Here is a 57,671-nt window from a genome sequence, read left to right as displayed (position 1 = left end):
ATATGCTCGTGGCTCATGCCATTTACCTTGGCCATGTTGAAGATCTGCTTCTGCTGCGGCGGAAGCTGTGCTACAGCCTGCTGGAGCAACTCTTCGTAGCGGTCGAAGTTAGTACTGTCTATACCCTGACGGTCTGAAAATTCCTGGTTTACGAGCGATTGCCGGGCCATTTTTTTAAGGTATGTGATGGCCAGGTTCTTAGCCATGGTGAACAGGTAAAACCTGAACTCCTGCACCCTGCAAAACTCCTCCCGTTTTAGCCAGAGACTGGAAAAGATCTCCTGTACAAGGTCTTCGGCCAGCTCGGCAGACTGGAAATACCGTGTAGCCACCCTGTAAATCGCAGGTGCGTACTGGTCATAGATCTGCCGAAAAGCGGTTTCGCTACCTAGCGCCAGTAGCGCAAGGGCTTTCTTTTCATCGTAGGGGGCTTGCATGGCGAAATAAGTTGGGCTCCTAATTTTATCCTGACATTCCCGCGGTCTGCCAGTTTTTCATGACAACCTACTATAAATTTAATAAAACAGTTAAACATTTTATTTACCCGGGGCAAAACAAACTTTGCGCGGCAACCCCTGGGATGGTGCTTTTATCGAAAAATACGTTTTGTTACCGGTAAATTCGGGTGTCGGGAATCGATTGAAAGGCTGTATCATTGTATGGATTAGCCCAAAAAACCTGCAAAAAACGGCAAATACCGCTACCGTAATTTCTACTAAAACGATGTAAGAAAAGGGAGTATTCAGTATAATTTTTTACTGCAGCGGCGCAGGGAAAAAAAACAGATAATACCTAACTTAACCCATGTAAGCCAAATACTCTTTCCCTCCGAGTTGATCGAAGTCTATTTTCTAAACTTAAAGTTTTCGTTGCCTTTTGAAGCGAAAAGGCATCCCGTTGTTATGAAAAAAATCCGAATCGTCATGACCATGACGGCTTTCGCGCTAGCTGTTGCCGGAGCCGTTGCATCGACCGCGTCCAGTTCTGCAGAGACTGGTGTTTTCGGCTACACCTATGAAGGTTTGTGCATTAGCGAAGGAGGAATTTCGGTTCCGAGCGGATGTACCAACAGCTCCGGTTCGCAGATTTGCACCGCCTATTTTCCAGGATACGATGGCGTTCTGGAAATATATAGCGTCCGGATTGGCGGTACTTGCCTCACGCCGTATAGGAAGTGGTAAAATTTTTTAGCTCATAGCCCACGGTCTGCGATCTGCAGATGAAATGAATCATAATTTCTGCTATAAGATCAGGATCGTGGGCTTTCGCCACACACATTCAAAATGAAAAAGACTTTCGTCTTAATTTCCACTGTCTTCTTCTTCAGTCTGCTTGTTATTTTTGTTCTTTATCTGGTAGCTGGTAAACTGAATCACCAGCACAACACGTTCACGCGACTCTTTCCGCCACATCCCGTGGCATTTCACAAGGCGCTCGATATCAAATACAGCTCCTATTATATTGCCGGCGCAACTCCCCATCATTTTTATCTCAGCAATTTTGCAGCGCCCCTTCAGTTGCTGGAGTTGAACCCAGTATCAGTCGATACACAGCGCGTGCGTCTTTCTCTCGAAGATGCTGACGTTCAAAAATTCAAAAGCATCAGGGTAGCAGTAGATTCTCCTTTCTTTTATATCACCGATGGCATACGGCCAGCCCTGCTGAAAGGTCACGTAGGACAATGGCGCGCAAGTCGGTATATGTATGACAGTGCTTACTTCAGCGAGGCTGTTCCTGTCAGCCCAACATCGTTAATAATTCGTTCTGCGAATCCCACAAAAGGATTTTTTTTAAGCAAGGAGACCAGTACATACCCTCACCTAAAGATGGACACAACATTACTCGTAAAACAGGTAGACGGGCTCTTCTGCACCGATGGCATGATGCATTTTAACCAGGAGCTGAACATGCTGATTTACCTTTACTACTACCGCAACCAGTTCATTTGCATGGATACCAGCCTCAACCTGCTCTACCACGGAAAGACGATCGACACAGTAAGCCACGCACAGATCAAGGTAGCCACCATCCGGTCAGATAATTCTATTACATTGGCAGCGCCTCCACTCATGGTGAACAGAAAAAGTGCAACATCAGGTAACTATCTTTTTGTGAACTCAGCCCTGCAGGCAAAAAATGAAACCGATGAAGCCTTCAACACGGCTTCAGTGATCGACGTCTACAACTTACAGGACGGGACTTACCGGTTTAGCTTTTACCTCTTCGATTTTAATGAAGAGAAGTTAAGGGAATTCAAAGTTGCCGGTGACAAACTCGTTGCGCTATATGATCACTATGCTGTGATCCACCGCCTGGAACAGAAGTATTTTCAGCCCTTAAACCGGGATCCGGGAACGAAAGATCACCAACCCTGAAGCATATCCTAGTGGCCCCTGGGAATGGCTGGGCGGTATTTTTAATTAAAATTGAACGCCAAATGCCGGTTTGTCCAGTTTTTTAGATAAAATGGGCAAATTTTTAGTACATGTCCATTTTTTTAAAAAAAATGAACATTTAGGCGTTTTATGTCCAGTTTTAAGCAATATCTTTATGCCGGTGTCCAGATTATCGAAACAAATGGACATTTGAATGGCTAAATACGACAGAACGCTACCTTACAATGAGCTTCCACCGCTGCCTCCGCCAGCAGAAATTGAGAGTGACCCGGAAATACTCAAAAAGTTAATCACAACGTCGCGGGTTCTGGCAACTTTCGGGGCTAATGTACAACGGCTTCCAAACCCTTCGATGCTGGTTAATACGATCGCCCTTCAGGAGGCAAAAACTTCAACGGCCATCGAGAATATTTTTACAACAGAAGATGAACTTTATAAAGCCATATCAGACACCGCCCGTGAGGAGAGAGCGAACCCCGCCACGAAAGAAGTTTTAAAATACAGAGAAGCACTGTGGGAAGCGTACCGTCAGTTGCAAAACGATGATTCAATTTCCATGAATCTTGTCGTTCAGATCTTTCAGCAGATCAAAGAAACAACCGCTGGCCTTCGTCCACCGCAGGCACAGGTTGTAATTCGTCAAGGCCAAAGCGAATTCAGAACAGGAGAGATCATTTACACCCCTCCCAGAGGCGAAGGAATGGTGGAAAATCTGATGAGCAATCTATTGGATTATCTTAATGATGACAACAGGTATCCGGCTGACCCTATCTTAAAAATGTGTATTGCCCACTATCAGTTTGAAGCCATACACCCGTTCCAGGATGGCAATGGACGGACGGGTCGTATCCTGAATTTGCTTTACCTGGTACAAAAAGGACTGCTTTCACAACCCGTTTTATACTTATCGAAGTATATCATTGTTAACAAAACAGACTACTATTACAATCTTGCAGGCGTAACACAGCGAGGTGCGTGGAAGCCCTGGATACTCTATATGCTCGATGCTGTGGAAGTCACCGCCAAGTTGTCTAACGAACTGATCAACGAAATAGTCGCGCAGATGAAGGCCACGCTCGAGCATGGCAAGAAGCATATAAAATGGTATACGAAGGAAGTGAATGAAGCGCTGTTCCATCAGCCCTATAGCCGTTTAAAAACAATCGGTGATGCGGTGAAAAAAACATCACGAACAACATTGACCAAATACATGGATGAGCTGGTGCAGGCCAAAATTCTTACACCAAAAAAGGAAGGGACAGAAGTATTTTATCTTAACGATGATCTGATCCGGATTTTGCAGCGCTAATCAGTGCTTCGACTCAATACCCTTCGTTCTGCGGTTGAAGGTTCGGATTGTTATCGATCTCTGATTGTGGGATTGGATAGAGAACATCCGTAGGCTGCCAGTCTGCTTTTACAGAAGACAATACAGCATCTGCTCGTAGGGTTCGTTTCAGGTCAAGCCAGCGGTGGCCCCACTCAGCCATAAACTCTACTCTTCTCTCTTGCATGATGGCAAGTATCAACTCTTCTTTGCCTATGCCGGGATTGGTATTCTGAATAAGCGGCAACCCCGCACGATGGCGGATCGTATCTACATCTGCGATGGCTTCGGCGAGCTTATTTTGCTGTGCCCGGGCTTCGGCACGGATCAGGTATTGCTCAGCGAGACGCAATACCATGGAATATTCCTTTGCCGCCTCAGATGCATTATCACCTGCCTTATACTTAGACGGGAAAAAGTATGACCGTTTATCAACAACTGCACTACCGATCCAGTATTTTTTGCGCTTGTCCCCAGCCTCGAAGGCATTAACAGCACTACCGCACAACAAATTGGATGATGTAAGATTCTGGCTATCAAAATTAAAGAGCTGCTTTTCAAAGGTATAGCTGATGCTTACCGGCGCCAGCTGCCAGAGCGCCTCACGGTTCGGTTGTTGCTTTACCTTAGCAAGAAAAACTTCATACACGCTATCTTGAAGACTGTACAATTCGGTATTATTGATCACCGAAGTGGCTGCGGCTTCTGCTTCCGACCACCTATTCCTAAACAGATAAACCCTTGCCAGCAATGCAGTGGCAGCACTTTTGTTGGGCCTTATTCTTTCATTGCCATAAATGGAATAGTCAGCCGGCAAAAGGCCTTCAGCATCTAGCAAGTCGCTGACTATTTGCTCATATACTTCTGCTTGTGGCGTACGGTGGAACATTTCATTTATTTTGTAGTCTGTTGTTGTGACCAACGGCACATCACCAAACAGATTGGTAAGGTAAAAGAAAGAAAAAGCACGGATAAACTTGGCTTCGCCTTCAAGCTTTCTTCTAACGCCAAGGCTAACATTGGATGACGTTGAAATGCCTTCCAGCAATGAATTAGCATAATAGATATATTTATAACCAGGCTCCCACAAGCTGCTTTTGAGTTCCGGGTCTGTAGGCAACAAGCTGTTGGTCTGGAAGCCGTTTACATTAGATTGATTGATTTCATCTGCTGAAAATCCCGCATGCAATGTGATGCTTCCACTGGCGAATGCCGGGGCTTCCATTATTTTTGTGTAGATGCCGATAATGGCTGATGTGGCCGAGGCATCGTCTTTGTAAGCTGCTCCGCCAACAACCTGGTTTTTAGGTTCATCTATGTTCAGAAATTCCGCGCAGGCAACACAGCATGTTAACATAAACAGTAATATCACGGTTATGCTTCCACCTTTGCCTTGGTGTTTCCCCCGCGCGTTATTGAATAGTATCAGTTTCATGCGAGTCGATTAAAAAGTTAGCTGTATTCCCGCCATCACAATGCGTAAAGGTGGCAATGATCTGGAACCCACTGGAATCTCAGGATCATAACCCGCATACTTTGTAAAAGTTAACAAATTCTGCCCCTGCACATAAACGCTACCTTGCTGCAGGCGCATGCTCTTGAGCCAGCTTGATCTGAGCTGCCACGACAGTGAAACATTCTTCAGCCTGACAAAGGAAGCATCGCTGATGGCATAGTCACTGTACTCTCGTGCATTGTTATAAGCAGTTGCAGCGACTCCAAGTGGACCACCACCTCGTTGAGTGAACTGCTGAATGCCGGTAATATCACCCGGTTGCTGCCAGCGGTCCAACACTTGAACAGGTTGATTGGTAAGCCTCGAACCAGGCGTGTTCAGGAACATCGACAAGTAATTAATGCCAGTCTGTTTCACAAACTGAAAAAAAACATCCAATTGCCAGTTCTTGTACCGGATATTATTCTGTATACCTCCGTAAAACTGCTGCGTGACCTTTTTGAGGGATTGGTAATCGTTAGGCGCCGACATGTTGCCATCTCCGTCTACGTCCTCGAATGTATAAATACCGGTCTCAGGATTAACCCCGGTATAATGGTATTTTTGTCGAATAGATAACGGCTGGCCGACGACGTATCTTTGATCATAATCGGATCCTTTAAGGTTAGGATAATTGATCAGCTTGTTTTGAGGAGCAGTGGCATTGATGTAGGTCTTCCACGTAAAGTTGCTGTTAAAAACATTGACGGTGTTCAACATAACCTCCACACCTGTATTCTGCACAACAGCGCCAAGGTTACTGTTAATAGACGCCTGTCCGGTGATCACCGGTAGGGAATGCCCTACCAACTGGTTAGACGAAAGGTTATGGTAATAGCTTGTGCTTAATAGTATTCTGTTTCCGGCAAAGCCCAGTTCGATGGCGGCTTCTGTTTTTTTGTTACTTTCCCAGGAATAATCTGGATTATACAATCGTATGGGTACGGTGCCTTTTAACCCGTTGTATGTATTGGAAGTTGAAGAGTAAGAGTCGAGGTACTGGTAATCCCCTATCTGATCACTGCCCGTGATGCCGTGGCTGGCTCTCAATTTTCCATAGCTAAGAAATGGGAAAACATGCTCTATAAAAGGCTCCGATGAAAAAATCCACGCTGTGCCTATTGCTCCAAAGTTGGCAAATTGTTTTCCAGGACCAAACCTGCTGGAGCCATCCCTCCGGCCGGTGAGATTTATAATATACTTTTCCTTCCAGTTGAAATTGATGCGGCCAAAAATGGCATTGTAACGATACTGTGCATAGGCATTTTCCGCGACCTCAATCTCAGGAGCTGACAATGGGTCCTCCAACAGATCATCGTTCCTGTAACCTTTTGCCCACAGCGTTTGCCCCTTGCTTATGGTTTGCTGAAATGTTGTGCCAACGAGCATTTTTAGTACGCCATGTGCACCTATGGTGTCCCGATATTCCAATTGAGGCTCTGCTATCCAGGTGTTCACTTTGTTGTCGCCAAACATGCTCGAGCCTGTCCGATCAGGTGCTGTCGGATTTAAAGAACTGATCGGGTTCTTTTGTAGCTCATCCACCTGCACATTGGTGTAGCCCAGGTTATTGTTCATATAAAGCCCCGGGAGTACTCTATAGCTGATTATCGAATTTACCACAACCGTACCAATGTTACTGGTATAGGTTTGCCTCAGCGCACCAAAAGGATTGGCCCATGTTCCATTTTCCCAGTTAAGCTCCCCTTGATCGTCATAAACGCGCGGAGCCACTGGTGCGAGCTGAATGGCAGCGCCAATGGGATCAGTCTTTGGAAGGTTGTTACCAGTGCCTGTGTAGCTGGCCAGCAAAGAAAACCTGAAGCCATCGTTGCGGGTGGCATGATTAAAATTAAAATGAGCCGAGCCTTTTCGGAAGCTGAAATCACCAGGAAAGACTGTTGACTCCCTGTAATAGTTAGTGCTGAAGAGATACCGCGTAAATTCATCTCCACCTGAGACTGAAGCCTTGACATCTGAGACCCTTGCCGTGCCACCAAGAAGCACCTTTTGCCAATCGGTATACCGTGTGGTGTCCCACCGCAGCAAATCAGGGGCATTGTTAGCTGTCATCGTTACGCCATCATTCCTGAACGCTTCCTTCCTCATCTCGAGCCACTGTTGTGTGTTAAGCAGATCCATAGTACGGGTAATTCTGCCAACGCCCTGGCGAAAATCAACATTCACCTGCATGCTCCCGCTCGCTTTTCTACCGGCCTTTGTGGTGACCAGCACCACGCCATTGGCACCACGTGAACCATAAATGGCTGTGGCATCGGCGTCTTTCAGGATCTCGATGCTTTCGATATCTGCGATATTGATGTTATTAAGCGGATTGGCATTAGGAATAATCGCACCACTTATGAAAGATGAAGAAACTTGCGTTGATGGAAAAGGTACCCCATCGATAATATATAAGGGATCATTGGCATACTCCCTCAAACTGTTTGTACCCCTGATCTGAATAGAAACACCGCCACCTGGAACACCTGAATACTGATGGATATACACCCCGGGCACCCTTCCCTCCAAAGCAACCAACGGATTAGATACCGGTTGATTCTCGATCTCTTTCGCTGTCACCTTTGAAATATTACCAGTTTGCTCACGCCCCTTTACTTTCCAGTAACCCGCATTGACCTCCACTTCCTGCAGCAACGGGACCTCATATTCCATGGCAAGATCGATGACTTTGCGACTGTTCACATTCGTCTCTACAGTTTTATAACCTACAAATGAAAAGACCAGTACATCGTGATCTAATACTTCAGCCGTATATCGGCCATCGAGGTCCGTGGTCACGGCATGAGCTCCTTTGATCTGCACGTTTGCCTCAGGGACGGGCTCGCCATCAGGGCCTGTTACTTTTCCGGTGACAACATGCAGCGCCGGTACTGCCATCTCCTCCTTTGCGTCTGTGGTCTCTGATCGCGATGGCGTGGGCTTCTCAAAGATGACAATGCTGTTGTTCATCTGACGGTAGGTGAGCGAAGTATGCTTCAGCACAAGGTCAAGTGTGGCGCTTACCGTGCGCGTTGCTTTCGGCAGGGTAATAGAAGTGTAGGGATCGACCTGGCCCGGAAGGAATGCAAACAACAGACCGGTTTGTCTTTCAATACTTTTAAAGCAGCTCTCCAGCGACTCGTCATTCAGCTCTACAGTAACCTCAATAGTATGTATGCCGCCCTTGGTGGTGTTTTGGGCATTGCCTTCAAGAATCATTGAAAGCATCATGCCGACGATCAAAAAGAAGCCGCAGTAGAAATTTACTCGCATCACTATTCTTTAGGTCTTATCGGGAGAAGGCTCTGATCTTCTTCCCTCGTCAACTAACAGTTTATTAAGGTCTACTTATGGGGTTATTCATTTTTGGCGTCTGTTGAAAACCAGGAACCCGGCTTTACGCGGCGGGCTCAACGCAGGTCTTTGCTATTTACAATTCGATCCATCACCGTTGATGGATACATTGCCGTCTTTCATGGTATACGATGCACCGAGCGGAACGCTTACCACATCCAGCACCTGCCTGAGCTGCTCACTCTTCAGGAACTTGGCAGAGATGGTACATTTCTTCAGGGCGTCGTTTACAACGGTAACTTTCACATGGTACTTTGCTTCGATGAGCCGCGCGGCCTCTTCCATAGTTACCCGATCGAGAATAAGGTATTTGTTCATCCAGGCGAGCGCCATCCGGGCATCTACGTCTGTCTTCACAAACTCGCCGGTGAGCGCGTTTACCGTGATGCATTGATCGGGAATGATCTGATCGAAGGTCTCCTGGTCGTCGCTAACCTCCACTTTGCCGCGTGTGACAGTGACCACTATCTGCTTGGCGTTCGGAAAAGCGTTGATATTGAATGCTGTTCCCAATACAGTAGTGGTAACGTTATCCGTATGCACGAGAAAGGGAGCGGAAGCGTCGTGCTGGATATCGAAGTACGCTTCTCCTTCGAGCGTGACCTCCCGGAAGTCTCTTCCATAAGATGCTTTGCTATAGTAGAGGGTACTGCCTTCGTTCAACACCACGTTGCTGCCATCGGGGAAGCTAACATATTCGGGGCCGGCAACGATCATCCTGTCTGCGCTCACACGCTGCCGGATCATCCATACCCACGCCACTACAGTCATCAGCACTACAGCCGCTGCGGCCATCCACCAATGCGCCCGTATGGCCGCGGGTTGACGGATCTCATACACTTCGGCAGGGGGCTCGTTGCCTGTCATTTTATGGAAGACGCGTTCCAGCACAGCTTTCTCTTCCTTAGCCACGGGGTTGCGAATCTCGGTGTGCAGCAGGTCAATGAAGTTTTTATCCAGATCGTGATCATGCTCGCCAGACCTTACCAGTTTGAAAAATTCATTCCGCTCGTCACCAGACGCTGTTTTGTCGAGGTAACGCTGAAGCAGCTTATTGAAATGGGTCGGCATCATACGCTGTAAATTTCAGAAGATCCGTTGTTTTCCCAACCTGGAACAAAAACTATAGGGTTTACGAAGACAAAGTGTGTCATGACCAGGGTCAACAGATTTCACATTTTTTAGTACAGTCTCCTGGAGGCTTGAAACACCTAGTTCAAACTAAGAAAAATTATCGCATAAAACAGGTTTCAGGTAATATAATATAAGAAAAAAAACTGAATACACCTCCGGGATCGTCTTTATCGATTTTCAAACCGTGAAATTTTATCCGTCTGGCATAACTGCAGCCGAAAAATATTGCTATGTGGCGCCAACGTACAGGCTAAATGAAAACCCCTATACCTGGGGTTGTTACGCACTTTTCAATGGATGTTGCAACATATTAACCGGCGGGACAGCTGTTTTCAGAACCGAAGTTGTTTCATTGCTGACATTCTGTTGTGCAGTGCTGGCGGATAACATTTCAACGGTCATCTTCTCGAGGTAATGTATGGCGAGATTCCTGGCGGAGATGAAGAGCCAGCTCCTGAGCTGCACGACATCGCTGTACAAGCCACGTTCACGCCATAGTGTTGAGAACAACTCTTCCACCAATTCTTCTGCCAGGGCCGACGACTGAAAATAACGCTGCACAACCCTATAGATAGCCGGCGCATAACGATCATAGATCTGCCGGAACGCCGGCTCGCTGCCATGCGAGAACGCGCAGACGATGGCTTCACTGATGTCATTGTCTACTGTAATACCAGCACCGTGACTTGTCCCGGAGCTTTCGGTGCGCCTGCTGAAGAGCAAGCTGAACCGGTTTGAAACATTTCTAAAGAGATGGGGCATTACTCGGCGCATAAGTTTATTGAAAATACTTTCGTGTTTAACATTGAGAAAAATCCTGCCACCCTACCGGCTTATGCGCCAGCACACTCCAGTTCCAGACTAAGGCTGAAATGTGCCGCGCACAGCCTATGGGACTCCTTCTTACCAGATCAAACAGGTTAACAGCACATTACTTCCCCCCTTCATAACGCCAATGTCCTGGCTGGTACCCCGGGGGTGATGTAGTATAATCATCGGGTTGTCTATCATATATAAATTCCGATTTTAAGAACAATTATACCCAATTAATATCTAAATACAAGTACATTAATCCATATTTTATGATCAAAATTCCTTTTTTTATAACTTAATGTTTACAAAAACATTTTAAATGATCAGAATATTGGAATTTATTTGCACAAAAAATGGATCGGAGGGCCAAAATATTATGACCAAACTGGGTGAATACCTGGCGAAGAATAAGATCAACAGGGCAAGCTTGTCTCGTCAGACCGGGATCTCGGAACCGAGGCTTACGAGGCTTTCGAATAGCATGACTGCTAAACTCCAGGGCAATGAGCTCTACCGGATAGCACTGGCTATCAAAACACCTCCGCCGCGACTTCTGAAATATATATATGTCGGCCTGACGCTGAAGGAAGACCCTGTGAATGGAGACAAGAAATCGATGAGCAAAAAAAAGAAACGTCCCCCAGCTGCCTCCACTGATCATAGAGCGGAAGGATGATCTTCATGTCATGGCTTCACGCTGCAAAACAAACCTGCTAAACCACTTAATCATTCAATTCAAATGGCCAAACCTAAACTGACCAAACTCGGAATTTTGTTTGCGAACAAATCTGTCAACCAGGCAAGCATATCAAGAAGAACGGGCATCTCTAAGCAAAAGCTGACTGCCCTCGCCACACAATCCACTGACCGAATCCTGGCGATCGAAATCGTTTCAATCGCATTGGCTATTGACGAAGAACCCGGTGACTTGCTGGACCTGTTATGCAATCATGTGCAGATCAAGGAAGACACGAAAGTAGACGGAAGGAGAAAAAGAGGGAAAGGGCCGGGGAAATAAACCCGGTCAGGTATTTCCCTCTTCTCTTCTTGCTTCGAGGTAGAGCTCGATGTTCACCGTCTCAGAAATGAATTTATCTCCCAATGTTTTATCATTTCCGTAGTTCATCTGCCATTGCCTTCTATCGATATCAAAGTTCGATTTTGCTTTGAGCGAATGTCCATCCAGGTCTACATGAGCAGGGAAGCTTACATTTTTGGTCACTCCCTTCAGCGTCAGATTCCCGCTGATATAGAAGTTGGCTCCTTCCACCAATGACCTTTCAGCGTCTTTCGGTTTATACGGAACAACGTTGGTGATCTCGAAGGCGGCTGTACCAAATTTTTCAGCATCGAAGAAATCACCACTCAACAGGTGGGGCTTCAGCTTGGTGGTGATATCCGCACCCTTCTGCTCCATCTGCATCGACTTGATGTTGATCACAAAAGTGCCGCCTGAAAGTGAGTCTTTGTCAACGGCCACAGCGCCGTAGTTGAGCTTAAATGTTCCGGGGTGGTTTTTGCCCACGCCATGACCTGTAAATTTTACATACGATCGGGCTGTATCAACAACGAAAGCCTGGCCGGTAGGCACCACTGCTTCTTCCTTTTCTGCGATCTTCGCTTCGTCTCCTTTGGGCGCTCTCTCGCAGCTCACCAGCATTAAAGCAGCAATACTCATTAGCAGGATCACTGATCTGCGCACTGTTTCCATGTTCCGTTTCATTTTTATCTTTTCAGTTTTAGTACGGGAACACCATGGAAAAATAATGTACCGAGAAAGAGCCCACGGTCCACCGTCGACATTCCACGGCCGATGTGTGTATCCGGATAGCTGCTGCCTTGAAGGAACAAAGTAACGAGGTACGATTAGTCGATGTCACACCGCACTACCGTGGACAGTGGTCTGTCGACCTTGGACTATTTGTCAATTGTCAATTTTTCTTCAGAAGTCAGTATCAGCATTTTTCAGGTCAAGCTCTTTGATCCAGATGTTGCGGTAGAGCACATCGTGACCTTCGGCTTGCAACTTCAAACCACCGGGAGTATCTGTAATTCCTTTGCCACCGTCGTTCCCTCCGTCGATGCCTGAGTTCGGACCGCCCCACACCTGGTTGATGGGATGATTGGTGTGTACTTTCTTGCCATTGAAGTAAATCGTAACCATTGCTTTTTCGGTGAGCGTTCCGTTATTGAACCGCGCGGCACGAAAAACAATATCGTAAGCGTTCCATTTGCCAACTCCATTATAGGCATGATAAGGTGACTCTGATTCATTGATGATAGCACCCATACCGTGTTTAGTGGAGTCGCCATCGAGCACCTGGATCTCATAACGGTTCTGAAGGTACACGCCGCTATTTCCGCCGGGCTTCGAGATCAGAAATTCAACATGCAGGCGAAAGTCGCGGAATGCTTTTTTGGTAACGATATCAGCAGAACCATATTTGCCGCCGGCAGCAGTAGGGTCGTTGCTGTTAACGGCGCTCCCTTTGCCAACGGGGTCTTTCACCACAATCCATTTGATGGGAAGTGTTGCTGCCAGCCGTGGTCCTTCCCAGTAAGTCCATTTTTCATCCAGCATCTTCCGCGTGCCGTCGAGATACATCACGGCACCTTTCTCGGGTTTGGTCCCAACACCCACCTGGGCAACAACAGTTGAGATTGTACCTGCCAACACGATGATCAAAAGGCTCATGAAGGTGCTAACGGTAATGGAGCTTGTATTTTTCATAGTTACGCTTAATTTTTACGGTGACTAAAAATAAGAAAGTTTGTGGTTGCACCCCATCAAGGGCACACATATTCCATAAAAGGCGGCCCGACGCCAGCGGATCTGTTCAAAATATCTTCTAACTTTAAAAGTCCATATCACCTCCATATTTTATGAAAAAGATCAAAGTTGTTTTTTATGCTGTTATCGTAACCCTGTTTATGTCTGTAACAACCACTCATGCACAAACCAGAACCGACAGCCCCAAAGTGTTGCGGCATGTTGTACTGTTCAAATTCAAGGATACTTCAAGCGCCCAGGATGTGAAGAAAGTAGAAGATGCTTTCCGCGCACTGCCTGGCAAGCTTCCGCTTATCAAAGATTTTGAATGGGGCACCAATACAAGTCCCGAAAACCTGAACCAGGGATTGACACATTGTTTTTTTGTAACCTTTACCTCCGACAAGGACAGGGATGCTTACCTGATCCACCCGGAGCACAAAGCCTTTGTCGAAGTATTGAAACCACATCTCGATAAAGTCACGGTGATCGACTACTGGACAAAATAACAAGCATACATTGCATTCACATCAGGTGAATTGACCGGTTGCTCCACTTCCGGTCAATTCCCCGAGGTGATAATTGAAGATCACTCGAAACCTCTTTCATCCATTTCCTTCTCCACGGTATCGAGCCACTGAAAAAGCAGCAGGTAGTTTTCTGCCGTCTCTTTAAAACTACCGGAAAGATTCTCGCAGTCGTGCGAGAGATACAGCAGGAGCACTTCGATCAGGTCTTTCTTAAGCCTGCGCGGGTGCACAAAGTCAAGCAATATGTCAAGCTGGTAGATGATGGGTTCGTTCACCCTGCAGTTGGGTGGAAGCTTGATCACAACTTCTTCTCCTGGAGAAGTTTCTGCATCATCAACTTCATCAACATCAACTGCTTCGTTGACGTCGTCGCCGTTGATTTCTTCTTCATTGAGTGGGCTCTCTGTTTTTTTTGCCATAATGTTGAGAGAATGCGATCATCCGGAAAAAAGCACATACGCTGTGCAGTAACGTTGAATAGAGCGATTCACACTTTGAGCTGCGACACGCGTTCGCTCTTTACAGAATGATCAAGGTTAAATGGTAGCCTATACCCGTAAACACCTCCCGGTTTACATGTTGCTCCAAAATGACTGGAACAAACTTTCAGCTACCGGTCGCTGAATTGTAAACCCGCAATGCCAAAGAAAAGGCCGGTGGGAAACACCGGAACATTGCGCGAAAAAATTATTCGTTAACTACCAATGTGCCGGCAAGTAAAAAACTTTACAATGAATGCCCAATTTTTTTCAAAAAACTTCTGAAAAAAAGTGTTCGTAGAGAGAGAGATAAGTCGCGAATAGTGTGGCGTTATATATAACGCCACACTACCAACAGCTTATTCTATTCGATTGGTGGGAATTGACAATGCTCAAAATAAAACCGGCCCGCGTAGCAACACGGGCCGGTAAAAAACGTCAACCGATCTGCAGACCGGAACGCTGTACGGTTCATTAGTATCCTTTCTCCTTCAGCTTCTCCTGAAACTGCTGACCGATCTTCATGCCCCACTGCTGGCCTACCTGCATCGACTCCTGCATGATCAGCGGCGTGTTAGCAGCATACTTTTTTCCCACCGGCGTCAGGTAAAACTCTGTCATCTTCTGCAGGTCATCTTTGGTCATGTATTTCTGGTAAACAGGAGACAACATATCCACAAGACTGCTCAGTGACGTGCTCGAGAATTCCTTTTCAAAATCAGTCCAGACTGCTTCCGGTACGTTAGGCTTCTGCTGTTTAAACATTCCTATAACCTGTTTCAACGCAGCCTTATAAGTCTCTTCCGTTCCTGATACTTCAAACATCTTTTTCAAAGCAGCCTTGTATTGTGGATCGTCCTGGCCATAGGATAATCCCGTTGCTAACAGCACCAGTAAAAAAACAGTCGTGATCTTTTTCATAATTGGGGAATTTAAGCCCACAATATACGACAATCTGCGATTTCAAATTTTGATATGCGATTGAAGGGAATCTGATCCGAAAGCCAGCGGGATTAAAAATCTGCAATTCGCAAATTAACCTTTACGTAACACAAGCTCGTATTTCCCTGCCAGCGATCTTGCCCTGCCGCCCTCGTATGTGGTCTGGTCCCAGGTCATGGTCAGTTTCAGCTGTGAATCTGATATCGACACAATGGTAATCTCCTTGCTGTCCTGGCCGCGTACGATCACGGTTGCCGTTTCATCCTTGAAGCTCCAGGTATCCTGACGCAACCACACCGGGCTTGTACCCGTGGTAGTGAAAGTGTTCTCCGAAAAAGTTATTGAAAAACCGGCAAACAGCTCCTGCGTTACATCGATGCCATCGGCTGTAATGGCAGCAGCGCCTGATGGCGACCACGTACCTCCGTTGGCAGTGAGCAGTTTGGTGACCCTTTGTGTTTCGGTTTGACGCGGCTTCGGATCGTCTTTACAGCCCCACAGGGAAACAGAGAGGCAGATGACGGCCATCATCACCAGGATGCTGACAACCAGTGTTCTTATCGGATTTGTGTTCATACGAAACGTGTTTAAAGCGGGGAAGTGAAACACCACTTCCCCTTGTTCAATATTATTCAATGCTAACCTTGAAAGTCTTTACAGCAACGCCCTTCTCTTTCACCAGAAGCAGATAGATACCCGGATGCGCTCGTCGCACATCTACCACTGCTTCCGCATCCTGCGATGCTGTTGTGACCACCGCGCTGCCATTCAGATCGACCAGTGAGATCTGGCGGTCTGTGGCGCCTTCAAACTTCAGATGGATGAAGTCTACCGCCGGGTTCGGATATACCTGTGCGTATTGCCGAGTCTCGGCGATGCCGGTGATCACACGCTTGCGCACATTGATCTTACCATTTTGCACCACGGCTTCAACGCTCACCTGCGATTGCAGCGCAGTGCCCAGCGGGATGGTGATGAACGAGCTTTCATCCATGGGATATCCGGGATACTGGATGTTGAGGCGATACTCCGCCGGAGGCAGGTTGGGCAATGTAAACTCGCCGTTCTCATCGGTGAACACGTAGGCTACCAGCACAAGGATCTCTTCCTTACCACGGCCGGTGCGTTCTACCCTCCGTACGCTAACACCAGCACCTTCTATTCGTTTTACCCGTTGTGCTTCGCTCAGCCTTGCGTTGCCATCATCCTCTTCGAGGTATCCACTGATGGAGCCGCGACCCGACGCCGGCGCGGGCTTGAGGGCGGAGACGATGGTAAGACCGTTTAAATTGTTTTCAACCGGTACCACGTCCGCCTCTTCCCAGAAGATGGTGTTCCTGTAATAGGTCGGCAATGCGCGTGAATAAGCCAGCGTATCGGCAAATCCCAGGAGCTGGTAATCATCCAGCACCACTTTCTGGAAGGTGTAGCTTCCGTCTGCCTGTACCTGCACCGTGCCAATGGTATCATAGGCCGCCGGCGTGACCCTGAACAATGTAAGCGATCCCTTCGTGGCGGCTTCATTCTGCGCTACCATCAGCTTGCCACTGACATTTGCGTAGGCCAGTGCACGCTGCGGTGCTGACTTCAGCGTAAGGCCGGGAAGCAACGGGTTGGTGACTTCAGCAACATACTCACCCATATTCGTCCTGCTGATGGACGCGATGGCATACACAGGCGCAGTTGCACCGGCGACGGCCTGGCCATTTCTCTTCCACTGATACTGACTCTTGCTACCACCCGCGTTCACCGTTAACTGTACAGGCGCTCCTGCTGCGATCAGCGACTCACTAGCCGTTCCAAGAGCAGCCTGGGTACTGTAATTCAATCCGGGCACCGATGCATTGGGCTCGAGCGATGCAAAGCTCAACTTGTTGTTAGAAACATTGAGCGCGCTGATCTGATCATTGAGGGTGAAATCAGGGATCGCTGTAATACTATTGCCGGAAAGATCAATGGTTTGCAGTGCATCGATATCCACCAGCGCGTCAGGTATGGCGCCTGTGAGCTTGTTAGCAGGCAGACTGAGGGCCGTGATGCTCTGGCCGTTGACGGTTACACCAGACCAGGTGTCTATCTTGCCAGTGAGCCAGTTGTTCTTCAAGGACCACGAAGGACCACCTGTAGATTGATACAATGCTACGAGCGCAAGGGAATCGGTGACGAGGTCAACCTTGAATCCATTGGCCACGGTAAACATGCCGGTGAGTCTTTTTGAGTAGCTGCGAACGGTAACGCGGCCTGAGGTATTGGAAGTGAACCTTGCACCCATGCTCGCATATTTCAGTCCTGCTACCTCACGCACAACAATAGGGTTGGCGCCGATGGGAAGGGTGTTGGGATAGCTGACCTCTACGTAAGCTGCCGTATCGGTCTTCGCCTTCTCGTGCACTTTCCATGCGTACGGGAAATTAATGAGCGAATCAAGTCCCGGTCCTGCCGAATAACCGGCAGGGGCATCGATGAGGGATACGGTAGCGCGTTGTGCCTGCATGCGGTAAAGCTTCAACGGAAGATACATTCCATTTCGCCCCACAGGAAACACGAGATCGCCATTGCCAGCCCTGGCTACGAGGCCTTCCACATATGACGATGGGTTAGACGACACCCGCGCGCCGGGCCCGGCAAATACTGTGTCTGTAGCGCTGAGCAGCCTGGTCAGTCCGTTCTTTAGCACGAGGCTGTCGCGCACAGAAATGGTTCGGCTAACGAGCGCGGTACCGGCGCCGTCTTTCACGAGAAACCCCATGCGAGAGCCACCGGCATTAAAATTCTTATCGGTAGCGAACCGGAGAATAAAACCGCCGGTACTGACGGGATCAAGCGAACCATTGTTCACAAAACTCTCTGTGGTGCTGATCACGCCATTGTTCACGATCACTGTTCCCGCATCGCTGGTCCAGCTTCCGTTCGTTGTGACCAGGGCACCGTTGGTGATCGGGATGCCACTGTTGGTGATGAACTGCGCGTAGCCGTTCAATCCTGCGAGCAGAAGTATGAGTATTAATAAAGATCTTATCATGCCTGTGGTTTTAGAGGCCCTTGAATGTGCCTGCGAAGTTGATGAGGATCTTCCCTTCACCGTTGAGGATGGATATCCCCTCTACGGTAATGGTAGACCCGGTGTCGTTGAATACCATGAACATTTCGCCGTCAGTTGGGCCGAAACCAAAACTAAATGCAGTGCCTCCCGAAGTGATACGATATGCAGCTGCGCGCGTAGTGATGGACGTAGATGTAACCACATTCGTGGATACCTTAACACTTCCGCTGGAGATCGTGAGCGCATTGCCATTGCCGTTGTTTGCCACGCTGAGTCCTATCCCTGTACCGGATGTGGTCACAGCCCTCAATGCAGACTCAGTGCTTGAAGCATTTGTGATCTGGAACTGACCTGCGCGTCCTGTTCCGATCTGGTTAGCAAAGATCGCCGGGCCGCTGCCATTGTGCTCGCCATAAAGCGCTGACACGGCGCTGGCTGGATTGTTCACCCTGAACACACCTGCGGGATCACCCGTGCCAGTGTTCAAGCCATAGATCGGTGTTGATAAAGGTTGATTGCTGTTGGTCTGCACCCACAACGCCGGTGAGCCACTGTTCACGTTATTGATCTCAAACCTTGCTGCATTGCCGGTACCATTGGTCTTCGCTTCGAGGGCGGGAGAAGGATTGGAACCATTGTCAATAGTAAAGAGCCCCGCCTGACCCGATGAGCCCAAGTGATCTCCGAAGATGGCAATGCCCGTGCTCTCGGGCAGGGACTTCTGTGCCCAGATGGATTCACCGGAGCCTACAGATTCTGCGAACAATGCGCTTCTCGGGTTAGCCGCATTCTCATTCTGGAAGATACCTGCATATCCTGAAGGGCCAATGTGTCGCGAAAAAACCGCGGCCACGTTGGGCGATCCGCCACCATCCTTGACCACATAGATTCCCCCGCCGTTCCCGTTCTGCCTTGCAGAAAATGCCGGCCCGTTTCCGTTGGTCTCAGCAAACGCCGCGGAAAAATTGCTGGCGGGGTTATTGATCCTGAATACACCTGCAGCATCGCCGGTGCCGGTGTTCAATCCATAGATGGCTGCTGACAAAGGTTGGTTGCTGTTGGTCTGCGCCCATAGCGCTGTATTTCCGCTGTTGGGGTTCGCATTTTCGAAATGTGCCACGCTAACTTTCCCTGCTCCGGAGCCTGCATATACAAGCCTTAAGAGGTCCGATCCGTCAGATGCTGAGGTCACCGTGTCCGCATAAGGCAGGGTGAGTTCCGGTCCACTCCATGCGGAACCATCCCACGTGAAAACTGTGCTGAGGTCAGTATCATAAACCAGGAGACCATTATCAGCGGGGCCGAGCACACTGACAAAACCGGTCGCCGTACGTTGTGCGGTAGTAAGCCTGGGTAAAATAAATCCCTGATTTCCTGTAGGAGACTCAACATGCAGCACAGCGTTGGGATTGGGTGTAGCCACGCCAACGCCCATGGTTTTGTTCTGCGCCAAGGCACACACACAGCCGGCCACCATTAAAAAGCCAAAGAATAGAACACGTTTTTTCATGAAGTAAGAATTTGAGGTTAGATAATTTATAGCTACAAAGAGATTAGGGTTGCGCTTTGATGGAGTAATGATAGCGCGCCGTGGCCCGAACCGTCAATCCTTAGTTATGGGTATTTTGAAATGTGGCGGATATTGTTATGTAGTTAGTCCACGGTCGACAGTCCACAGACCACAGCCGTGTAGTGTTCGGCATCCGATATTGGCCTCAGATTGTGATCACTTCATCGTCCTGAGGGTTATTGACGAGACCTAATGGCCGCGATCAATTTTGAGGAAGTGGACTGACCACCTGCACAGCTAACAAATTCATTATGACGGCATTCATTGTTCGAATGATTGTTTAACTTTGTCTTAAATGCTCGGAGGTAAGCCCAACGTAAGACAGACATGCATCATTGTTTCTCTTTGGCTGTTGCCACTTGTCTCCTTTGCACAAAATCTTCACCTGATCGACAGCCTCAGGCACCGGCTGCGGGGCAAAACGGGAACGGAGCGCTTCAACCTGCTCAATGACCTGGCCTGGGAACACCGGTTCGCGAACCCTGACAGCACCATCTTTTACAGCAACCGCGCCTACGCCCTGGGCGAAGACCTCAACCTCAGCAAAGGGCTGGCAAAATCGCTCAACTTCATGGGCCTGGCCTATAATTACAAAGGGGAGCGGATCAAAGCTTTTGAATACTACAGCCGTGCACTGGATCTCTCCATTCTGCAACAGGATTCCCTGCAGATTGCACACTCCAATAACAACATCGGCAGGTTGTTCTACGAGCAGGGGCTGCTCTCAAGATCGTATGACTATTTTGTAAAGGCGCGCCTGCTTTTCACAGCGCTGAACGATTCATCAGGACTGGCCTATGTCTATCAGAGCATCGGCAACCTGTATCAAAGCCAGCGCGACTACGCCAAAGCCGAAGACAGTTTCCTGAAGGCTTATCAGATCAGGCTATCACTGGGCAATCCGCGCGATATCATGTCGGCCATGGTGTACCTGGGCCGAAATTACCTGGAATCGAACCAGCCTGAAAAATCCGTCAGCTTCTTTAAACTTGCCGATTCCACTGGGCATGTGATCAACGACGAGATCAACCTGGCCGAGATCAAAACCTTCCTGGCAAAATCATACATGATCACGGGCATGCTCAATGAAGCGGAGGCCATGTGCAAAGAGGGACTGAAGGTGATCCAGGCCAAGAACAACACCCGCATGCTGCCAAATGCCTATGGCACCATGGGCCAGGTACTGCTCAAGCGAAACGATCTCAATGGTGCCAAGAAATATTTCTCCATGTCGCTCGACATCGCCACCCGCACCAAGGACCTCAACGCGAAAATGGATGCCAGCTATTTTCTATGGCAGATCTCGGACAAGCAACACAACAGGAGCGAAAGCCTGGTGCACCAGAACCTTTACCTGCTTTTGAAAGATTCTGTCAAGGACCTGGATCTTACCCGGCAGGTGGAGCGCATGCAGTTTGAGATCGAGATCGCCCGCAAGGAACAGGAAAACGAGTTGCTGAAGGCCCGGCAGGCGCGGAACGATGCCATTATCCAGCAACAAAAACTGCAGAACATAACACTTGCCGTGATTGTGGTGGGCGTAAGCCTGCTGGGTGTGCTGCAATGGCTGAACGGAAAGAAGCGCAGGGCCATCAATGAAAAACTTCTGCAGCAGAATGTGGAGATCCAGCAGCAGCGTGAGGAGATCATCCGCCAGAATGAAAAGTTGTCTAAACGCAATCATCAGCTCTCGGAGCTCAACCACGAAAAAGATACACTGATGAGCATCGTGGCGCACGATCTTAAATCGCCACTCAACCGCATCGATGGCATCATTTACCTGCTCGAGACAGACGGGCAGCTCAGCAAAGAACACCTTGAATATGTGGCCATGGTCAAAGCCGCCACCCGCTCCGGCCTCGGCCTGATCACCGACCTGCTGGATGTGCACATGCTGGAGGAGAACGTAGAGCCTAATTATTCATCGTTCGATATCAGCAAATTCCTGCTCGAAAGAACAGAAGCATTTGCGCCCGAAGCTGAAGCCAAGAAGATCCATCTCAACATCACACGTGTAGAGAATGAAGAGGTGCACATCGATAAGGATTACCTTGACAGGATCTTTGACAACCTGCTTTCTAACGCCATCAAATTCTCTCCGAAGAGCTCAACCATAGATATCTCCGCAGACCGCACAGACCATGAGTTCTGGATCCGCATCAAAGACAAAGGGCCTGGCTTCACCTCACAAGACAAGGAACAGCTCTTTCAGAAATTCAAAAAGCTCAGCGCCAGACCCACCGCAGGCGAAAGCTCCAATGGATTGGGCCTCGCCATCGTAAAAACACTGGTAGACCGCCTCAAAGGCAAGATCGAGCTTCACTCCGATCACAAAAACGGCAGTGAGTTCGTTGTGAGGTTTCCGCAGGAGAAGCAACAAGTTTAAAGTTTAAAGTTAGAAGTTTAAAGTTGAGGTCACCCTTCGTTCGAAGCACAACTTTAAACCTGAAACTTTAAACCTTCCCCTCTCTTTGTTGTCAAAGGGGCAACAAAACTAACTGAACAATTATGAAAACGATCATGGTATTAGGGGTACTGTTGGTGCTGATCGGGTCGGGTGTGGCCTATGCGCAGGAAACGCCTCTGGTGGATGCACGCCAGCAAAATCAAAATGCCCGCATCCGCGAAGGCGTGGCGTCAGGCGAGGTAACGCGTGCTGAAGCCAAAAAACTCAGGGCTGAACAACGTAACATCCGCAGAACAGAGCACAGGGCCGAGGCAGACGGTACGGTAACAGACCGCGAACGTGCCAGGCTGCAACGCAAACAAAACCGCGCCAGCCGTGACATCTCACGCCAGAAGCACGACAGGCAGGATCGGCCGCGCGCCAACTAGCGCATTGGTTACCAGTTGCCAGTTACCGGTTGCCGGTTTAAACGCGTGTCATGGAATGAACGGAGAGTGTTTCTCCAGTCCACACTGAAGAAACCGGATGGTGAAATTTACACCGCACGAAACTGGCAACCGGTAACTGGCAACCGGCAACTATTTAAACCTTCCCGAGTGCCTGCTCTAAATCCGCGATCAGGTCCTCATGATCTTCCACGCCTATGCTCAGGCGGATCAGCGAGTCTACGAGACCACTCTTGATGCGTTCTTCTTTGGGGATGCTGGCGTGGGTCATTGATGCGGGGTGGCTGATGAGCGATTCAACACCGCCCAGCGATTCTGCCAGCGAGAACAGCTCAACACTTACCATCAGTTTATTTGCTTTTTCAACGCTATCGTCTTTAAGGGTGAACGAAAGCATTCCACCGAAATCGCGCATTTGTTTTTTGGCGATCTCGTGGTTGGGATGATCGGAGAATCCCGGCCAGTAAACCTTGCCCACCTTCGGATGTTTCTTCAGGTACTCAGCCACCTTGCGACCGTTGATGCAGTGGCGCTCCATGCGGAGATGAAGGGTCTTGATACCGCGCAGCACAAGGAACGAGTCCTGTGGACCGGGAACCGCACCGCACGAGTTCTGAATGAAGGCCAGCTCCTGGTAAAGCTTTTCATCATTCAGCACAAGCGCTCCCATGATCACATCAGAGTGTCCGCCCAGGTATTTGGTAACAGAGTGCATCACAATGTCTGCCCCCAGGTCAAGGGGATTCTGAAGGTAAGGCGATGCAAAAGTGTTATCTACCGCTACCAGGATGTTGTTCTTTTTGGCGATGTCGGTGAAGGCCTTGATATCGACAATGTTCATGAGCGGATTGGTGGGTGTCTCCAGCCAGAACAGTTTGGTTTTGTTGTTGATGAGCGGCTTGACGTTGTCGGCATGGGTGAGGTCCGTGAAATGGAATTTGATGCCGTACTTTTCAAACACGCGTTTGAACATCCGGTACGATCCGCCATAGAGATCGTTGCTGGTGATTACTTCGTCGCCAGGGTTCAGCAACTTGATCACTGCATCGGTGGCGCCCATGCCAGACGAAAAGCAGATGGCGAACTTTCCATTCTCCAGTGCTGCCAGGCTTTGCTGCAGCGTGTTGCGTGTAGGGTTTGCCCCCCGCGCGTAAGCATACCCTTTATGTTTGGCCGGAGCCTCCTGAACATAGGTTGAAGTTTGAAAAATAGGCGTCATGATGGCTCCTGTTGAAGGATCTGGTGCTACGCCTGCATGCACTGCTTTGGTTCCGAATTTCATGTGTTCGATCGTTTAGAAGGCTCAAAAATAGTGGAATTTTATCAGCACAGCCTGTTTATCTCCGAATCCGGTAAACCCGGCGAAGCGGCTTTTGCAATCACCTGCTGTTTTGATATTTTTTCCCGTTTGTTCTTAAATAAATAACCCAAAAAAATGAAGATCTCCGTCCCCCTCATTCTGTTGTTCAGTATTATTTTCTTTAGTCGCCATGTCGCGGCCCAGGTGGGCATCGGCACCATCACCCCCAACCCCAAAGCTGTGCTCGACCTGAGATCTCCCGGAAACAACCAGGGTTTTCTCGTTCCCAAGCTCACCACTGCGCAGCGCAATGCAATTGCAGGATTAAGCGCCCAGGACAACGGACTTATGGTATACGACACCGACGATCAGAAATTCTACTTCTGGCAAACAAACCAATGGCTGCCCCTGCGCGTTGGCAGTGATGTGGCGCTGACTGCCGGAACGGGCATCTCCATCACCGGCAACACCATCTCCGCTGTAGATACCAGCCCTACGAACGAGATCCAGGACCTGCAGCTCGTGGGCGGCTCGTTGAAGATCACCGGCAACACCACTGCTACCAGCATCAATCTTGCGCCGTTCTCGGGCACCAATACCGATGAGCAGACCCTGGCGTTCAACGCTACCTCCGGACAATTAAGCATCAGCAATGGTAATAGTGTGACAATCACCGCAGCGCCTACAGGTCCGGCAGGCGGAGTCCTTTCCGGAACCTATCCGAATCCTGCCATCGCCAATAACGCGATCGCGCCAGGCAAGATCACACCCTCCACGGCCAATGGTCAGGTGCTCACCACCGTGGGAGGTATCACTCAATGGTCAAATCTGCCAACGACCAGTACGCCTTCGCTGGATGCCGTGCTGGGAGCAGGCAACGACGCGGGCGGACGATCGGCCCTAGGACTCTCCGCTGTGAGCATTAATTGGGGAAAAACTGATCCCGCGTCCGGCGCCTTGAATGTAAGGGGTGCCCAGTATGTAGGCTTCACAACCATTGCCACGGATATTTACGATGTCAAGGACAACGATTACCTTATTATCACAGCAGTAACGGCCAAGCCCATGGAGATCCGTCTTCCAAAAGCTTCAGGTTATACTGGAAGAATATTGATCATCAGATCGACTGCCCGTAATTCTGGCGAAGCGGTAAGGGTGACCTCCTCCGAATTGATCGACGGCTCCTCCGCTTCAGAGGCTTTATATTACCAAACCAATATTGCCTACTCAATCACCGTGATCTCAGATGGTACAACGTGGCTCACTATCAATCGCGCGGTAACACCGATCAAAGGTTAGTCTATGAGAACTGTAATAACCATGCTCAGCCTGGTCGCGACCTTCTTCGTGCAGGCACAGAGCCTTCATAACAGCTCGGTCATCAGCATCACTGCGGGCAGCGTATTGTTTGTGCGCGACAGTCTTGTGAACAACGGCACGATCGTTAACAACGGTGATATGCAGATCGGCGGCGCCTGGATCAACAAGAACCAGTATGATGCGGGCCAGGGACAGATCACGTTCAACAGCAGCCTGCCGCAAGTGATCAATCACAATGACCAATCGTTCAGCAAGCTCACCATCAGCGGTGGCGGCGAAAAGATCTTTCAGGCCAATATCACCATCGAAAATGAGCTCAACCTTTCAGAAGGTATCCTGGTATCGGCAAACAACGCCAGCATCATTTTCAACAGTGGCGCTGCTGTAACCGGCGGCTCGGACCAGGCACACATTGTCGGCACCGTATATCACCAGGGTACTGGCAGCAAAACTTTTCCGCTGGGAAACGGAACCCTGTACCTGCCTGTAACACTTACAAACATTGAAGGCTCGTCGGCCGAAGTAGGTATCAGTGGCTATGAGCTCAACGGCACCACGCTGCGGTACACAGAACCGCTCAATGCTGTCTCCAGGAGTCGTTACTGGAAAATCGATCTTGTTTCAGGTTCACTTGCCACCGCCAAAATCATACTTCCCTTGCGGGATGAAGATATTGTGACCAACCTTGAAAAAGCCGTTGTGACACAATCCGATGGTGTTGCCTCCCCTTTCAGGAGCCTGGGAAAAACATCATCTCCATCCAATGATTTCATCACCAGCAGCGGTGCCGTTATGCTGCCCTTCGTGGCCATCGGTACTGTAGAAGATGACGGCTCCATCTTTGTTTATAACGCCGTTTCTCCCAACAGCACCGATCATCTCAATAGTTTTCTCCGCATAGAGAACATCGAACGATTTCCTTCCAACAAAGTAAGGATCTTCAATCGCTGGGGCGATAAGGTATTCGAGATGACAGGCTACGATAACCAGCAGCACATCTTTACAGGAAAGAAAAATATCGGCGGTGAAGAAGATCTTCCCGAGGGCACTTACTATTATGAGGTGGACAGGAACAACGGCGCTGCGTTGGTGAATGGATATTTGTCGCTGAAGAGGTGAGAAGAGTCCATGGTCCATGGTCGATAGTCCATGGCAGAGCAGGTGAAGATTCAATATGGTGCGTTGTATTCCGATAGCTATCGGGACTCACCGCACCATGAATAGTCGGCAATACAAGAATCAGCAATTCACGTCCATGGACTATGGACCATCGACTATGGACTATTTTTCTTCCTCCAATATTCCCTGATCGAGTCCTGCCACTGATCACCGCTCTTGAGATACAACGCTGTGTTGATCAGCATGCGGTCTTCGGCTGAAAACTGGTTTTGTGATTCTACTGACCTGATGATAAGATCATATAACTGATGCCTGAAACCGTGGCCTTCTTTTTTTGCAAAGGCGCGAAGGTCGTTCAACAGCTGCTCGGCTGACACGTGATGTCCATTCTGCTGTATTGGCGCTTCTTCTTGTGGTTCCGGAGCTTCTTCCTGAACGGTTTTCTGAACCGGTGCCTGCACTCTGTCGCTCAGCTTTGAAGGAGGTGCCAGTGTGGCTGCCTGTTGTTTTAAAAATTCGTCGAGATCTTTCAGCGTATTCTTCTTCTTGCTCATGACAGGTGCTTTAAGATTTCGTTGGCGATGGGCTGGTATTCTTTCTCAGGTTCTACGGTGCTGAAGTTGACGAACAGGTTTTTTTGCGGAACGATGATCGGCAGAATGATGGCATCGAGGTTCTTCAGGTTGTCCCTCACGGTATACAGGTTGGTGCCGCTGTGAATGCGGTTGGGAAGGATCAAGATCTTCAGCCTGGGGTTAAGCTCACGTGCCGGGGCAAGGTCCGTTACAGTTTGGTAAGTTACGAGCAGGTCGTTCTGGGTAAGACTGGTAGGCACTACTACAACATCGCTCACCAGGCAAAGCTTTTTAATACCCTCGTCGGTAGTTTTGCCGGCGCTGTCTACTATCACCACATCGGTCTTTCTGCTTTCGCGGATGGCGGCCAGCTCGCCTGCCACCTCATTGTCTTGCGAGCCCAGTATGTCAAAGCCCTTCCCGTTTTCTTGCGATTTGCCGTTCTGAGCCTTGAATGCCTCCATTTTACGGAGGGTATTGAGGGTATAGTTGGTGTCTGTTTCCACCAAAATGACCCTTTTGCCCAGCTGATGCAGCGTGGTTGCAAGGTTGATAGCGTTGGTGGTTTTGCCTGTACCACCTTTCCTGCTAATGAAAGAAATGACCTTAGCCATCCTTAAAAATAGAAAAAGCGGCCTGGTTTCAAAAACTATTGCAGGTTGAAATGGAACTGATGTAAGGAATTGAATGCATTTCCCGCTGATTTCGCTGATGAACGCAGATGGTCTCCTATAGTCTTATCCAGCAGAATGGATGTTATGCTGGCTCTGTTTCCACTTTGATTTGACAGACAAGGTGGAGTGCTGTTAGCATTCTGCGAAAATCTGCGGGATCTGCGGGAAAAACCAAACCCAATCAGATCGATCGGTTCACATCAAATTTCTCGAGGTAATCGGCCACCCTTCTTACGAGGCTTCCACCCAGCGCACCGTCTACCACACGGTGATCGTACGAGTGAGAGAGAAACATCTTGTGGCGGATGGCGATGGCATCGCCGTAAGGCGTTTCGATCACGGCAGGTTTCTTCTGCACGGCACCCAGCGCCAGGATGGCCACCTGGGGTTGCATGATGATGGGGGTGCCCATCACGTTGCCGAAAGAGCCTACGTTAGAAACAGTGAAGGTACCACCTGCGAGGTCGTCGGGCTTGAGCTTGTTCTCGCGGGCACGTTTGGCCAGGTCGTTCACGATCTTGGCCAGTCCACCAATGTTATACTGGTCGGCATTCCTGATCACAGGAACGATCAGGTTTCCGGTGGGCAGTGCCACGGCCATGCCGATGTTGATGTCTTTCTTCTTGATGATGCGGTCGCCATCCACCTGTACGTTGATCATCGGAAAATCTTTGATGGCCAATGCCACCGCTTCGATGAAGATGGGCGTAAAGGTGAGTGCATCGCCTTCGCGCTTCTGGAATTCGTTCTTCACCTTGTTTCTCCAGAATACGATGTTGGTGACGTCGGCTTCCACAAATGACGTAACGTGCGGGGAGATGCGTTTTGAGTCCACCATACGTTCGGCGATCATCTTGCGCATGCGGTCCATCTCGATGATCTCGTCGCCACCGCTGATAGAGACCGGCACACGCTGCGGTGCGGCCGTGCTGCCGACACTCACATGATGTTGTACCTGCTGCACCGTAGCCCCTAGCTTGCGATGCTGCACATAATTAAGAATATCTTTTTTTGTAACCCGGCCTTCGGAGCCGCTGCCCGCAATGGTCTCGAGCTCGGCAACAGGTATGTTTTCTTCTTTCGCAATGTTTTTCACCAGCGGCGAGTAGAAGCGGCCGGACGACTTATAATCAGTAACGTGAACGCCATTAGCGCCATTCGAGCCCTGTGCGGCAACAGCCACGGTCTCTTTTATTTCCTGCTTCACAGGCTCTGCTTTGCGCGATTCAGCAGCTGGAGCGGCTGGCGCTTTTACATCATCGGCATCGGTAGTGATCACGGCGATGGGCTTGCCCACCTTTACTACTTCACCTTCTTTGGCGAGGATCTCCTTCAGGATACCGGCATGGGTAGAGGGCACCTCGGTATCTACCTTGTCGGTTGCCACTTCCAGAACGGATTCGTCCTGCTCGATCTTGTCACCTGGTTTTTTAAGCCAGTGCAGGATGGTAGCTTCCATGATACTTTCGCCCATTTTAGGCATCACCAGTTCTACTAGAGCCATGTTTCAATCGTTTTCTGAGCCCAAAGTTAATCAGGATTTTCAGATTCTTAAGTTTATGACTGGCGGGAATTTCAATTTCTGAAAAAAGGAATTGTAAGGGATAATATTCGCCTCGGTGCCAGGCTCACCAAATATCATATTTCAAACGTGAGCGAGGGCAGCGTTATCTTTTTTACGAACGTTATTTCGGAAGAACCGTGCTCAATTTTTCTCCGGCAGCCTTTCACTGACCGGTCATTTTTATTCGTTTCTCGAAACACACGCTGTTCTCTATACCCACATACTGGCCATAGTTTGGTGTCACGTTGTATCCATTCTTTTTGTAAAGCTCTATGGCTTCGGGTTGTCGCTTACCTGTCTCCAATACACAACGGGCATAAGACAACTCAGCGGCCCAGCGCTCGAGCTCCGACAGGATGATGGTGGCAATACCTTTATTTCTGTGCTCCGGTAAAATGTACATGCGTTTCACTTCCATGGCATCGGGCGCAAATTGTTTGATGGCCCCGCAACCCACCGGAGTTTCATTTTCATAGGCCAGCACCACATGTCTGATCTTGTCTATCTTGTTGAACTGCGCATAGAACGAATGGTCTGCGCCATCTCGTTTGGCCAGGTCAGCATCGAGCAGTTTTACCAGGGCTACGAAGTCAGGGTTGTCGGAGTCGGTCCTTGTCAGGTTTATCATAAAAAATGTATCACCTTTCTAAGTTCCGATTTTTTTTACTGGCCTGCAAAAAGAAGCCAGGAGCCAGAAGGCTTTACCAACCCTTTGAGGGTTTTGAACCCCTCAAAGGGTTGCGTTCAACTTTTGGGAACTCGTGCCAATGAGAAAAAGTGTGAGATGGTCTTTTTCATGGGATCTTACATTGCACTCTGTCTCAATTTACCGACTGCCACCAGTTGCTCAATATTATCTTCGGCCTGCATGTGTTTGAGCAAATCATAAGTTGCCTTAACATCTTCTCTCAGGCTAGGGGTGCACTTGCCCACCTCTATCTTACTTAGTATGCCAAGAATACCCAACTGGTATCTGAGTATATCATCTTGTGTTGAAACAGGTATTATGATCTTGCGAGGGCGGTTGTTTTTATCATGTTCTATCATAGAAGGGTATAGGTTATTATGTGAAAATGTACTACGGGAAGGCCAGTGCACCGGCACAACGCCACCCTTACCGATAATTAAGTATGGGCTGCACCGGGCACGGCCTATGGGCTCCTTTACAGGAAGTTTTCAGGTAGGTGGGCGCCTACAGAGAATGAAGATGTGTTCGGATGGACTCATGTTGCGTTACGGTTTGGTGTACATCAAAATGAGTGTCAGCGGAAGGCAACCAAAAGCGTTGCAAAAAAATATGGCGCGGCCCTCAGCTCGCCGTAACTGGGTACCTAGGAGAACCCTGACCACGACAAGTGAGAGCTCACGCCAATAGCGTGAGCCATTCTCACCTCGTCTCGTGGTCGTTGAAATTTCCTAGGTTTCAGTTACGAGACACTCGGTGCGAATACTCTATAATTTCGTTAGAGAATCGCTAAAATATGTATTTATCTAACCCTATAGTATTGGGCATTAAAATTAACTCATGAGCAATTTAGGAAATTCCAACACATGCGGTAATATATTACCGCACTTTTTTTTACTATTTCCTTCACATTGCCCTAAAGAGGGCGAATGAAACCACGAGATAAAAAGCGGCTTCAAAAATTCAGAGATAATCTTGTTCGACTCAGGCAAGAACGAGGCTTGAGTCAAAGGGCGCTGTCTTTTCTTTGTGATGTGGATTATTCACGGATTAGTAAGATTGAAACAGACGAAAACATCAATCTAAATCTTACTACACTTTTTGAACTAGCTAAAGGGTTGGGAGTGCATCCGAAAGAGTTGATTGACTATGATTTTGATTTTGTGAAGAAAGACTAACTTTTCCTTTTCTGTTGCTCCTGAAAATACTCTAATACTACCGCATCGGGCACCCTACATGTTAATACTCTATTCTCATCTGTAATTGCCTCATAGCTCACCTTAAATATTCTGGATTCGTGCCTTTTTAGAACATCGAAATTATTTCTAAGCCAGTAATAAACCTGAAGCATGTTCTCATAATCTTCCGTTTGCGGTCTAGGCGCACAGTTACCCAAAATGTGCAGTCTTTTGCTCCCGAATTGGGCATCTGATTGACGAATGGAATTCATCAAAGGTAATGTCGTCATAAAAGTGCCTTCACAAAAGGCATGAATTGCCTTATACAGTATTGGGTCTGCATAGATGACGTGCCTTTCCAAAAATTTGTGCCCCTTCTCGGTCAATTCCTCCCTATGTTGTCCGATCCATGTCCACCAGTCTCTTGGCGGCGTCACGTTAGGCTGTGAGTCCAACCATAGATTATGAAACACCTTTCCTATTCCTTCGTCTGAAAAGAAGCGTTCTATTGTGGGAGGGGCCTTGTCTGGTACAGAAATTCTATATGCTTCAACCCAGAACGAATAGAATCTGATAAAGAACCTTTGAGCGTCATGATAAATGGCCAGTCTAACGGGGATCAATTTTCTCTTCTCGCGCTGTTCTACCAAATAGTCGATTATTAAAACCGTCACAAATACCCCAAGAATTTCCGTAAAAAAATTCAGGCCAAAATCGCTTAAACCACCGTTACCATACCTCCAAACAAAAAACGAAATGAGTTCCATGGTCAGCACAACGCCGATTAACAATTTATTCTCTCTTAAAGCACTTCTGAATCCCTTCATCGTTTTCAACTACTAAGTATTTCAGTGTTAGGTCTATTCACCCGTAAATTCGGCAATGTTTAATTGAGCATTTGCGAATTGTTGTGTCCAGAATCCATGCAGCTTTCCGTTCTGATAATTTTTTTTCATTTCCCGGATCTCAATAATTTTTTCTCTTGCTGTATTACTCAATGATTTAATGGCTGCTAATCGAGATTTTTCATCTACTTGCATTAAAAGTCTTTTAGGAATTCGGTGTGCTTTTAACCTACCTTCCTTTTTTTGGCTAAAGGAAAAATCAATATCCCTTTCGGTGATTTTGAATAATTCTTTCAACTGCGGCGTATCCAACACCAAAAAACCTTTTTGATAAGCCTTTTCGCCAACCGGTATTTGATGATCCTCAACAAGCAATAGTACTCCATTCTCACTTAAGAGGTTTGATATCATACCATCAGCTCGGAATAATTTTAGCCAATCTTTCGGATCAATCTCGTGAAGAACATTGCACATTACAACAACATCAAAGCTCTCCTTGTCATAGACTGACAAGAGTTGTCCCATATCATTGAAGTATCGTCTTTCACTGTTTCCATACGCCTTGCTTAAAGCATTTTCACAATACTCCTTATCTGTTGGGTATTTATCATAAGCAACGTAGTCTATTTTTTCTACCAATTTCTCATGATTGGCTTCATCCAGATCTACAATATTTGAAATTAAGCGTCCCTTACCAGCTCCAAACTCGAGAACTCTAAGCTTGCCGGCCGACACCAGATTTAACAAGTCCGTTCTAACCTGCGATGATTGAGGATCTTTTCCATCGGTCATAACTACGCCCGGATCCAGCAGGCATTCGAACGCATAACGGCTAGTGGCGAACTGAGCAGGCAAACTGATAAAATCTTGTAGCCTAGCAATCTCATTTTCGTCACCCAACAGGCTTTGCAATACTTTTTCGGGGATTTTTCCAGCGTGCTCTATTTTGCCATCTTCCACGTACCAAATAAGTGATGGGTCAAAATGAGCGAGCAAAGGAACCGAATGAGTCGCAATCCAAATTTGCCCTTCAAAAACACATTGCTGTATTCTTTCAATTGTTTCAATGATGACTGAAGGATGAAGGTGATTTTCCGGTTCGTCAAGGATTAGAATTAAATCTTTCAATGCGGTTTCCTGGCTATATATTGCCAAACAAAACTGAAGCAGAATTCTCTGACCATCCGATAAATTAGACTGTCCCATTGGAAGGCCAAATAATGTAGGCTCATCATCAATATTTCGGCCAATAGAAGTACCAAGAAAAACGCCAACAATTTTTGTCAATTTCTCATAGTCCTCTATGGCCTTTAATTTTTCCTTCTCTGGAACTTGAGAATTCTGATGAGTTGAACTAAACCAACGATCTTGAATTACTTGGATTTTGGCAAAAGAGCCTTGGGGGAGGCTTTCCACACCTACTGAATTTATGCTAGCTGCATAACTAGTAATTTCCTTCCTTGGAAGTGCGCTACAGTCGTGCAATTTTAATATTTTCGGAACAAATCGAACTGCAACATAAGAATCTCCGATTTCGCTAGTTTCAATTTGCTTCCAGCCTAAAACTGTCTCACATTGAGCAATTACCTTTAATGTCATTTCCCTTGATCTAATCTCGTCTGATATTGCCTTATTAATTGCCTCAATACGAACATTGTCCTTTTCTTTTGATAGAATCTCAGTGAAGTTCGTTATCGCTCGATCACGATCGGCCAATTGGTTCATACCTTGTTCCAAATGGGTTTTGGCATTATCAATTACCTGTTTTACGGGTTTCGTATTAAATGCTCCAAAAATTTTGTTCAAAATCCTTGTCTTACCTGAACCATTCTTTCCTGCTATTAAAACTACCTTACCTAATTTATCCATTTTTATTTGATCAATCCCATCTGCGGATTTTGGTATCTCTACTTTGGTGATTCTCATTCCTATTAATTTTGTAGTTATTCTTATAACCTCAACTATACCGCACGGAGCCCATTTATTCCATTGCCCTAATGAGCCCTATCTCGCTAAAATAACTATCTTCTTTTAAAAAAAGATTAGTTTTCTACGTATGGGAAACCGGCCCGATATACATAGTGGGCAGTTTGTAACTTTATTGCGGATATTGATGATTATACTGGACACTAATGTAGTGTTGTAAATTTCAATACCGACTTCTACCACAATTATCACCACTACTGATCTAAATACACTTCCTCACAAAAATTCGCCTCTCAAAAACACAACACTCCCATCTCCCATCGTTATCTTAATCAAATGATCCTTGCTCTCTCAGAGAGTAATAACGCGTTGCAAGGCTCATGCACTTTAAATAATTGTTCAACTAAAACCCTTTCTTTTATGGCATCTAACGAGTCAGGCCACGCTATTAACGTGGCCAAGTTTGAAGAGCTCATCGGCCTCTGCACCAGCTACGGCCCCACGTACAATCCTGTAAAAGGATCACTGAAGTTAACCGCGCTCACGGCACAACTCGCCGAAGCAAACACAGCGTTGCAGGCACTGAAAGCAGCAAAGACGGCGCACGACAATGCCACCAACGCGCGTGAAATTGCTTTCAAAGACCTGAAGCCATTGGCAACCCGAATTGTCAACGCGCTTGCTGCGACAGATGCAGCACGGCAGACCCTGGACGACGCAAAAACAGTAAACAACAAGATCCAGGGCCGGCGGGCAGTGTCACTTAAAAAGCCCGCTGCAGGCGAAGACGCATCGGCAGCCGAGGCACCTAAAACGGCCTCTGTTTCGCAGCAGGGCTTTGACAACACCATCAATCATTTTGCGCAGCTTATCCAGACGCTCACAGCGGAGCCGGCGTATAAGCCCAATGAAGACGCATTGAAGGTGGCAACGCTCACCGCTATGCTTGAAGATATGCGGGCAAAGAACAGCGCCGTGATCCTGGCCGCCACCGCTCTCAGCAATGCTAGAATTGCCCGTGACAAAGTGCTATACGCCCAGGGCACCGGCCTGTATGATGTAGCCCAGGGCACGAAGAACTATGTTAAATCATTGTTTGGCGCCACAAGTCCGCAGTTCAAGCAATTCGGCTCCTTAAGGTTTACGGTAAAGCGTGATTAAGACCTGAGAGCAATTTGTTAAACATTAAAAAAGGCAGGAGGCTATTACCTTCCCTGTCTTTTTTATTTATAGAAACCCCCGAAGAAATAAAGGTGGTGGCCGCAAGGCTTAAAAACTCAGCCGATAAACATGAAACTTCCTCCGAAAAGTTTGCTTGGTCCTCCGACGAACATAAAACTCGTTCCAAAAAAGTAGATTCAAGCAAGAAGCAACATGGAACATACTCCGAATAATCAATTTCTTGCTCCGAAAAAGAAATAACCAGCACCGAAAAAATAAAGTCAGTCTCCGAAATTCATAAAACTCGCTCCGAAGCACTAAATACGCTCGCTCCGCATTGTGCCAACCCTTCCAGGGTCCGAAACCCTGAAAGGGTCGATCCAAAGGCGAGCCCTGAAAGGGCGCCATAACTAGCGTGGGGTGTAAGCCCCACGCTAAAGGCGCAATACACACCATGGTGTCCTCCCCCCACGCCATCCACACCCGAGTTGCCAAACACGCACCTCTCAATCGAAGCACCCAGCGTTAGGGATAGCAGCGGAAAGCCCGCACCCGATGGCTCGCGCGCCGGCGGAGGACTTGCAGCGGATAGCCCGGGCCGAGGCACGAGGCAACGCCCAACGATTTACAATTTATGGTTTAGAGCTGGGCTGCCTGTTAAATAAAACAGTCCACCGCAAGACGTTACACGCCCTACCGTGGACCGTGGTCCGTGGACTCCCCTACCTCCTGTTACCGAGGAAGTAATACAAGATCGGGCCGAGCACGGGAAGAAATACTACGGCGATGATCCACAGGATCTTCTTTTCGGTGTCTTTGTTGCTGCGAACGATGTCGATGATCACGATAACGTCGATCACCAGGATGAGTAATGATATGAGCCTGCTCATGGTGTTTACAGGTTAGTTTGATTCAAGGATCTTGAACAGCTCGTCGAGGTCAGGTGTGATGATGATCTCCGTTCTCCTGTTCCGTGATTTGTTCTGCGGCGAGTCGTTGGCCATCAGCGGCGAAAACTCTCCCCTGCCCGAAGCCGTGATCTGCTGCGAAGCAACACCTGCTTTTGTAAGAATGCGGGTGATGGACGTAGCACGCATCACGCTCAGGTCCCAGTTGTCGCTCATGTACTGTGATTTCTTCGAGATCGGCACATTGTCTGTATGACCTTCCACCATGATGTTGATGTCGCGCTGATCTTTGATGGCCTTTGCCAGCTGCTGCAGGGCGGTAACACCTTTGGCGTCCACCTCCACGCTACCGCTACCGAACAACAACTGCTCGGCCAGCGAAACATATACTTTTCCGTTCTTCACTTTTACGGTGATATCGTTCTCTTTAAAGTTGAGCAGGGCGTTGGTGATCTTCGAGCGCAGATCCTGCACGGCCTTGTCTTTGTTAGCCAGCACGGCTTCGAGCTCATGCACTTTCTTTTCGCGCTCCGCCAGGCTGTTGCTCAGTGAATCGTTCAGCTTGCGGGTGTTCTCCAGGTTTTGCTGGATGGCCATAAGCTGCTCCTGTTGCTGGGCGATGTCGCGGTTCAGCTTGCCGCTGCTGGTCATCAGGTTTTTGTAATAGGTGTTGAGCTGCTCGTGCTCCTTTTCGAGCGATGCCAGCTTCTGGCTGGTGTTGCGTACGTCTATGCCGAGGTTGGTGGTATCTTCCTTCAATTTCTTGAGCTTCTGGTCAAGGTCTTGCAGGTCTGTATTGGCTTTCTGCAACTGCGCATCGCGGTCGGCCAGGTCGGCTTCCGTGCGGACCTTTTGCGCCAGCAGGTCATCGTACTTCTTTTTGGTGACGATGCACGATGAAAAAATGGTTACCAAACATGCACCCAACAATAATTTCTTCATAGGTTAAAAAATGTTATTTGTCCGAAAAATAAAGAATTATTAGAACAGTCCATAGTCGATAGTCCATAGTCAATAGCCGCGTGGTGCCCGGCCTCAATGCAAGCTCCGATTCCAGAGGCAAATGATGTACGGCCATGGACCATGGACCATAGACCGTGGACTTTTTTACCTGCGTATACTAAAACGGAAACCCCAAACGTTATCTCCGCACCTAACCCCTCAACCTCTCATGAAATCACTTTGTGTGATCACCCTCTTCATGGTACCCCTGTACCTGCAGGCGCAAAAGCGCACCATCAGCGGATCTGTTAAATCACGGAACAGTGGCGAACACTTGATCGGCGCCAGCATCTACAGCATCGGCACAACGCAGGGAACCACCGCTAACAACTACGGTTTTTACAGCCTCACCCTACCCCGCGACACGGTACACCTGCGGGTCTCTTACGTTGGCTATGAGCCCCTCACGCTTAAGTTTCTACTAACGCGTGACACCACCATTAACCTTGAGCTCAACGATGGCACGCAACTGAAGGAAGTAGAGATCACCGCCACCGCCGAAGACCCGATACAGGAAAGCACCCGGATGGGAACGATAGATGTGCCCATCGAGCAGATCAAAGCGATGCCGGCGCTGCTCGGTGAAACCGATGTGCTCAAGGTGCTGCAGCTGTTGCCCGGTGTGCAGTCGGGCGCCGAAGGCAGCAGCGGTCTTTATGTGCGCGGTGGTGGCCCTGACCAAAACCTGTTGCTGCTGGATGGCGTGCCCGTATACAATGCCTCTCACCTCTTCGGTTTTATTTCTGTATTCAACGCCGACGCCATCAATCACGTGGAGCTGGTGAAAGGTGGATTTCCGGCGCGATATGGCGGCAGGCTCAGCTCCGTGATAGACATCAGCATGAAAGAAGGCAACACCAAAACGCTGAAGGGCGAAGGCTCGTTTGGCCTGGTGGCGTCGCGCTTAACGGTGGAAGGCCCCATTAAAAAAGACAGGACCTCTTTCATTGTCTCTGCCCGAAGAACCTATATCGACCTGCTCTCGAGGCCCATGGTGAAAGCGCTGTCGAAAGGTGACGTTACAACAGGTTATTTCTTCTACGATCTGAACACCAAGATCAACCACCGTATCAACGACCGGAACCGGATTTATCTCAGCACTTACCTGGGCGATGACAAGGCGTATTCGCGCTTCAAAGATTCTTATGACAACCAAGCACAAAACGGCAAAGAACATGTGAGCTATGAAGATGAGTTCAGCCTGCGCTGGGGCAACATCACCACGGCGTTGCGCTGGAACAAGATCTTTACCAACAAACTTTTCAGCAACGTTACGGCCACCTACAGCCGTTATCGCTTTGCTGTGTCGGCCAAGTCTGAAAACAAAACCACCGATGCCTCAGGCACCACCACTGAGTTCTTTAAAGATGAATATACCTCCGGCATCCGCGACTACGCGCTGAAATGGGATATGGACTACATACCCAACCCCAGCCACTACATCAAGTTCGGCGTGCAGGGCATCGAGCACCTTTTTACGCCAGGCGTGTACAGCTACCATGACACGGAAAAGAAAGACACCACCTTTGGCGCGCGTAAGATCTTTGCGGAAGAATTTTACGGATACGTTGAAGACGATTTTCTCATCACCGACAAGCTCAAGGTGAACGCAGGTTTGCATGCCTCAGGCTTCTACGTACAGAACAAATTTTACCATTCCTTGCAGCCGCGGTTCAGCGCACGTTACCTGCTCACACCGGACGTATCGCTCAAGGCTTCTTACGCACAAATGACACAATACATTCACCTGCTCACCAACGCAGGGCTGGGTCTGCCTACAGACCTGTGGGTACCTGCCACACCACGGGTGAGGCCCGAACGATCATACATTTCGTCAGCGGGACTTGCCTACAACCTGAACAAGACATACGAGGTGAGCCTGGAAGGTTATTATAAAAAAATGAAAGGTTTGATAGAGTACAAAGACGGCGCGAGCTACCTCAACATTGAAAGCGACTGGCAGACCAAAGTAGAGACAGGCTCAGGCGAAAGTTATGGCGCGGAGCTCTTTCTGCAGAAGAAGACGGGAAAGGTAAGCGGATGGGTGGGCTATACGCTCTCGTGGACAAACCGCACGTTTGCCAACCTCAACAACGGAAAAACTTTCCCCTACAAATATGACCGGCGCCACGACGTGGAAGTTGCCCTCACCTATTCGTGGAAAGAAAATAAAGATCTTGCTTTGACCTGGGTGTATGGAACGGGCACAGCGGTGTCGCTGCCGAAATCTTCTTACGCACAGAACGTGTCTGACGTACCTGCCGAGCGCACCTTCTACGATGCAGGTGGCTCCATAGATTACTATGAAAGCCGCAACAACTACAGGATGCGCGCGTACCACCGGCTTGACCTGAGCTATACCACGAAGAAAAAAACAAATTGGGGAGAACGTGCCTGGAGCATTGCCATTTACAACGTGTACAGTCGCAAAAATCCTTTCTTCATGGACATCGGGTACGACAAACATGGACAGAAGAAATTCATCCAGTACAGCCTGTTCCCGCTGATCCCCTCTGTTGCTTACCGATTCAAATTCTAAGTATGAAAAAATATAGTTTCATAGGCATGGCAGTGCTTTTCGCCGGATGCGAGCTGGTGGTTGATGTGGATGTTCCCGTTGAACCTCCCGTGCTTACCCTGAATGCATTCATGATCCAGGATAGTATATGGAGCGCGAAGCTTTCCCTGAGCCGCCACATTCTGGACGAAGCAGACCATCAGCCTGTGACGGATGGCCTGGTGGTGATGTATCAAGGTGATCATGCTGTTGATACCCTGGTGGGTGATGGCAACGGCTTGTATACCGGAGACAATACACCTGTGCCGGGCGAGGCTTATGAGATCAGGGCCACCTCGGCAACGTACGGCGTTGTTCGCGGCACTTCTTACATACCGCTACCGGTGGAGATCGGCAGTGTAGAAGTAGACCTGCCGGATGGCCCTGGCCCGGGAGGGAGCTTTGTAGACAAATTTTTTATCAAACTGCGGATGAAAGACAGGGCCGGAGAAGAGAATTTTTACCAGATCGCGGCATTTGTGGAGAAAAGGTGGCGTGATGGGCGAACGGGGGAAACACAAATCACCAGACGCATGCTTCTGATGAGCAGCAAGGATCCATCGATCGATAATGAGAACGTTGGCAGCTCCGAAGGCATTTTCTTCAAAGACCTGTTGTTCGATGGAAGAGAGATCACCTTATCGCTGGAATCAGAGTATTGGCAGATCCAGTCGGGGCCGGCGAGGGTGTTTTTTTTCCTTCGCACCATCAGCGAAGATTTTTATCGTTATAAAACCACGGCGCTCCTGCAAAATGAAACCTCCGGCAACCCGTTTGCGCAACCCGCCGGGGTGTACAACAACATTGAAAACGGTTTCGGGATCTTTGGAGGCTTCAGCCAGTCCTTTTTTGTATATGAGAAGAAGTAGTTGAAGAGTCCACAGTCGACGGTCCACAGACCACAGCCAGGTTAGTGTTATATTAGTTCGGAGCTGGAAACAGGAATTAGACATTAGGAATTGGGAAATGCAGTGGGTCAGGAATCCCTTGACGTGACATGAGAGATGGTCCCCCAATACCACTGGCACTGCCGTGGACTGTCGACTGTGGACCGCGGACTCCCCCGATCAGAGGCACCCTTTTTTGATCCGTCGCAAAGCCTTAATCCAGGCCGCAACACATTGTCCCCAATTTGTCCCCTCGCTGAATTAGGCGATTCGGGGTGGTAGCATCAACTTTAACGTTGTACGCATTACAATTAAAAAAGACTAATTTTACTACCTAATACCCCATTATGAAAAACCTTCTGACCTCCATTTTGCTGGTAACAGCCCTGTTATTGGTATCCTGTAAAGACGATCCGAAACCCGTTAGCAAAGAAAAACAGGTAACAGCACTGTTAACCGAAGGCGGACAATGGGCTCCCTCAGGCACGGCAGCCATTACTATTGACGGCCTGGACGTAACAAGCGATCTTTTTAAAGATTTTACGATCACCTTTACCGCCGACAAGCTATTTACTACCGGCACCACGCCCGTATGGCTCAGGGAAGATACCTGGAGATTTAAGGATAACACAGCCACCGTGATGCTCAGGGGCCAGGACGACAAGGAGATCACCATCGAAACCGTGAGCAAGACAGAGCTCAAATTGTCGTTGCAATGGGACAAAACCACTTATGAAGGCGGAAGGCAGCGCTCGATTCCCGGGAAAGTGGTCTTTACACTTAAAAAATAGGTAATCGGTAATTGGTATTCAGTAATCGGTTTGGGTTTATACCATGCATTACCGGTCACCGATCACCGATTACTGATTACCGGAACTACCTGATGTCAGGTATTTTTAGCCCCTGTTCTTTCCACTTAATTTGAAAATAATTCGTCGTTAATCCACCCGGCATCCGTGGCGTTGGATTCGGGATCTTAAACCTTACTGCTTTAATCTTATCGTTATGTTCAAATTCTTTACACTCTCTCTGCTCTGCTGCGTTTGCTTTTGCATTGAATCGCAGGCGCAGGTCACCATTACCCCTGTCACCGATCAGGCTTGCGTAGGCGGTTCTCCTGCCACCCTGGCTGACATTGTGATCCAGGAAACAACCAACACCGATTTTAATATTGATGGATCAGGCCGTACCATTGTTTTAACACCCCTTTCGGGAAACTTTCAATACGGTGTGGGTACCGTGAGCTTCAACTCCCCGAATGTTGATGCGCAGATCAGCGTTACCAGCTCGGAGATCACTGTTACGATCAGTGAAACTGACGTTGACAACGAATCAACCCTGGAGAAGCTCACTATTTCAGGCATTGGGTTCTTTGCCTCTGCCGCAGGCCTTGCAGAGATCCAATATACCAGCGGCGATCTTCCTGTGAACGGGCTCATCCTCAATACCACAGTAGTTGCCAGGGTCAACGGCAATGACAATCCTATGCCCACAATTTCAGGCATCTTCGAAGCATGCCCTGGAACTACAAGGACTTATTCTACAGAAACAGGCAAAACAGATTATACATGGCTTAAATCGGGGTCAGGTACAATAATAAGCGGTGGAACTCCCTCTGATCCCTCCATTACCATTCAATGGGATGCAGGCGTGGAAGCAAGCATCCGCGTAAGCTATACCCATGCCAATGGTTGCGTCTCTGGCGAAAAATACGAGAGTGTCGGCATCGGCCAGTTCCCGTCAGGGAATCCCGCCAGCGTAGATGCCTGCAGCGGCTCGGCGATGAAACATATGCTTGCTTATGATATCAACGGGCTTGTACCGTCTACGTTTGAGTGGTCAGCCACCGATAATCCAAATGTGACAGGCGAAAGCACTTCCACGCAGACAACCGCCAGCATAGAAGAAGCATTGACCAATACGACGAATGCTGTACAAAATGTTGTTTACAACGTAACACCTACAAGTGTAACCGGTGGATGCGTAGGTTCATCTTTTACAGTAACCTTCAATGTAATACCGAAGCCTGTGGTAGTGGTGAACAACAACAAACCGGTGATCCCTGACGGAGGCACAACAAATATTACATTCTCCAGCACCTTACCGGGCACCACGTTCTTCTACAATTATTCTTACGATGGTTCCATAGATGGTGTAACGTCAGGTTCGGAAAGCCCTATCACCCAGACCATCGACAACCTTGTTAGCATAGCGCAGCTTGTCACCTACACCATCATACCGGAGAACAACGGTTGTTATGGACAATCTGTTGATGCCGTGGTCAGGATCAACGGCGTGCCTAGTGTAATCACAGCAGATTCGCTGGCACTCGTAGCCTTGTATCAGGCAACAACACCACCACCGATTGAAGGTGGAGAAAACCTGTTGGTGGTAGAAGAGCCAACATCGGGCTGGCTGAGGAAAAGTAACTGGCTTACCGGAGCCGTGAACAGCTGGGAAGGCGTTACCATCAAAGGTGTCCGTGTATCGGAGCTTGACCTCAATGTAAACAACCTGACGGGAACATTGCCACCGGAGATCGGCAACCTGACTGGCCTTACAAAGCTCATTTTGAATGGCAATAAGCTGGACGGCGAAATACCTGCAGCGTTGGGCAACCTGACCATGCTAACCTTTGTGAACCTGAGCTTCAACGAGCTGAGCGGATCGATACCTTCGTTGCAGAACCTCACCTTGTTGACCAACCTCTCGTTCAGGAGCAATAACCTGACGGGCTCCATCCCCACCACCCTTGGCAATCTCTCTGCGCTTCAGCAGCTGGATCTTTCTGCCAACGACCTTACGGGATCTATTCCCACACAGATCGGCGATCTTTCACAACTTCAGTTCATGGACCTGAGCGGCAACCAGCTCTCCGGCCCCATACCTTCTGAGATCGGGAACCTGACGGCACTCGCACACATGAACCTGCACAACAACCTGCTCACCGGATCGATCCCAACTTCTCTGACATCACTCAGCGCGCTGGAGGTTTTGACCGTGAATGCCAACAAGCTCAGCGGCAATGTACCTGACTTCTCGGTGATACCTGCGCTGCACACACTTTACCTCTTCAGTAATGAATTCACCGGTCTGCCGGACCTGAGCTCAAAAACTTTTACAGAGCTCAACGTGACCGAAAACTACTTCACCTTTGAAGACCTCGCCCCCAATGCTTCGATCGAGGGCATCCTGTTAAGTCCCCAAAAACCCATTCGCACCGGTGGCCAAAGGGTGGTGAACCTGGGAGAGACCTTCACGGCATCTTTTACCGTGGGAGGAACAGGCAATGCATACCAGTGGTTGAAAAATGAAGAAGATATCCCCAGCGCAAACACGAACACTTATAGCAAGCCGGATGTTTCGTATGCAGATGCTGGCATTTACAAGCTGAAGATCACCAACCCCCTTGTAAGTGATGTCACATTATACAGTGAGCCATTGACCGTGGTTGTTATTGCGCCGACCAATACAACTGACTCCCTGGCCGTAGTATCTATTTACAATACCACTGCAGGCGCTTCATGGACGAACAAAACGAACTGGCTTACCTCCAGGCTGGAAAACTGGCATGGTGTAACGATGAAAGACGGACGTGTAAGGAAGATTGTGCTGGCAGGAAACAATTTAACAGGTACCGTTCCCGCAGCGATCGGCGATCTCGCCAAGCTGGATACGCTGGACCTCTCGAACAACCAGCTCAGCGGCGAGCTTCCCACCGCCATCACCAATCTGACACTGCTGCAAAGAATTAACGTCAGCAACAATCAGCTCACAGGATCGCTGCCTCCGGCCATCGGAGCGCTTCCGGCCCTCAAACAATTGTTCGTGCAAAAAAATAAGTTCAGCGGCAGTACACCTACCTCGCTGGCAACCTGCACCACACTGCGTCAGCTCAACCTGAGCGATAACCAGCTCACGAGTCTGCCTAACCTCAGCAGCCTTGCGCTGACCACGCTCGACGTTTCGAAGAACAGGCTCACCTTCGGTACCCTTGAACCTAACAAGACCATTTCGGTTATGATCTATGCGCCGCAAGACAGCGTAGGGCTCAAGCGCACAGAGACCATCCAGACCGCCACAGCTTATACGCTCACGGCAACGGTAGACGGCACATCAAACCAATACCAGTGGAAAAAAGATGGTGTGGCCATCAGCGGTGCAACCACATCGACCTACACCATAACGTCTCCGGTATTTGCCGATGAAGGTGTTTATTCTTTTGAAGCAACCAATACCTTTCTGCCCACCCTTACACTTCAGGGACGCCCCGTAAACCTGAAGGTATCTTCGCTGCGACGAGATTCGCTGTCGTTGGTACAACTCTATCAGGCAACTGGCGGCACCGCATGGACCAACAAAACGGCCTGGCTTGAAGGCAGGCTTGCAAACTGGAACGGTGTTACCGTTTCTTCCAACCGTGTTACGGCCATCAACCTCGTGAACAACAACCTCACCGGCAAGGTACCCGTTGCCATCAGCGATATGCTGAGCCTCACGAGCATCAACGTATCGAACAATAAGATCACCCAGCTGCCGAACATCACCCCGCTCACGCAGCTCACCGCCGTCAATGTATCAGGCAACAGGTTGGATTTCGCTTCACTCGAACCAAACGCGTCGATCCTGAACGTGATAACTTATAACAACCAGGCTAACCTGGGAACGTCTGGCAGCGAGCTTCGTCCCGCCGGCACATCATACGCCGTGAACGTGACAGCCGGAGGTACCAACAATGTTTATCAGTGGAAACTGAACAATGCTGCCGTGAAAGGAGCTACGGCCAGCCAGTATAACATAGCATCACTCAACCGCACCAATATGGGTGAGTATGTCTGCGAGGTCACCAATTCAGTAGTACCCGGCCTGACTTTGAAATCAGCACCGAAGGTCATCCTGGCAACCTCCGATCTTTCCGGAAAGTTGCTGATCAATGCTACCACTCCTGCCACCCAGGGCATTGTCACCTTGCTTCGCATAACGGCTTCAGACGGCTATGACACCATTCAGGTGAACAACGTCAATGCTGATGGCTCGTACAAGTTTGAGCAGACCGTGCTGGCCGATTACCAGATCCTCGGTTTTCCCAGCCCTACTGCCTATGCGAATGTGCTGCCTACTTATTACAAACGAACCACGTTGTGGGAGGAAGCCGACACCATCTTCGTGAATAACCCTGTGAACGGACTCGATATCATAGCGGAGTTCAAACCCACCGATGCGCCTTCAGGAAAAGGTGTGATCAGGGGATTTGTGGAAAAAGATGACGGACAACCTGCAGGAAGGGTGATGAGGGCAGAACGTATCAAAGGCGCAGGTGTAAGTGTGAGAAGGGTTGAGCGTTCAGGACGCACCAAGGAAGAAAGACTGATACTTGTGGCCTATGTGTTCACTAACGAGAACGGTGAATTCGAGATCCCCAATCTGCCGGAAGGCGAGTACAGGCTCAACATTCAGTATCCCGGATACCCGATGGATGAGAAATCGTTCATCACCATTCCGATCGGGCCGGCGCTGCAATCGCAGGTGCAGGTTGAAGCCCGTGTAGAAGAGGGTAAGATCACCGTACGACAGGCCATCGTTACCGGTGTTGCCGGCATAGAACAATACGAGGCATCGGTGTATCCCAACCCTACAAGCAATGTGATCAACCTCCGGTTTGGAACAGCATCACCGTCGCGTACCGTCACCTTGCTTGACATTTCTGGTAAAGAGATACGGGCACAGGAAGCTCCTGACAGTGAAACTTCGTTGGATATCCGCGCCATGCGCACCGGTAATTATTTGTTGAATATTCGCGAGAAAGGTATTATTGTAAAAACCCTTCATGTAGTCATCAAATGATCACGTAAATGGCTTCCATATGATTAATTTTTTCGGGAGATCAAATCGCTATTTCTGGGTATTCGTGGCATCTGTGAACGTATGTTTCGCACAGACAACACCAAAAGTTTACCAGGAGCTGGAACGGAACTATGAAGCGCAGAATTTCGCTGCCTGCATCAAGCTGGCGAACGATGTTGAGCTGATGGCAAAAAATCAGCACGACACGCTGGTGGCCAATAGTTTCTCTTACCTCGGCAGTGCACACAATCAGCTGGGCGACCTGAATAAAGCCATTGCGTGGTTCGAACGTGAGAAAGTATTACGGGCAGACCTGGGACTCACCAGCACCGATGCCTTCAGCAGCTCGTTGTATAACCTCGCCTATGTTTACCTGCAGGCGGGCAACTATCGGCAGGCAGGCCTCATGGCCGATCAGCTCATCGAGAACGACCGCAAGATCTATGGTGCCGCCAGCGAAGAATTCATATCGTCTGTGATCAGCACCACTGATATTTACATCCAGCTCGACAAGTTCAACGAGACAGAAAAATTGCTGACGTCCACCATCAGGCAACAGGAAAAGAATTCAATCAACCACGGCCTGCTGCTGAGCAAGCTTGGCGACCTGTATACGCTTACCAGCCAATATTCAAAAGCTGCGAAAGCGTTGAATACCGCGCTCACCATCCTGGCAAAAGCTGCCGGAGAGAGCTCAGCGGAGTACATCAGCGCGTCGATCAACATGGGCATCCTCTGCATGGAGCAGGGAAAATTTCCACAGGCTGAAGAAGCGTTTGACCATGCGCTTGCAGAGCTCACGCCCGACAATGTTGCTTACCCCGCAACGCTCAACAACCAGGCCCTGGTCTATCAAAGCCTCGGCCAGCTCGAACGCGCTGAAAAGACCTTCCGTGAGATCCGCGCTACCGACAGCGTTGTTATCGGCACCACGCACCCTGACTTTGCCATTACACTCTCTAACATGGGCCTGGTGTACAGCGATGAAGGTAAATTCAAGGCAGCAGAGAAGTCGCTGACACGCGCGCTCGAGATCCAGAAAATGAATGACGAGACCAATACAGCGTCTTACGCCCGCAAGCTCAACAACCTTGCCCGCGTATACAGGATGGCAGGTGCGCCTGACAAAGCTATTCCGATGCTGGAACAGGCGTTGGCCATCTTCAAAAAAACGCTGGGTGATAAAAGTCCAGAATACGCATCCACCTTGTATAACCTGGGCATCGCCTGCTGGAAAACCGGCAAGGGTGCTGCCGGACTGAAGTATCTGAAGAGCTCAGCCTCTATCCGTGCTGAAAAGCTTGGCAAAAAACATCCGCTGTACGCACAGAGCCTTCAGAAGATAGCCGAGTATCAATGGGAGCAGAAACAATTGAAAGAAGCGCAGCAAACGTTCGGTGCCGTGTTTGAAAATTACTACAATCAGATCGGCATGTCGTTCCCGGTGCTCACCGAAGAAGAGAAAGCGAAGTTCTATTACACCAACATCAAACCATCGTTCGAGATCTTCAACTCGTTTGCCATGGAGCTCCGCAAACAAGACCCGCTCATCACAGGCGAAGTGTACAACCATCACATCAACACCAAGGCGTCTATCATGTACGCCTCTGAAAAAGTGAAGGAGGCCATCCAAAACAGCAAAGACACCACGCTGTTGCGCGATTTTGAGCTGTGGCAATCACAAAAAGAACAGATCGCCAAACTGTACAGCCAGAACCAGTCTCCCGCGAAGATCGATTCATTGCTGCAGTCGGCAGATCTCCTGGAGAAAGCGCTGGCCCGCAGATCGGCAGTTTTTTCAAGCCAGTTCATCCGCAAAAAAGTTGACTGGCGCGACATTCAAAAAACACTGAAAGAAAACGAAGCTGCCGTTGAGATCATTCGTTATCAGGCTTACTCACCCGCGGCCGGCGGCAAATTCCAGGACGACGTTGTGTACGCTTTCCTCATCCTGACAAAAGACACCAAAACTCAGCCCGACCTTGTGTTGCCAGGAAGCGGTAAAGAGATGGAAAACAAATTCCTCAACTATTATCGCAACAACATCACGTTCACACTCGAAGACAACAGGTCGTTCAAAAACTATTTCGGCTCGCTGAACGAGTACCTGAAGAAAAATAAGATCAAAAAAATATACCTCTCACCCGATGGCGTTTATAACCAGATCAGCCTGAACACCATCAGAGATCCTGAAACGCAGCAATTCCTGCTAGATGCCTATGACATCAGGCTGGTAACCAACACCCGCGAGGTGGTGGAAAAGAGAACAACAAAATCGAACAGCCAGTCGTCCGTGCTGATCGGCTTCCCGAAATTCAATTTACAAACCGAGGAGTCATCGGCCACCGGTACCGCCACACGCTCCCTCACCCGTGGCGATAACTTATCGCGTGGCCTGCGCGGCGGTCTGCTGCGTTACATGCGTGGAGAAGATGGTATAACAGTGCTGCCGGGAACCCAGGTCGAGATCAACCAGATCTCGAAGCTAAGTCCTAACCCCGAGGTTTTCATGGAAGACATGGCGTCTGAAGGTTTGATCAAGCAGGTGATCAGTCCCATGGTGCTGCACATTGCCACGCACGGATACTTTTTGGAAGAGGAAGAAAACAGTCAGCTCGCCCAGGAAGGTAACACCGGTTATGTACCCAGCCCGCTGCTGAAGTCGGGCATCATCCTGGCCGGCGCAGAGAACTTTCTAAAAACAGGAACGCCCGTGAACGATGATGGTGACGATGGCATTCTCACCGCATACGAAGCCATGAACCTCAAGCTTGAAGACACAGAGCTTGTGGTGTTGTCGGCCTGCGAAACAGGATTGGGTGTGGTGAAAAACGGCGAAGGTGTTTACGGCCTGCAGCGTGCGTTTAAAATGGCCGGTGCCAAAAACCTGATCATGAGCTTGTGGAGTGTTGATGACGCTGCAACGCAGGAGCTGATGTCAAACTTCTATTCAGAGAGATCGCGGCAGGAAGACCCGCACACGGCCTTCCGCATCGCCCAGCAAAAACTTAAGGAAAAATACCCCCATCCATTCTACTGGGGTGCTTTTGTGATGGTCGGGATCTAAGAGTCGATGGTCGATAGTCCATAGTCCATGGCATGCGTGCAAATGTCGTGGACTGTGGTACGATCTAAGACTGGAAACGCTAGATGATCAAATACTATCCTACCATGGACTATCGACCATGGACTATGGACTCCCCTTTGCCTACTGCCTACTTTTCCACTACCTTTCCCCAACTAAAACAGCTAGTTATGGAAGGTATGCTCAAACCAGGTGCACTCAAAGACAAGACCATCATCATCACCGGAGGCGGTACGGGACTGGGCCGCTCCATGGGAAAATACTTTCTTGAGCTTGGCGCCAACCTCGTGATCACGAGCCGGAAAAAAGATGTACTAGACAAAACTGCCAGCGACCTTTCTGCTGAAACCGGCGGCAAAGTACTGGCAGTGGCCTGCGACGTGCGCAAATATGAAGAGATAGACAATGTGATCAAGAGTGCCGAGGCAACCTTTGGCCAGATCCATGGTGTGCTGAACAACGCCGCGGGGAATTTCATCAGCCCTACCGAAAGGTTATCACACCGCGCCTTCGATATTGTAGTAGACATTGTGCTGAAAGGAACCTACTACACAACACTTGCTGCCGGTAAGAACTGGATTGCAAAAAAACAACCCGGCACTTTTCTCAACATCGTTACAACCTATGCGTGGACCGGCTCCGGTTACGTTGTTCCCTCTGCGTGTGGCAAGGCCGGTGTGCTGGCGCTTACGCGATCGCTAGCCGTGGAGTGGGCCAAGTATAAGATCAGGAGCAATGCCATTGCACCGGGACCATTCCCCACAGAAGGCGCCTGGAGCAGGTTGCTTCCCGGCGACCTTGTGAAAAAATTCGATCCCGCAGAACGTGTTCCATTAAAACGGGTGGGAGAGCACCAGGAGCTGGCCAACCTCGCGGCCTACCTGATGTCAGATTACTCGGCCTATGTGAACGGCGAAGTGATCACCATCGATGGAGGCGAGTGGCTGCGCAACGGCGGAGAATTCAGCCACCTTGAAATGATCCCCGACACCATGTGGGACATGATCGAAAAAACCAGGGGGAAATGAGCGGCTTAGAAAATTTCCTGACACAAAAAATTGCCAGGAGAACGGAAGAAGGGTTGCTGAGAAAGCTTACCACCAGCCAGAATTTGATCGATTTTTCCTCTAATGACTACCTGGGGCTGGCGCGCTCGGAAGATCTTTTCAACGCCATCAGCAGGAAGATGGATTCGCTGCCATTGAAGCGCAACGGCGCTACCGGATCGAGGCTGCTGTCTGGCAATTCACTATATGCGGAAACGCTGGAAAAAAAGCTCGCCGAATTTTTCAGGAGCGAGACTGCTTTGCTTTTCAACTCAGGTTACGCCGCCAACCAGGCCGTGCTTTCATCCATTCCTCAAAAAGATGATACGATCCTCTACGACGAGCTGGCACATGCCTGCATCAAAGACGGTGCACGACTCAGCCTGGCAACACGGCACCCTTTCCGCCACAATGATCTTCACGACCTTGAAAAAAAGATCAAACGTATAAAGTCAGGGAAGATCTTCATTGCAGTGGAGTCCATCTACTCCATGGACGGAGACGAGTGCCCGTTACAGGAGCTGACCACACTCGCTGAAAAATATGATGCAGCCGTGATCCTTGACGAGGCCCACAGCACGGGTGTTGCAGGTAGTGACGGCAGCGGGTCGGCCATCGCGCAGGGCCTTGAGAAAAAAATAGACATTCGCATCCACACCTTTGGCAAAGCACTGGGTATACATGGCGCCTGCGTGGCCGGATCAACCGCCCTCGTTCAGTACCTGATGAATTTTGCGCGGCCCTTCATTTATACTACGGCGCTGCCGCCCCACAGCCTCGTTTCCATTGACTGTGCCCTCGATCATTTAAAGAACAATCCCGGCCTGCAGCAAATGCTCCGCGGCAAGATCGCCATGTTTCTCAAGCACGTGGATTTCAGCAACAGGGTCGTTAGCAAAAGCGCTATACAGACGGCCATCTTCCCGGGCAACGATGCGGCCAGACAGGCAGCTTCCTCCTTGCAGCAACACGGGTTCGATGTGCGTCCCATCCTTTCTCCCACGGTACCCCGGAACTCCGAGAGGCTGCGGATCTGCCTGCACAGCTTCAACCGCGACGAAGACATCGTCAATTTGGCCGAAGCATTGAAACGTTGCTGAAAAGCAAAAAATCTTTGCGCCCTTTGCGCCTTCTTTGCGTTCTTTGCGTGAACTGTATTGCATGAGATACTTTATCACGGGCATCGATACCGATAGTGGCAAAACGTTTGTTTCGGCTATCTTTTGCGAAGCACTGAAGGCAGATTATTGGAAACCCGTGCAGGCCGGTTTGCCCCGCGATGCTGACACGGTGAAAAAGCTGATCACCAACCAGCAGACCCGGATCCATCCTGAAAGATTCCTGCTGAACACGCCTGCCTCACCCCACGCGTCAGCGAAAGCGGATGGCGTACACATCGCGCTCGATGATTTTAAATTGCCCGATACCAATAACACTTTGATCATTGAAGGTGCCGGTGGATGCCTCGTTCCGCTGAATGACAACCAATTTGTGATAGACCTGATCAGGGTACTCAACACGGAAGCGGTCCTCGTGGCCGATCTTTACCTCGGCAGCATCAATCACACACTGCTTACCGTTGAAGCCCTGCGCAAGAGAAATATCCCGCTGAAAGGAATTGTGTTTAATGGCGACGCGAATCCTGAAAGCGAGCGCATCATCCTGAAGCACGCTGAGGTTCCTTGCCTGCTGCACATCAGCAAAGAAAAAGTTATAGACAACGCCGCCGTGATTAAATATGCCGACCTCCTTAAAAGAAACTGGAATGGATGAACGACTGATCAAAGACAAGAACAACATCTGGCATCCCTTTACCCCTTTGCGGGGAGCAGATGATCCGCTGCTGATCACATCCGCTTCGGGAATTTATCTTCACACCCATGACGGGCGAAAGATCATCGACGCCGTTTCTTCATGGTGGGTAAACATTCACGGTCATTCTCATCCGCACATCGCGGAAGCGCTGGCAACACAGGCAAGAAAGCTCGAACATGTGATCTTCGCAGGTTTCACGCACGAGCCCGCCATCCGCCTGTCAGAGAATCTGAAAAAGATCCTGCCGAACAATCAACAGAAGATCTTTTTCTCCGACAACGGAAGCACTGCCGTGGAGGTGGCGCTGAAAATGGCCATGCAATACTGGCACAACAAAGGCATCGAAAAGAAAAATATCATCGCGCTTCAGGGGGCTTACCATGGCGACACTTTCGGGTCGATGTCGGTGGGCGACAGGGGAATCTTCACTGATCCATTCGCGCGTTATCTTTTCAATGTTATACCGGTGGATTTCCCGGATGAAGCGTACGAAGAAAAAGCATTCGAACAGTTCAAGTCAGCGATAGACGGCGGAAGTGTTTGTGCTTTCATTTTTGAACCGCTCGTACAAGGTGCAGGCGGCATGCGCATGTACCGGCCCGAGATCCTCGACAGGATGATCGCTTATGCCAGGGCCTATGATGTGATCTGCATTGCCGACGAGGTTTTCACCGGCTTCGGGCGAACGGGAAGGATGTTTGCCAGCGACTACCTTGAGCACAAGCCCGATATCATGGCGCTATCAAAAGGTTTAACGGGCGGAACACTGCCGATGGGCATCACTACCTGCTCGCAACAGATTGTCTCCGCCTTCGAGACCGACGATTTTCTGAAAACATTTTTTCACGGCCACTCCTACACCGCCAATCCCCTGGCCTGTGCCGCCGCTAACGCCAGCTACGAGCTGCTCACAAACGCACAATGCCAGCAGAACATTGCCCGCATTACACAACAGCAGCATGCTTTCAAGCTGCGATTACAAGGTCATAAAAACGTGAGAACGGTCAGAAGCCTCGGCACTTTAATGGCATTGGAAGTACAGACCGATGCGCAGACATCGTACACCAGCACTGCCAGGAAAAAGATCTATCATTATTTTCTCGAGAAGAACATCCTGCTCCGGCCGCTGGGAAATGTGATCTATGTTCTGCCACCTTATGTGATAACGGCGGAGGAGCTGGACCATGTTCACAATTCGATCGAAGAATTTCTCACTACGTTGTAAATAAAAAAAGAGGCTGTTTCTGAAAAACCGCCTCTCTATGTAACTAAATGTAGCTGATTAATCTTCTTTGGTTTTGAACGATCTTGTTTTGCCGAGCATGTAGTGGAGGCCCAGCTGAACACCCACCAGCAGGTTTGCACGCTGCCCGAAAATACTTCCACCGTCACCGCTCTTCAGCTTGTCGATCACATCTCCGTTGCGCATATCCGTCAGACTATAATTTGCGCGTACCTGTGTGGTAAGAAAGAGATGTTTAGAAAGATCGATGTCCAGTCCGAATGCTGCTGCAATGGCAAACTCCTGGTTCTTGAAGTCGTTGGCTTTTTTGGTGAGGATATCCCTTGAGGGCACATCGTTCGGCAGTGTGTAGGTACCGTCACCGTTGTTCACGGCTGAAGGAAACTCCTGCTGGATCGATGCGAAGTCGACATCCTGGGGAATTGTAAATGTTCCGGCCTGTGCCTTTACAGACTCAACGGCATCGGTTAACAGCGAGATCTGCGGACCAAGATTAAAATTGGCGCGCGCCCCGCCACTGCCACCGCTCATAAATTTCATCAGCAACGGAAGCTGCAGGTAGCTCATGTCAATTCTCCTCTCGCCCTTGATCTTTTCTGCGGCGTCGATCATCTTATAGATCTGTCCCTGCTTGGCCATGATAGACTCCAGCGAAAGACCGAATTTCCTTCCCAGGTCGATACCGAAGTTAAAACCTACGGGCGACCATTTGTACGTATACGATGAATTGTAACGAGGATCTTCAGAGAGGCCTTTATCCAAAACGAAGGTTGCGTTCAAGGCTGTGGTAGCCCCCAGGTGCACTGAAACCTGCGCGATGGCCGGGGTCATCGCTAGAATAGCCAAACATAACAGCAGAAAGCGATTGGATAGTTGTTTCATGACGGAGTTAGTTTAGTTTAGTGGTTGTAAATACCTCATTTACAGAAAAGTAACCGTTCACTAAACTTACAGGGGCTGGATCACCAGCGACTTGCCATGTATGAAAAATACCCGGAATTGCTCCGAATTTATGGGCCTGACCTCAATTGCGGTGCTCTCGAGCGGGGGCTCGGTGAGCAGGTTGCCGCGGCTGTCGTAGATGTAGGAAAGGCCCTGCGTACGGTCTATCAGCCCGATAAAGGCATTTCCAGCGCCAAAGTCAAAATACTTGATATCTGACGGGCTTAATCCGACAATATTGTTGGAAAGGATCCTTTTCCCCGATTCATCCGCAATAGTGAGCTGCTTGCCATCTTGTTGCAGGATCAGGTAAGATTTATTGGATTTTTCACCGATGAGGCTGAAGTTAGATGTGACCGAGGTCTTTAACAGCGTTTCCCGTCCCTGGAGCTTACCCTCAACAGTAAACCTGATCTTAAAGCCATCACGCGAAACGAGCACGAAATAAGTATCCGATATCGTGCTGCCCACCTCGAGCGCATAATCGCCGGATGGAATTGCCTCGAGGTTCAGCGGGAATTTTTTCAGGTTCTCGCCTCTTCTGTTCATAAGAAAAACCTGCCCGTCTTTGCGCACCGCCAGTATGTAATCTTTTCCTTTGATGCGATGATGTCGCGGTGGCATGGCGAGGCTTCCTCCCACATCTTTGGGATTCCATCCTTCCAGCAGCGCGCCCGACTTATCATACATCATCAGTTTTCCTTTTTTATCCGCGATCAGGATCCTGTACCTTTTACTGTTATCGTAATCGATCACGCTTACGTGCTCGATGTCGGCCGTGGGAAGATGTAACGGATACGGATCTACATAATTTCCGAGGCGGTCGATGATATGAATGGCGCTGGAAGTAGAGAAGAAATACTGGAGCTTGCCGTTGTTGAAAAAATCGATCTGTGTTACATCGCTGATGATGCGATCACCGATGGGCACCTTCCAGAACAATTTTCCTTCGGAAGAGAGCAGGCTCAGATCGTTAAGCGAATCCTGGATGAGGATCTCGTTGCTCCGGTTCACATGACTCCTTACAGCATGCAGGCTGGAGATACCTTGCTGAAAATTGGTGATGAACTTGTCGCCACCCTTTTCCGGTTTAGCCGTTGCAACAAAAGGTTTATACGTGAACAACGCGTTGGTGTAAAAGCTATTGTTAAGGTGGCTGAACTGGATAGACGACATCTGAAGCGATTGTAACAGCGGCTGATTGTCCCTCACAAAATTGCTCCACCGTGGCTGAAGATCCGCGCTGAGTACGTTCCATGCTTTCGCAGGATTGAAATACAGGCTTACGTTCGATTCCAGGAGCGTTGACTCGAGAAACCTGTTTTGCGATACCGACTTTCCCCAGGTATCTTCTGCTTCGATATCATCGAGAAATCGTTTGAGCTCCTCGAGGTTGTCTGCAATGATGATCACCTGGCCCACCGATGTATAAAAGTTCTGATCGAACCCGCTCACGAAGGGCCACAATAACTTTTCTGAAAATCTGAAAACGGGTACCTCCCGGATCTCATACTGCGAATATCTTTCAAAGAACACTGTATCAACGCTCAACTTTTCAGAGACGGTATTCAGTGTTTGCAACCACTGCTCCGGTTGTTTGCTTTCAACGAGCAGTATTCTGGAAAGCTTCCTGCCCTTCAGCGATTCAAGAAAGCAAACACTGAATTCGTCGGAGATAAGCTTGTATAAATTTTCAAGTTTCAGGTTATGGGTACTGGAGAGCTTCAGCAGTGTATCGCTCAATGCCCGGTTTTTCTGCTTGACAAATTTTTGGAGATCGCCATAAAACGCCGCGCCATCGCTGATACCATAACTGCTTACTGCGATGGTGCGGTTGGAGACCACGTGCTTCAACCCAAATGAAACGGGAGACTGGTGACGAAAGGCTGACAGCATGTACGTTGACCGGTCGAGGCTGTCGTAGCTGAACCCATTCAGCACAACGCTGTTCCCGTTAGATTTCAGGTCAAGCAAGGCAGATTCTCCAAGCGCGAAGTTCAGGGGCTTCGCCGTGAACAGCGAGAGCCAGTCGGAAAAGATCTTCAGCCGCACGTATACATTACCACCATCATCCTGAATGCTGGAGAATCCCTGTTGTGACGGACGATTCTTCTTGCGCTCGGATGCAGGCGTGGTTTCATAGGTCCTGATCACGTCTTCGATCAGGAAGGGTGTGAAGCTTCCGATCCACACTTCGCCAATGGTGGCGTATGAGAATACCTGTCCGGAGAACCGGAGCTCCTGGATCTGAACCGAATTGAACTCGCGTGTGCTGCGCCTATAGTTGCCTTTCGGAAAAGCGAAGGCATCTTCGGTTGTGGCGCTGCTGTAAGGCAGGTAGTAAATAAAATCGAAGTCGTCTTTTTTGGTGATGTGCACCGAGATGAGAAAGCCCTGCTTGTCTTTCAGCACGGCCCCGATCCTGTTCCTGATAGAGTCTACCGGTTTTTTATAAGAGGCTGCAGTTTCGATGATGTTGAACAGTGATGACTTGTTCACTTCTTCCAGGCACGCATTGCAGTTGTTCTTTTCGTAAACGATCATGGCATCTGCGGGCACCAGGTCCCAGGGTCTTACGGGATCCTTCACGAGGAATACGTCATAAGCGTAATATCCCAGTATCACGAATAGTACAATTCCTGCTGTTATTAGTAATGGAGTTCTTTTCAAATCAGACCCGGTATTTCGAGGGATGAAGATACGGAAAAAAAGAAGCCAGAAGTCAGGAGCCAGAAGTCAGAAGGAGGAGTAAGCAGCAAGGAGTAAGAAGCGAGGAGTAGGAGCGTGTGACAAATGCGATCTAAGGAGCTGTGTCCTTATTGCCTAAGTTTCATTGAAGAATTGAGGGAATGCTATAAAATAAAAAAGCCTCGTATTACTACGAGGCTTTTATGATGAAGAAAGGCAACGACTTACTCTCCCAGGTGTTATCCTAGTACCATCAGCGCTGGTGGGCTTAACTGCTCTGTTCGGAATGGGAAGAGGTGATCCCCACCGCTATAGTCACCTTAAGATTTGCCCGCCGAAGCTTCAGCGAAGGCGGGTCTTAATGCTATAGTCGATAGTTGTTATACTGTCAACTTCAATGTGTTCGACATGGATGATGAAAGAGCAGTACAATAGTTTTTGATAAGTATAGTAGCGGAACGAGCACATAGTGTTTCGTTGTAGTCCCCCCCGACTTTGCGCAAGCGCCTTGTCGTGTCCCTCTTTTCAGGGGGACAGAATCTTCGATGAAGATTCAGGGGGTTCGAAGCGTTCGGGTAATTAGTACTGCTCAGCTTTG

General features: G+C 49.0%; 44 protein-coding genes and 1 rRNA gene (1 of these 45 running past the window's edge). 20 read left to right on the top strand and 25 right to left on the bottom strand.

Annotation, left to right across the window (positions count from 1 at the left end; all coding sequences use genetic code 11):
- Positions 1 to 437, bottom strand: the 5' portion of a protein-coding gene (locus KK083_RS13615; RefSeq protein WP_254163797.1) for an RNA polymerase sigma-70 factor. The gene continues 130 nt to the left of window position 1, outside the view; 437 of the gene's 567 nt are visible here — the first part of the coding sequence; it begins with the start codon at positions 435 to 437; its stop codon lies beyond the left edge, outside the window.
- An 846-nt stretch (positions 438 to 1,283) separates the two neighbouring features.
- Between KK083_RS13615 and KK083_RS13610 the strand changes: the two genes are divergently transcribed.
- Complete coding sequence (locus tag KK083_RS13610; RefSeq protein WP_254163796.1) at positions 1,284 to 2,375, top strand: hypothetical protein; 1,092 nt, start codon at positions 1,284 to 1,286, stop codon at positions 2,373 to 2,375.
- A 214-nt stretch (positions 2,376 to 2,589) separates the two neighbouring features.
- Positions 2,590 to 3,705 (top strand): Fic family protein, encoded by a 1,116-nt coding sequence (locus tag KK083_RS13605; RefSeq protein WP_254163795.1) that lies wholly within the window; start codon positions 2,590 to 2,592, stop codon positions 3,703 to 3,705.
- A gap of 13 nt (positions 3,706 to 3,718) precedes the next feature.
- Here KK083_RS13605 and KK083_RS13600 read toward each other — a convergent pair whose 3' ends face one another.
- The 4 genes from KK083_RS13600 to KK083_RS13585 all read right to left on the bottom strand — a co-directional run bounded on the left by KK083_RS13600 (position 3,719) and on the right by KK083_RS13585 (position 10,471).
- Complete coding sequence (locus KK083_RS13600; protein WP_254163794.1) at positions 3,719 to 5,158, bottom strand: RagB/SusD family nutrient uptake outer membrane protein; 1,440 nt, start codon at positions 5,156 to 5,158, stop codon at positions 3,719 to 3,721.
- Positions 5,159 to 5,167: 9 nt separating this feature from the next.
- Positions 5,168 to 8,452 (bottom strand): SusC/RagA family TonB-linked outer membrane protein, encoded by a 3,285-nt coding sequence (locus KK083_RS13595; RefSeq protein WP_254163793.1) that lies wholly within the window; start codon positions 8,450 to 8,452, stop codon positions 5,168 to 5,170.
- A gap of 195 nt (positions 8,453 to 8,647) precedes the next feature.
- The gene (locus tag KK083_RS13590) at positions 8,648 to 9,649 is read right to left on the bottom strand and encodes a FecR family protein (RefSeq protein WP_254163792.1); all 1,002 of its coding nucleotides are present in this window, start codon (positions 9,647 to 9,649) and stop codon (positions 8,648 to 8,650) included.
- Between the two features lie 339 nt (positions 9,650 to 9,988).
- Positions 9,989 to 10,471, bottom strand: coding sequence for an RNA polymerase sigma factor (locus KK083_RS13585; protein ID WP_254163791.1), 483 nt, complete (start codon positions 10,469 to 10,471; stop codon positions 9,989 to 9,991).
- Positions 10,472 to 10,841: 370 nt separating this feature from the next.
- Between KK083_RS13585 and KK083_RS13580 the strand changes: the two genes are divergently transcribed.
- Together KK083_RS13580 and KK083_RS13575 are read left to right on the top strand one after the other, a co-directional pair.
- The gene (locus KK083_RS13580; protein WP_254163790.1) at positions 10,842 to 11,198 is read left to right on the top strand and encodes a helix-turn-helix domain-containing protein; all 357 of its coding nucleotides are present in this window, start codon (positions 10,842 to 10,844) and stop codon (positions 11,196 to 11,198) included.
- Between the two features lie 63 nt (positions 11,199 to 11,261).
- Positions 11,262 to 11,540: a helix-turn-helix domain-containing protein gene (locus tag KK083_RS13575; RefSeq protein WP_254163789.1), complete on the top strand. Its 279-nt coding sequence runs from the start codon at positions 11,262 to 11,264 to the stop codon at positions 11,538 to 11,540.
- Positions 11,541 to 11,546: 6 nt separating this feature from the next.
- Here KK083_RS13575 and KK083_RS13570 read toward each other — a convergent pair whose 3' ends face one another.
- Both KK083_RS13570 and KK083_RS13565 read right to left on the bottom strand, forming a co-directional pair.
- Positions 11,547 to 12,245: a YceI family protein gene (locus KK083_RS13570; RefSeq protein ID WP_254163788.1), complete on the bottom strand. Its 699-nt coding sequence runs from the start codon at positions 12,243 to 12,245 to the stop codon at positions 11,547 to 11,549.
- 219 nt (positions 12,246 to 12,464) lie between these two features.
- Positions 12,465 to 13,217, bottom strand: coding sequence for a 3-keto-disaccharide hydrolase (locus tag KK083_RS13565; protein ID WP_254163941.1), 753 nt, complete (start codon positions 13,215 to 13,217; stop codon positions 12,465 to 12,467).
- Positions 13,218 to 13,453: 236 nt separating this feature from the next.
- Between KK083_RS13565 and KK083_RS13560 the strand changes: the two genes are divergently transcribed.
- Positions 13,454 to 13,801 carry a Dabb family protein gene (locus KK083_RS13560; protein WP_438834723.1) on the top strand — a complete coding sequence of 116 codons (348 nt, stop codon included), beginning with the start codon at positions 13,454 to 13,456 and terminating at the stop codon, positions 13,799 to 13,801.
- 80 nt (positions 13,802 to 13,881) lie between these two features.
- On the opposite strand, the gene KK083_RS13555 is transcribed toward KK083_RS13560, so the two are convergent.
- The 5 genes from KK083_RS13555 to KK083_RS13535 all read right to left on the bottom strand — a co-directional run bounded on the left by KK083_RS13555 (position 13,882) and on the right by KK083_RS13535 (position 19,796).
- Positions 13,882 to 14,241, bottom strand: a complete 360-nt coding sequence (locus KK083_RS13555) for a hypothetical protein (RefSeq protein ID WP_254163786.1) — start codon at positions 14,239 to 14,241, stop codon at positions 13,882 to 13,884.
- A gap of 534 nt (positions 14,242 to 14,775) precedes the next feature.
- A complete protein-coding gene (locus tag KK083_RS13550; protein ID WP_254163785.1) occupies positions 14,776 to 15,222 on the bottom strand; it encodes a DUF2059 domain-containing protein in 447 nt (148 codons plus the stop codon).
- A 114-nt stretch (positions 15,223 to 15,336) separates the two neighbouring features.
- A complete protein-coding gene (locus KK083_RS13545; RefSeq protein ID WP_254163784.1) occupies positions 15,337 to 15,819 on the bottom strand; it encodes a lipocalin-like domain-containing protein in 483 nt (160 codons plus the stop codon).
- 52 nt (positions 15,820 to 15,871) lie between these two features.
- Positions 15,872 to 18,265 carry a T9SS type A sorting domain-containing protein gene (locus tag KK083_RS13540; RefSeq protein ID WP_254163783.1) on the bottom strand — a complete coding sequence of 798 codons (2,394 nt, stop codon included), beginning with the start codon at positions 18,263 to 18,265 and terminating at the stop codon, positions 15,872 to 15,874.
- A 10-nt stretch (positions 18,266 to 18,275) separates the two neighbouring features.
- A complete protein-coding gene (locus tag KK083_RS13535) occupies positions 18,276 to 19,796 on the bottom strand; it encodes a phage tail-like protein (RefSeq protein ID WP_254163782.1) in 1,521 nt (506 codons plus the stop codon).
- 355 nt (positions 19,797 to 20,151) lie between these two features.
- Between KK083_RS13535 and KK083_RS13530 the strand changes: the two genes are divergently transcribed.
- Positions 20,152 to 22,242 carry an ATP-binding protein gene (locus tag KK083_RS13530; RefSeq protein WP_254163781.1) on the top strand — a complete coding sequence of 697 codons (2,091 nt, stop codon included), beginning with the start codon at positions 20,152 to 20,154 and terminating at the stop codon, positions 22,240 to 22,242.
- Positions 22,243 to 22,364: 122 nt separating this feature from the next.
- Positions 22,365 to 22,691, top strand: coding sequence for a hypothetical protein (locus tag KK083_RS13525; RefSeq protein ID WP_254163780.1), 327 nt, complete (start codon positions 22,365 to 22,367; stop codon positions 22,689 to 22,691).
- A 154-nt stretch (positions 22,692 to 22,845) separates the two neighbouring features.
- Here KK083_RS13525 and KK083_RS13520 read toward each other — a convergent pair whose 3' ends face one another.
- Entirely contained in the window at positions 22,846 to 23,991 is a 1,146-nt protein-coding gene (locus tag KK083_RS13520; protein ID WP_254163779.1) for a cystathionine gamma-synthase, read from the bottom strand.
- A gap of 153 nt (positions 23,992 to 24,144) precedes the next feature.
- Here KK083_RS13520 and KK083_RS13515 point away from each other — a divergent pair, with 153 nt between their 5' ends.
- Together KK083_RS13515 and KK083_RS13510 are read left to right on the top strand one after the other, a co-directional pair.
- Positions 24,145 to 25,308 carry a phage tail-like protein gene (locus tag KK083_RS13515; protein ID WP_254163778.1) on the top strand — a complete coding sequence of 388 codons (1,164 nt, stop codon included), beginning with the start codon at positions 24,145 to 24,147 and terminating at the stop codon, positions 25,306 to 25,308.
- Between the two features lie 3 nt (positions 25,309 to 25,311).
- Positions 25,312 to 26,448 (top strand): T9SS type B sorting domain-containing protein, encoded by a 1,137-nt coding sequence (locus KK083_RS13510; RefSeq protein ID WP_254163777.1) that lies wholly within the window; start codon positions 25,312 to 25,314, stop codon positions 26,446 to 26,448.
- A 155-nt stretch (positions 26,449 to 26,603) separates the two neighbouring features.
- Here KK083_RS13510 and KK083_RS13505 read toward each other — a convergent pair whose 3' ends face one another.
- The 5 genes from KK083_RS13505 to KK083_RS13485 all read right to left on the bottom strand — a co-directional run bounded on the left by KK083_RS13505 (position 26,604) and on the right by KK083_RS13485 (position 30,308).
- Positions 26,604 to 27,002, bottom strand: a complete 399-nt coding sequence (locus KK083_RS13505) for a hypothetical protein (RefSeq protein WP_254163776.1) — start codon at positions 27,000 to 27,002, stop codon at positions 26,604 to 26,606.
- Positions 26,999 to 27,637, bottom strand: coding sequence for an AAA family ATPase (locus KK083_RS13500; protein WP_254163775.1), 639 nt, complete (start codon positions 27,635 to 27,637; stop codon positions 26,999 to 27,001). Before KK083_RS13500 ends, KK083_RS13505 begins: the two co-directional genes overlap by 4 nt.
- 241 nt (positions 27,638 to 27,878) lie before the next feature.
- Positions 27,879 to 29,201, bottom strand: a complete 1,323-nt coding sequence (locus tag KK083_RS13495) for a dihydrolipoamide acetyltransferase family protein (RefSeq protein ID WP_254163774.1) — start codon at positions 29,199 to 29,201, stop codon at positions 27,879 to 27,881.
- Positions 29,202 to 29,424: 223 nt separating this feature from the next.
- Positions 29,425 to 29,889 carry a GNAT family N-acetyltransferase gene (locus tag KK083_RS13490; protein ID WP_254163773.1) on the bottom strand — a complete coding sequence of 155 codons (465 nt, stop codon included), beginning with the start codon at positions 29,887 to 29,889 and terminating at the stop codon, positions 29,425 to 29,427.
- Between the two features lie 176 nt (positions 29,890 to 30,065).
- A complete protein-coding gene (locus KK083_RS13485) occupies positions 30,066 to 30,308 on the bottom strand; it encodes a hypothetical protein (protein ID WP_254163772.1) in 243 nt (80 codons plus the stop codon).
- A gap of 567 nt (positions 30,309 to 30,875) precedes the next feature.
- On the opposite strand from KK083_RS13485, the gene KK083_RS13480 reads away from it, so the two are divergent.
- Positions 30,876 to 31,124 (top strand): helix-turn-helix domain-containing protein, encoded by a 249-nt coding sequence (locus KK083_RS13480; RefSeq protein WP_254163771.1) that lies wholly within the window; start codon positions 30,876 to 30,878, stop codon positions 31,122 to 31,124.
- On the opposite strand, the gene KK083_RS13475 is transcribed toward KK083_RS13480, so the two are convergent.
- Positions 31,121 to 31,951, bottom strand: coding sequence for a hypothetical protein (locus KK083_RS13475; protein ID WP_254163770.1), 831 nt, complete (start codon positions 31,949 to 31,951; stop codon positions 31,121 to 31,123). The two genes, KK083_RS13480 and KK083_RS13475, sit on opposite strands and share 4 nt — an antisense overlap.
- Positions 31,952 to 31,984: 33 nt before the next feature.
- Entirely contained in the window at positions 31,985 to 33,895 is a 1,911-nt protein-coding gene (locus KK083_RS13470; RefSeq protein WP_254163769.1) for an AAA family ATPase, read from the bottom strand.
- 420 nt (positions 33,896 to 34,315) lie between these two features.
- On the opposite strand from KK083_RS13470, the gene KK083_RS13465 reads away from it, so the two are divergent.
- Complete coding sequence (locus tag KK083_RS13465; RefSeq protein ID WP_254163768.1) at positions 34,316 to 35,056, top strand: hypothetical protein; 741 nt, start codon at positions 34,316 to 34,318, stop codon at positions 35,054 to 35,056.
- A gap of 722 nt (positions 35,057 to 35,778) precedes the next feature.
- Here the strand turns inward: KK083_RS13465 and KK083_RS13460 are convergent.
- Both KK083_RS13460 and KK083_RS13455 read right to left on the bottom strand, forming a co-directional pair.
- The gene (locus KK083_RS13460) at positions 35,779 to 35,946 is read right to left on the bottom strand and encodes a PLD nuclease N-terminal domain-containing protein (RefSeq protein ID WP_254163767.1); all 168 of its coding nucleotides are present in this window, start codon (positions 35,944 to 35,946) and stop codon (positions 35,779 to 35,781) included.
- 12 nt (positions 35,947 to 35,958) lie between these two features.
- A complete protein-coding gene (locus KK083_RS13455; RefSeq protein WP_254163766.1) occupies positions 35,959 to 36,906 on the bottom strand; it encodes an OmpA family protein in 948 nt (315 codons plus the stop codon).
- Between the two features lie 229 nt (positions 36,907 to 37,135).
- Here KK083_RS13455 and KK083_RS13450 point away from each other — a divergent pair, with 229 nt between their 5' ends.
- The 9 genes from KK083_RS13450 (at position 37,136) to bioA (ending at position 53,425) form a co-directional block, all read left to right on the top strand.
- Positions 37,136 to 39,505, top strand: coding sequence for a TonB-dependent receptor (locus tag KK083_RS13450; protein WP_254163765.1), 2,370 nt, complete (start codon positions 37,136 to 37,138; stop codon positions 39,503 to 39,505).
- 2 nt (positions 39,506 to 39,507) lie between these two features.
- Entirely contained in the window at positions 39,508 to 40,392 is an 885-nt protein-coding gene (locus KK083_RS13445; protein ID WP_254163764.1) for a DUF4249 domain-containing protein, read from the top strand.
- Between the two features lie 365 nt (positions 40,393 to 40,757).
- Entirely contained in the window at positions 40,758 to 41,201 is a 444-nt protein-coding gene (locus KK083_RS13440) for a hypothetical protein (RefSeq protein WP_254163763.1), read from the top strand.
- A 214-nt stretch (positions 41,202 to 41,415) separates the two neighbouring features.
- Entirely contained in the window at positions 41,416 to 46,254 is a 4,839-nt protein-coding gene (locus tag KK083_RS13435) for a PKD-like domain-containing protein (protein ID WP_254163762.1), read from the top strand.
- Positions 46,255 to 46,273: 19 nt separating this feature from the next.
- Entirely contained in the window at positions 46,274 to 49,321 is a 3,048-nt protein-coding gene (locus KK083_RS13430; protein WP_254163761.1) for a CHAT domain-containing protein, read from the top strand.
- 188 nt (positions 49,322 to 49,509) lie between these two features.
- The gene (locus tag KK083_RS13425) at positions 49,510 to 50,367 is read left to right on the top strand and encodes an SDR family oxidoreductase (protein WP_254163760.1); all 858 of its coding nucleotides are present in this window, start codon (positions 49,510 to 49,512) and stop codon (positions 50,365 to 50,367) included.
- A complete protein-coding gene (locus tag KK083_RS13420) occupies positions 50,364 to 51,485 on the top strand; it encodes an aminotransferase class I/II-fold pyridoxal phosphate-dependent enzyme (RefSeq protein WP_254163759.1) in 1,122 nt (373 codons plus the stop codon). The genes KK083_RS13425 and KK083_RS13420 overlap by 4 nt, the downstream gene beginning before the upstream one ends.
- A gap of 61 nt (positions 51,486 to 51,546) precedes the next feature.
- Positions 51,547 to 52,158 carry a dethiobiotin synthase gene (gene bioD, locus KK083_RS13415; protein WP_254163758.1) on the top strand — a complete coding sequence of 204 codons (612 nt, stop codon included), beginning with the start codon at positions 51,547 to 51,549 and terminating at the stop codon, positions 52,156 to 52,158.
- The gene (gene bioA / locus KK083_RS13410) at positions 52,151 to 53,425 is read left to right on the top strand and encodes an adenosylmethionine--8-amino-7-oxononanoate transaminase (RefSeq protein ID WP_254163757.1); all 1,275 of its coding nucleotides are present in this window, start codon (positions 52,151 to 52,153) and stop codon (positions 53,423 to 53,425) included. Before bioD ends, bioA begins: the two co-directional genes overlap by 8 nt.
- A 57-nt stretch (positions 53,426 to 53,482) precedes the next feature.
- Here bioA and KK083_RS13405 read toward each other — a convergent pair whose 3' ends face one another.
- The 3 genes from KK083_RS13405 to rrf form a co-directional block, all read right to left on the bottom strand.
- Positions 53,483 to 54,325 carry an outer membrane beta-barrel protein gene (locus KK083_RS13405; RefSeq protein ID WP_254163756.1) on the bottom strand — a complete coding sequence of 281 codons (843 nt, stop codon included), beginning with the start codon at positions 54,323 to 54,325 and terminating at the stop codon, positions 53,483 to 53,485.
- Between the two features lie 66 nt (positions 54,326 to 54,391).
- A complete protein-coding gene (locus tag KK083_RS13400; RefSeq protein WP_254163755.1) occupies positions 54,392 to 57,055 on the bottom strand; it encodes a hypothetical protein in 2,664 nt (887 codons plus the stop codon).
- Positions 57,056 to 57,284: 229 nt separating this feature from the next.
- Positions 57,285 to 57,396 (bottom strand): 5S ribosomal RNA (rrf, locus tag KK083_RS13395).
- Positions 57,397 to 57,671: the final 275 nt, after the last annotated feature.

This window comes from Chryseosolibacter histidinae (assembly GCF_018598225.1).
GTDB lineage: Bacteria > Bacteroidota > Bacteroidia > Cytophagales > Cyclobacteriaceae > Chryseosolibacter > Chryseosolibacter histidini.
The sequence above is the reverse complement of the archived record's forward strand: the minus strand, read 5'-3'. Positions and strand labels throughout refer to the sequence as shown.

Coding starts and splice junctions, on each gene's coding strand:
- KK083_RS13610 (WP_254163796.1), top strand. CDS start 1,284: ATGAAAAAGACTTTCGTCTTAATTTCCACTGTCTTCTTCTTCAGTCTG.
- KK083_RS13605 (WP_254163795.1), top strand. CDS start 2,590: ATGGCTAAATACGACAGAACGCTACCTTACAATGAGCTTCCACCGCTG.
- KK083_RS13600 (WP_254163794.1), bottom strand. CDS start 5,158: ATGAAACTGATACTATTCAATAACGCGCGGGGGAAACACCAAGGCAAA.
- KK083_RS13595 (WP_254163793.1), bottom strand. CDS start 8,452: ATGATGCTTTCAATGATTCTTGAAGGCAATGCCCAAAACACCACCAAG.
- KK083_RS13590 (WP_254163792.1), bottom strand. CDS start 9,649: ATGATGCCGACCCATTTCAATAAGCTGCTTCAGCGTTACCTCGACAAA.
- KK083_RS13585 (WP_254163791.1), bottom strand. CDS start 10,471: ATGCCCCATCTCTTTAGAAATGTTTCAAACCGGTTCAGCTTGCTCTTC.
- KK083_RS13580 (WP_254163790.1), top strand. CDS start 10,842: ATGATCAGAATATTGGAATTTATTTGCACAAAAAATGGATCGGAGGGC.
- KK083_RS13575 (WP_254163789.1), top strand. CDS start 11,262: ATGGCCAAACCTAAACTGACCAAACTCGGAATTTTGTTTGCGAACAAA.
- KK083_RS13570 (WP_254163788.1), bottom strand. CDS start 12,245: ATGAAACGGAACATGGAAACAGTGCGCAGATCAGTGATCCTGCTAATG.
- KK083_RS13565 (WP_254163941.1), bottom strand. CDS start 13,217: ATGAGCCTTTTGATCATCGTGTTGGCAGGTACAATCTCAACTGTTGTT.
- KK083_RS13560 (WP_438834723.1), top strand. CDS start 13,454: ATGTCTGTAACAACCACTCATGCACAAACCAGAACCGACAGCCCCAAA.
- KK083_RS13555 (WP_254163786.1), bottom strand. CDS start 14,241: ATGGCAAAAAAAACAGAGAGCCCACTCAATGAAGAAGAAATCAACGGC.
- KK083_RS13550 (WP_254163785.1), bottom strand. CDS start 15,222: ATGAAAAAGATCACGACTGTTTTTTTACTGGTGCTGTTAGCAACGGGA.
- KK083_RS13545 (WP_254163784.1), bottom strand. CDS start 15,819: ATGAACACAAATCCGATAAGAACACTGGTTGTCAGCATCCTGGTGATG.
- KK083_RS13540 (WP_254163783.1), bottom strand. CDS start 18,265: ATGATAAGATCTTTATTAATACTCATACTTCTGCTCGCAGGATTGAAC.
- KK083_RS13535 (WP_254163782.1), bottom strand. CDS start 19,796: ATGAAAAAACGTGTTCTATTCTTTGGCTTTTTAATGGTGGCCGGCTGT.
- KK083_RS13530 (WP_254163781.1), top strand. CDS start 20,152: ATGCTCGGAGGTAAGCCCAACGTAAGACAGACATGCATCATTGTTTCT.
- KK083_RS13525 (WP_254163780.1), top strand. CDS start 22,365: ATGAAAACGATCATGGTATTAGGGGTACTGTTGGTGCTGATCGGGTCG.
- KK083_RS13520 (WP_254163779.1), bottom strand. CDS start 23,991: ATGAAATTCGGAACCAAAGCAGTGCATGCAGGCGTAGCACCAGATCCT.
- KK083_RS13515 (WP_254163778.1), top strand. CDS start 24,145: ATGAAGATCTCCGTCCCCCTCATTCTGTTGTTCAGTATTATTTTCTTT.
- KK083_RS13510 (WP_254163777.1), top strand. CDS start 25,312: ATGAGAACTGTAATAACCATGCTCAGCCTGGTCGCGACCTTCTTCGTG.
- KK083_RS13505 (WP_254163776.1), bottom strand. CDS start 27,002: ATGAGCAAGAAGAAGAATACGCTGAAAGATCTCGACGAATTTTTAAAA.
- KK083_RS13500 (WP_254163775.1), bottom strand. CDS start 27,637: ATGGCTAAGGTCATTTCTTTCATTAGCAGGAAAGGTGGTACAGGCAAA.
- KK083_RS13495 (WP_254163774.1), bottom strand. CDS start 29,201: ATGGCTCTAGTAGAACTGGTGATGCCTAAAATGGGCGAAAGTATCATG.
- KK083_RS13490 (WP_254163773.1), bottom strand. CDS start 29,889: ATGATAAACCTGACAAGGACCGACTCCGACAACCCTGACTTCGTAGCC.
- KK083_RS13485 (WP_254163772.1), bottom strand. CDS start 30,308: ATGATAGAACATGATAAAAACAACCGCCCTCGCAAGATCATAATACCT.
- KK083_RS13480 (WP_254163771.1), top strand. CDS start 30,876: ATGAAACCACGAGATAAAAAGCGGCTTCAAAAATTCAGAGATAATCTT.
- KK083_RS13475 (WP_254163770.1), bottom strand. CDS start 31,951: ATGAAGGGATTCAGAAGTGCTTTAAGAGAGAATAAATTGTTAATCGGC.
- KK083_RS13470 (WP_254163769.1), bottom strand. CDS start 33,895: ATGAGAATCACCAAAGTAGAGATACCAAAATCCGCAGATGGGATTGAT.
- KK083_RS13465 (WP_254163768.1), top strand. CDS start 34,316: ATGGCATCTAACGAGTCAGGCCACGCTATTAACGTGGCCAAGTTTGAA.
- KK083_RS13460 (WP_254163767.1), bottom strand. CDS start 35,946: ATGAGCAGGCTCATATCATTACTCATCCTGGTGATCGACGTTATCGTG.
- KK083_RS13455 (WP_254163766.1), bottom strand. CDS start 36,906: ATGAAGAAATTATTGTTGGGTGCATGTTTGGTAACCATTTTTTCATCG.
- KK083_RS13450 (WP_254163765.1), top strand. CDS start 37,136: ATGAAATCACTTTGTGTGATCACCCTCTTCATGGTACCCCTGTACCTG.
- KK083_RS13445 (WP_254163764.1), top strand. CDS start 39,508: ATGAAAAAATATAGTTTCATAGGCATGGCAGTGCTTTTCGCCGGATGC.
- KK083_RS13440 (WP_254163763.1), top strand. CDS start 40,758: ATGAAAAACCTTCTGACCTCCATTTTGCTGGTAACAGCCCTGTTATTG.
- KK083_RS13435 (WP_254163762.1), top strand. CDS start 41,416: ATGTTCAAATTCTTTACACTCTCTCTGCTCTGCTGCGTTTGCTTTTGC.
- KK083_RS13430 (WP_254163761.1), top strand. CDS start 46,274: ATGATTAATTTTTTCGGGAGATCAAATCGCTATTTCTGGGTATTCGTG.
- KK083_RS13425 (WP_254163760.1), top strand. CDS start 49,510: ATGGAAGGTATGCTCAAACCAGGTGCACTCAAAGACAAGACCATCATC.
- KK083_RS13420 (WP_254163759.1), top strand. CDS start 50,364: ATGAGCGGCTTAGAAAATTTCCTGACACAAAAAATTGCCAGGAGAACG.
- bioD (WP_254163758.1), top strand. CDS start 51,547: ATGAGATACTTTATCACGGGCATCGATACCGATAGTGGCAAAACGTTT.
- bioA (WP_254163757.1), top strand. CDS start 52,151: ATGGATGAACGACTGATCAAAGACAAGAACAACATCTGGCATCCCTTT.
- KK083_RS13405 (WP_254163756.1), bottom strand. CDS start 54,325: ATGAAACAACTATCCAATCGCTTTCTGCTGTTATGTTTGGCTATTCTA.